The organism is Enterobacter sp. kpr-6, from assembly GCF_900116015.1.
Lineage (GTDB): Bacteria > Pseudomonadota > Gammaproteobacteria > Enterobacterales > Enterobacteriaceae > Enterobacter_D.
Genome location: NZ_FOYH01000011.1, coordinates 57,672 through 115,342, shown reverse-complemented (window position 1 = coordinate 115,342; position 57,671 = coordinate 57,672). Strand labels below are relative to the sequence as shown.

At 56.4% G+C, this 57,671-nt stretch carries 53 protein-coding genes (2 of these 53 cut by a window edge); 28 read left to right on the top strand and 25 right to left on the bottom strand.

Translation table 11 applies throughout. The features are described 5' to 3' along the window. The 5 genes in view from BM373_RS19600 to BM373_RS19580 are tightly spaced (at most 48 nt apart) and all read right to left on the bottom strand, a layout consistent with a single transcriptional unit that may run on beyond the window. Window positions 1-91, bottom strand: partial view of a PTS fructose-like transporter subunit IIB gene (locus tag BM373_RS19600; protein ID WP_090465348.1) — the beginning only. 266 nt of this gene lie to the left of the window's left edge; 91 of the gene's 357 nt are visible here — the first part of the coding sequence; it begins with the start codon at window positions 89-91; its stop codon lies off the left edge, out of view. Between the two features lies 1 nt (window position 92). Next, the gene (locus BM373_RS19595; RefSeq protein ID WP_090465346.1) at window positions 93-947 is read right to left on the bottom strand and encodes a [formate-C-acetyltransferase]-activating enzyme; all 855 of its coding nucleotides are present in this window, start codon (window positions 945-947) and stop codon (window positions 93-95) included. Beyond that, window positions 913-3,210, bottom strand: coding sequence for a formate C-acetyltransferase (locus BM373_RS19590; protein WP_090465343.1), 2,298 nt, complete (start codon window positions 3,208-3,210; stop codon window positions 913-915). Before BM373_RS19590 ends, BM373_RS19595 begins: the two co-directional genes overlap by 35 nt. A 48-nt stretch (window positions 3,211-3,258) precedes the next feature. After that, window positions 3,259-3,579, bottom strand: a complete 321-nt coding sequence (locus tag BM373_RS19585; protein ID WP_090465340.1) for a PTS fructose-like transporter subunit IIB — start codon at window positions 3,577-3,579, stop codon at window positions 3,259-3,261. Window positions 3,580-3,593: 14 nt separating this feature from the next. Then, complete coding sequence (locus tag BM373_RS19580) at window positions 3,594-4,670, bottom strand: PTS fructose transporter subunit EIIC (RefSeq protein WP_090465337.1); 1,077 nt, start codon at window positions 4,668-4,670, stop codon at window positions 3,594-3,596. Window positions 4,671-4,972: 302 nt separating this feature from the next. On the opposite strand from BM373_RS19580, the gene ptsP reads away from it, so the two are divergent. The 3 genes from ptsP to BM373_RS19565 are packed head-to-tail and all read left to right on the top strand — an operon-like array spanning window position 4,973 to window position 9,267. Continuing rightward, window positions 4,973-7,486, top strand: coding sequence for a phosphoenolpyruvate--protein phosphotransferase (gene ptsP / locus BM373_RS19575; RefSeq protein ID WP_090465334.1), 2,514 nt, complete (start codon window positions 4,973-4,975; stop codon window positions 7,484-7,486). 3 nt (window positions 7,487-7,489) lie between these two features. Next, window positions 7,490-8,152, top strand: coding sequence for a fructose-6-phosphate aldolase (gene fsa / locus BM373_RS19570; protein WP_090465332.1), 663 nt, complete (start codon window positions 7,490-7,492; stop codon window positions 8,150-8,152). 11 nt (window positions 8,153-8,163) lie between these two features. Further along, a complete protein-coding gene (locus BM373_RS19565; protein ID WP_090465329.1) occupies window positions 8,164-9,267 on the top strand; it encodes a bifunctional L-1,2-propanediol dehydrogenase/glycerol dehydrogenase in 1,104 nt (367 codons plus the stop codon). Between the two features lie 33 nt (window positions 9,268-9,300). Here BM373_RS19565 and metF read toward each other — a convergent pair whose 3' ends face one another. The 3 genes from metF to metB form a co-directional block, all read right to left on the bottom strand. After that, complete coding sequence (gene metF / locus BM373_RS19560; RefSeq protein WP_090465326.1) at window positions 9,301-10,191, bottom strand: methylenetetrahydrofolate reductase; 891 nt, start codon at window positions 10,189-10,191, stop codon at window positions 9,301-9,303. A gap of 279 nt (window positions 10,192-10,470) precedes the next feature. Then, the gene (locus tag BM373_RS19555) at window positions 10,471-12,903 is read right to left on the bottom strand and encodes a bifunctional aspartate kinase/homoserine dehydrogenase II (RefSeq protein ID WP_090465323.1); all 2,433 of its coding nucleotides are present in this window, start codon (window positions 12,901-12,903) and stop codon (window positions 10,471-10,473) included. Window positions 12,904-12,905: 2 nt separating this feature from the next. Further along, on the bottom strand, window positions 12,906-14,066 hold the full coding sequence (gene metB / locus BM373_RS19550) for a cystathionine gamma-synthase (RefSeq protein WP_090465320.1): 1,161 nt from the start codon (window positions 14,064-14,066) through the stop codon (window positions 12,906-12,908). 276 nt (window positions 14,067-14,342) lie between these two features. Between metB and metJ the strand changes: the two genes are divergently transcribed. After that, complete coding sequence (gene metJ / locus BM373_RS19545) at window positions 14,343-14,660, top strand: met regulon transcriptional regulator MetJ (RefSeq protein ID WP_012133855.1); 318 nt, start codon at window positions 14,343-14,345, stop codon at window positions 14,658-14,660. A gap of 112 nt (window positions 14,661-14,772) precedes the next feature. Here metJ and rpmE read toward each other — a convergent pair whose 3' ends face one another. Next, window positions 14,773-14,985, bottom strand: a complete 213-nt coding sequence (rpmE, locus tag BM373_RS19540; protein ID WP_090465317.1) for a 50S ribosomal protein L31 — start codon at window positions 14,983-14,985, stop codon at window positions 14,773-14,775. A 212-nt stretch (window positions 14,986-15,197) separates the two neighbouring features. Between rpmE and priA the strand changes: the two genes are divergently transcribed. From priA to rraA, 7 genes are all read left to right on the top strand, one after another. After that, the gene (gene priA / locus BM373_RS19535; protein ID WP_090465314.1) at window positions 15,198-17,393 is read left to right on the top strand and encodes a primosomal protein N'; all 2,196 of its coding nucleotides are present in this window, start codon (window positions 15,198-15,200) and stop codon (window positions 17,391-17,393) included. 147 nt (window positions 17,394-17,540) lie between these two features. Beyond that, a complete protein-coding gene (gene cytR / locus BM373_RS19530) occupies window positions 17,541-18,566 on the top strand; it encodes a DNA-binding transcriptional regulator CytR (protein WP_090465396.1) in 1,026 nt (341 codons plus the stop codon). Window positions 18,567-18,659: 93 nt separating this feature from the next. Next, window positions 18,660-19,619 carry a cell division protein FtsN gene (gene ftsN, locus BM373_RS19525; RefSeq protein WP_090465312.1) on the top strand — a complete coding sequence of 320 codons (960 nt, stop codon included), beginning with the start codon at window positions 18,660-18,662 and terminating at the stop codon, window positions 19,617-19,619. 90 nt (window positions 19,620-19,709) lie between these two features. Further along, the gene (gene hslV, locus BM373_RS19520) at window positions 19,710-20,240 is read left to right on the top strand and encodes an ATP-dependent protease subunit HslV (RefSeq protein WP_090465309.1); all 531 of its coding nucleotides are present in this window, start codon (window positions 19,710-19,712) and stop codon (window positions 20,238-20,240) included. A gap of 9 nt (window positions 20,241-20,249) precedes the next feature. Continuing rightward, window positions 20,250-21,584, top strand: a complete 1,335-nt coding sequence (hslU, locus tag BM373_RS19515; RefSeq protein WP_090465306.1) for an HslU--HslV peptidase ATPase subunit — start codon at window positions 20,250-20,252, stop codon at window positions 21,582-21,584. A 67-nt stretch (window positions 21,585-21,651) separates the two neighbouring features. Continuing rightward, window positions 21,652-22,581 (top strand): 1,4-dihydroxy-2-naphthoate polyprenyltransferase, encoded by a 930-nt coding sequence (gene menA, locus BM373_RS19510; protein WP_090465303.1) that lies wholly within the window; start codon window positions 21,652-21,654, stop codon window positions 22,579-22,581. 92 nt (window positions 22,582-22,673) lie between these two features. Further along, the gene (gene rraA / locus BM373_RS19505) at window positions 22,674-23,159 is read left to right on the top strand and encodes a ribonuclease E activity regulator RraA (protein WP_090465300.1); all 486 of its coding nucleotides are present in this window, start codon (window positions 22,674-22,676) and stop codon (window positions 23,157-23,159) included. 155 nt (window positions 23,160-23,314) lie between these two features. On the opposite strand, the gene zapB is transcribed toward rraA, so the two are convergent. Beyond that, window positions 23,315-23,560 carry a septal ring assembly protein ZapB gene (zapB, locus tag BM373_RS19500; RefSeq protein ID WP_090465297.1) on the bottom strand — a complete coding sequence of 82 codons (246 nt, stop codon included), beginning with the start codon at window positions 23,558-23,560 and terminating at the stop codon, window positions 23,315-23,317. Window positions 23,561-23,953: 393 nt separating this feature from the next. Here zapB and BM373_RS19495 point away from each other — a divergent pair, with 393 nt between their 5' ends. The 4 genes from BM373_RS19495 to fpr all read left to right on the top strand — a co-directional run bounded on the left by BM373_RS19495 (window position 23,954) and on the right by fpr (window position 28,392). After that, window positions 23,954-24,802, top strand: coding sequence for an MIP/aquaporin family protein (locus BM373_RS19495; RefSeq protein WP_090465294.1), 849 nt, complete (start codon window positions 23,954-23,956; stop codon window positions 24,800-24,802). Between the two features lie 21 nt (window positions 24,803-24,823). Continuing rightward, window positions 24,824-26,332: a glycerol kinase GlpK gene (gene glpK / locus BM373_RS19490; RefSeq protein ID WP_090465292.1), complete on the top strand. Its 1,509-nt coding sequence runs from the start codon at window positions 24,824-24,826 to the stop codon at window positions 26,330-26,332. 206 nt (window positions 26,333-26,538) lie between these two features. Further along, window positions 26,539-27,549: a class II fructose-bisphosphatase gene (gene glpX / locus BM373_RS19485; protein ID WP_090465289.1), complete on the top strand. Its 1,011-nt coding sequence runs from the start codon at window positions 26,539-26,541 to the stop codon at window positions 27,547-27,549. Window positions 27,550-27,645: 96 nt separating this feature from the next. Then, on the top strand, window positions 27,646-28,392 hold the full coding sequence (fpr, locus tag BM373_RS19480; RefSeq protein ID WP_090465286.1) for a ferredoxin--NADP(+) reductase: 747 nt from the start codon (window positions 27,646-27,648) through the stop codon (window positions 28,390-28,392). Here the strand turns inward: fpr and BM373_RS19475 are convergent, their stop codons facing one another. Next, on the bottom strand, window positions 28,393-28,815 hold the full coding sequence (locus tag BM373_RS19475; protein WP_090465284.1) for a DUF805 domain-containing protein: 423 nt from the start codon (window positions 28,813-28,815) through the stop codon (window positions 28,393-28,395). Window positions 28,816-28,928: 113 nt separating this feature from the next. Between BM373_RS19475 and BM373_RS19470 the strand changes: the two genes are divergently transcribed. Together BM373_RS19470 and tpiA are read left to right on the top strand one after the other, a co-directional pair. Beyond that, on the top strand, window positions 28,929-29,528 hold the full coding sequence (locus BM373_RS19470) for a DUF1454 family protein (RefSeq protein ID WP_090465282.1): 600 nt from the start codon (window positions 28,929-28,931) through the stop codon (window positions 29,526-29,528). Between the two features lie 107 nt (window positions 29,529-29,635). After that, window positions 29,636-30,403 (top strand): triose-phosphate isomerase, encoded by a 768-nt coding sequence (gene tpiA / locus BM373_RS19465; RefSeq protein WP_090465280.1) that lies wholly within the window; start codon window positions 29,636-29,638, stop codon window positions 30,401-30,403. A gap of 96 nt (window positions 30,404-30,499) precedes the next feature. On the opposite strand, the gene BM373_RS19460 is transcribed toward tpiA, so the two are convergent. The 6 genes from BM373_RS19460 to cpxP form a co-directional block, all read right to left on the bottom strand. Then, window positions 30,500-31,804 (bottom strand): SLC13 family permease, encoded by a 1,305-nt coding sequence (locus BM373_RS19460; protein ID WP_090465277.1) that lies wholly within the window; start codon window positions 31,802-31,804, stop codon window positions 30,500-30,502. A 73-nt stretch (window positions 31,805-31,877) separates the two neighbouring features. Further along, a complete protein-coding gene (locus tag BM373_RS19455) occupies window positions 31,878-32,633 on the bottom strand; it encodes a CDP-diacylglycerol diphosphatase (protein WP_090465274.1) in 756 nt (251 codons plus the stop codon). A gap of 93 nt (window positions 32,634-32,726) precedes the next feature. Then, window positions 32,727-33,716: a sulfate ABC transporter substrate-binding protein gene (locus tag BM373_RS19450; RefSeq protein ID WP_090465272.1), complete on the bottom strand. Its 990-nt coding sequence runs from the start codon at window positions 33,714-33,716 to the stop codon at window positions 32,727-32,729. 145 nt (window positions 33,717-33,861) lie between these two features. After that, window positions 33,862-34,824, bottom strand: coding sequence for a 6-phosphofructokinase (gene pfkA / locus BM373_RS19445; RefSeq protein WP_090465268.1), 963 nt, complete (start codon window positions 34,822-34,824; stop codon window positions 33,862-33,864). A 180-nt stretch (window positions 34,825-35,004) separates the two neighbouring features. Further along, window positions 35,005-35,910 carry a CDF family cation-efflux transporter FieF gene (gene fieF, locus BM373_RS19440; RefSeq protein ID WP_090465265.1) on the bottom strand — a complete coding sequence of 302 codons (906 nt, stop codon included), beginning with the start codon at window positions 35,908-35,910 and terminating at the stop codon, window positions 35,005-35,007. Between the two features lie 167 nt (window positions 35,911-36,077). Further along, a complete protein-coding gene (gene cpxP, locus BM373_RS19435; protein ID WP_090465261.1) occupies window positions 36,078-36,581 on the bottom strand; it encodes a cell-envelope stress modulator CpxP in 504 nt (167 codons plus the stop codon). Between the two features lie 148 nt (window positions 36,582-36,729). On the opposite strand from cpxP, the gene cpxR reads away from it, so the two are divergent. Next, on the top strand, window positions 36,730-37,428 hold the full coding sequence (cpxR, locus tag BM373_RS19430; RefSeq protein ID WP_090465258.1) for an envelope stress response regulator transcription factor CpxR: 699 nt from the start codon (window positions 36,730-36,732) through the stop codon (window positions 37,426-37,428). Continuing rightward, window positions 37,425-38,801, top strand: coding sequence for an envelope stress sensor histidine kinase CpxA (gene cpxA, locus BM373_RS19425; protein WP_090465256.1), 1,377 nt, complete (start codon window positions 37,425-37,427; stop codon window positions 38,799-38,801). The genes cpxR and cpxA overlap by 4 nt, the downstream gene beginning before the upstream one ends. A 116-nt stretch (window positions 38,802-38,917) precedes the next feature. Here the strand turns inward: cpxA and yiiM are convergent, their stop codons facing one another. The 5 genes from yiiM to rhaS (BM373_RS19400) form a co-directional block, all read right to left on the bottom strand. Beyond that, on the bottom strand, window positions 38,918-39,592 hold the full coding sequence (gene yiiM, locus BM373_RS19420; RefSeq protein ID WP_090465253.1) for a 6-hydroxyaminopurine reductase: 675 nt from the start codon (window positions 39,590-39,592) through the stop codon (window positions 38,918-38,920). A 139-nt stretch (window positions 39,593-39,731) separates the two neighbouring features. Continuing rightward, window positions 39,732-40,403: an oligogalacturonate-specific porin KdgM family protein gene (locus tag BM373_RS19415; protein WP_256214700.1), complete on the bottom strand. Its 672-nt coding sequence runs from the start codon at window positions 40,401-40,403 to the stop codon at window positions 39,732-39,734. Between the two features lie 475 nt (window positions 40,404-40,878). Then, on the bottom strand, window positions 40,879-41,499 hold the full coding sequence (gene sodA / locus BM373_RS19410; protein ID WP_090465247.1) for a superoxide dismutase [Mn]: 621 nt from the start codon (window positions 41,497-41,499) through the stop codon (window positions 40,879-40,881). A gap of 166 nt (window positions 41,500-41,665) precedes the next feature. Next, window positions 41,666-42,544 carry an HTH-type transcriptional activator RhaR gene (gene rhaR / locus BM373_RS19405; RefSeq protein WP_090465244.1) on the bottom strand — a complete coding sequence of 293 codons (879 nt, stop codon included), beginning with the start codon at window positions 42,542-42,544 and terminating at the stop codon, window positions 41,666-41,668. Window positions 42,545-42,628: 84 nt separating this feature from the next. Continuing rightward, window positions 42,629-43,465 carry an HTH-type transcriptional activator RhaS gene (gene rhaS, locus BM373_RS19400; RefSeq protein ID WP_090465241.1) on the bottom strand — a complete coding sequence of 279 codons (837 nt, stop codon included), beginning with the start codon at window positions 43,463-43,465 and terminating at the stop codon, window positions 42,629-42,631. 300 nt (window positions 43,466-43,765) lie between these two features. Between rhaS (BM373_RS19400) and rhaB the strand changes: the two genes are divergently transcribed. The 9 genes from rhaB to rhaM all read left to right on the top strand — a co-directional run bounded on the left by rhaB (window position 43,766) and on the right by rhaM (window position 53,944). After that, entirely contained in the window at window positions 43,766-45,220 is a 1,455-nt protein-coding gene (gene rhaB, locus BM373_RS19395) for a rhamnulokinase (RefSeq protein ID WP_090465237.1), read from the top strand. After that, window positions 45,217-46,476, top strand: a complete 1,260-nt coding sequence (gene rhaA, locus BM373_RS19390) for an L-rhamnose isomerase (RefSeq protein ID WP_090465234.1) — start codon at window positions 45,217-45,219, stop codon at window positions 46,474-46,476. Before rhaB ends, rhaA begins: the two co-directional genes overlap by 4 nt. Window positions 46,477-46,646: 170 nt before the next feature. Further along, a complete protein-coding gene (gene rhaD / locus BM373_RS19385; RefSeq protein ID WP_090465231.1) occupies window positions 46,647-47,477 on the top strand; it encodes a rhamnulose-1-phosphate aldolase in 831 nt (276 codons plus the stop codon). Between the two features lie 82 nt (window positions 47,478-47,559). After that, complete coding sequence (rhaS, locus tag BM373_RS19380) at window positions 47,560-48,546, top strand: rhamnose ABC transporter substrate-binding protein (RefSeq protein ID WP_090465229.1); 987 nt, start codon at window positions 47,560-47,562, stop codon at window positions 48,544-48,546. A 246-nt stretch (window positions 48,547-48,792) separates the two neighbouring features. After that, window positions 48,793-50,304 (top strand): sugar ABC transporter ATP-binding protein, encoded by a 1,512-nt coding sequence (locus tag BM373_RS19375; RefSeq protein ID WP_090465226.1) that lies wholly within the window; start codon window positions 48,793-48,795, stop codon window positions 50,302-50,304. Beyond that, window positions 50,304-51,308, top strand: coding sequence for an ABC transporter permease (locus tag BM373_RS19370; RefSeq protein WP_090465223.1), 1,005 nt, complete (start codon window positions 50,304-50,306; stop codon window positions 51,306-51,308). Before BM373_RS19375 ends, BM373_RS19370 begins: the two co-directional genes overlap by 1 nt. Further along, window positions 51,305-52,309, top strand: coding sequence for an ABC transporter permease (locus BM373_RS19365; protein ID WP_090465220.1), 1,005 nt, complete (start codon window positions 51,305-51,307; stop codon window positions 52,307-52,309). The genes BM373_RS19370 and BM373_RS19365 overlap by 4 nt, the downstream gene beginning before the upstream one ends. A gap of 175 nt (window positions 52,310-52,484) precedes the next feature. Then, window positions 52,485-53,633: a lactaldehyde reductase gene (gene fucO / locus BM373_RS19360; RefSeq protein WP_090465217.1), complete on the top strand. Its 1,149-nt coding sequence runs from the start codon at window positions 52,485-52,487 to the stop codon at window positions 53,631-53,633. Next, window positions 53,630-53,944, top strand: a complete 315-nt coding sequence (gene rhaM / locus BM373_RS19355) for an L-rhamnose mutarotase (RefSeq protein WP_090465214.1) — start codon at window positions 53,630-53,632, stop codon at window positions 53,942-53,944. The genes fucO and rhaM overlap by 4 nt, the downstream gene beginning before the upstream one ends. A gap of 44 nt (window positions 53,945-53,988) precedes the next feature. On the opposite strand, the gene BM373_RS19350 is transcribed toward rhaM, so the two are convergent. From BM373_RS19350 to BM373_RS19340, 3 genes are all read right to left on the bottom strand, one after another. Then, complete coding sequence (locus BM373_RS19350; RefSeq protein ID WP_090465211.1) at window positions 53,989-54,993, bottom strand: virulence RhuM family protein; 1,005 nt, start codon at window positions 54,991-54,993, stop codon at window positions 53,989-53,991. Window positions 54,994-55,082: 89 nt separating this feature from the next. Continuing rightward, a complete protein-coding gene (locus BM373_RS19345) occupies window positions 55,083-57,068 on the bottom strand; it encodes a metallophosphoesterase family protein (protein WP_090465208.1) in 1,986 nt (661 codons plus the stop codon). 22 nt (window positions 57,069-57,090) lie between these two features. Further along, on the bottom strand, window positions 57,091-57,671 hold the final stretch of the coding sequence (locus BM373_RS19340; RefSeq protein ID WP_090465206.1) for an HPr family phosphocarrier protein. Its footprint extends 946 nt past the window's final position; the window shows 581 of its 1,527 coding nt (coding positions 947-1,527); its start codon lies beyond the right edge, outside the window; the stop codon is at window positions 57,091-57,093.

The window sequence follows — 57,671 nt, the reverse complement described above, 5'->3', positions numbered from 1 at the left end:
TCTCCAGCCGCTCAGCCGCCATATAGGTATGCGCCACGCCACTGACACAGGCGGTGACCGCCACCAGATAACGCCCTTTTGTCGCCGACATTTTATCCTCCCACTGTCACCTGAAAGCCCGCCTGCTCTGCAACGCGCTGAACATCCGCCACTTCTGCCATTGCCGGAGGCGCAACGCCCGCCATGGTCCACTCGCGTTCGAGCAGGCGATATTTAGGCTCGCCATACTGATGAAACGGCAGCAGATGGAGCACCCTGAGACCCAGGCTATGCAGCAGCGCCAGTATCCGCTGAATGTTGTCCTCGTTTAGCGTAAAGCCGGGGATCAGCGGCAGGCGTGGCACCACGGTGATGCCTTCCGCCACCAGCATGTTGAGGTTAGCCAGCACGCGCGGCAGGTTGATGTTCAGCACCTGCCGCGCCCGTTCAGCATCCATGATTTTCAAATCGAACAGGACTTCATCGCACTGCTGCGCCAGCCGCAGTAAGCGCTGCGCGGGCGCGTCGCCTGCGGTTTCGATGGCCGTATGCACGCCAAGCTGTCGCAGCCTGGCGAGAAAACGCGTGGCGAACTCAGCCTGCATCAGCACTTCGCCACCGGAGAGCGTCACGCCACCGCCTGAGGCGCGGAAGAACACATCATCTTTCATGACCTCGCACATCAGTTCATCCAGTGTGATGTCGCGCCCAATCTGCTCAAACGCCCCGGACGGACACTCTTGCACGTCCCGCAGGCACGGCTGGCAGTGCAGGCACTTACTTTCGCGTCGCATGGTTTCAATTTTTACTGATATCGATTCCGGGTTCGCGCACCACGGGCAGGTATGCGGGCAGCCTTTAAAAAACACCACCGTGCGGATGCCCTGCCCGTCGTTTAGCGAATAGCGCTGGATATTGAAGATCCGCGCGACATCAGAGCTGGTGCGCGGTCCGGCGAATGATGTCATCCTGGATCTCCTTCGACAGCTCCACGAAGAACGCGCTGTAACCGGCGACGCGAACCACCAGCCCGGCAAAGTCCTGCGGTCGGGCCTGGGCTTCACGCAGGGTGTCACCGTTCACCACGTTGAACTGAATATGCTGCAATTTAAGCTGCGTAAAGGCGCGCAGGAAATCCGCGAGTTTATGCAGGCCGCCGTCGCCTTCAAGCGTTGTGGGGGTAAACTTCACGTTCAGCAGCGTGCCGTTCGACAGCAGGGTGTTATCCAGTTTGCTGACCGATTTAAGTACCGCCGTCGGGCCGTTAACGTCCTGGCCGAGCATCGGCGACAGGCCGCCATCTGCCAGTTGTTCGCCCGCCAGCCTGCCATCCGGCGTTGCGCCAACCACCGCGCCCAACGGCACATGGGCAGAGACGGTGTACGAACCGGGGGTAAAAACACCGCCGCGCGGATTGGCATACTTCTCCACCTCTTTGCAGTAATAACGCAGCAGATCCGCGCTGATGTCATCCACCTCATCGATATCGTTACCGTACTTTTCGAAGCGGTGGATCAGACGTGCGCGAATTTTCGCGCCCGCAGGCGTGGCGAAGTTAGCCCGCAGTTGTGCCAGCAGGTCAGGGAAACTGAGTCGTTGCTGGTCAAAGACCATGCCTTTTAACGCATGCAGGGAGTCGCTCAGGTTGGCGATACCGATCCCCTGCACGCCGGAGAAGTTATAGCGCGCGCCGCCGTCGGTAATATCTTTACCGTTTTGCAGGCAATCACGGATAAACGATGACAGCAGCGGCACCGGAGCCCAGTCGCGGTGGCCGATATCGCAGATGTTGCTGCCCTCGACCATCAGACGAATGTAATGGCTGATTTTTTCGCGGATTTTATTCAGCAATCCGTCCCAGTTCAGGTCAGGTTGATGTTCGTTTTCATAGAGCGTGATCTCCATGACTTTCAGCAGGTTAAACATGGCGATGTCATGCAGCCCGTAGGTTCTGCCAGGGATCGACAGCTCCACGCAGCCGACCACCGCGTAATCGCGCGCATCTTCCAGCGACACGCCCCGGTTGAGAAAGGCAGGCACCACCACTTCATCATTGAAAATTTGCGGAATGCCGGTGCCAAGGCGGATGGTTTCAGCGGTCTTTAATAAAAACGGGCGGTCGATAAGCGCGTTGACGCGTACGCCCAGGTTGGGCTGCGGCAGTTGCACATCCTGATAGGCATCAAGGCACAGGAATGACAGAGTGTTGACCGCGCTGCGTCCGGTCGGCGTCAGGCCACCGAGCAGGGCGGTGTACCCGGTCGGGAAACCCGCGAAATAGCGCGCGCTGCTGGTTGAACGCAGCAGCACCACGTCATTGCATTTGATCCACAGCGATGCCAGAAGCTCGCGCAAAAAGCCCGGCTCTTCCCCCTGCGAAAGTGAAGCCTGATAAAACGGCAGCATGTACTGATCAAAACGTCCCAGCGACAGCGAACTGGCGTTGGATTCGTATTGCAGAATGATGTTCATGTACCAGAAAAGCTGACAGGCCTGCCAGAACGTCTGCGGGCGATGGGTCGCATTGTGCCGCGCAATGTCGGCCATGCGCTGTAACTCTTCACGCCGCACAACATCATCGCAGCACGCGGCCATTTCATCGGCGAGTACGGCATAGCGCAAAATATGGCGCTGCGAGGCCAGCAGCAGTAAAAGCGCGGCCTCGTAAAAAGCATTCTCCGGCTCGCGCTGGCAGTGCACCTGCATCTGCGTTATCAGTTCACCCAGGCCATTCTCCAGCAGATGCGGATAATCAATAATGATATGCCCCTGCCCTTTATCCGTCTGGTTGATGCTAAAGATTTGCGTCCCGACGGCTTCTTTCACCGCATCGGTCATCTGACCGTTGATGAAATCTTTCATCGAGCGATTCGCCCAGTACGGATAAAGCTGTTCGCGGTAAATGCGTTTGTCATCGTCACTGATGGCAAAGCGATCCTGCGGGCGGGTCGGGAACTGATCCAGTTCGTTTAACAGCCAGTACGGATCCATTTCTGGCGAGACGATACCCGCGCGCGGTTTAACCGTGCGGTTACCGGCAATCAGTTCATCGTCACGGATGGCAATCGCCACGTTATCCAGTACCCAGGCTGTCGCTTTAGCACGGCGAAGACAAACCGGTTCGCCTTCAGTCTGGCGGTAGCTCCCGGTGTAGAGCAGCGCTCTTTCCAGAGAAATTTCGCGTGGCTGGCAAAAGAGTGCCGCTTTCAGGCGCTGGATACGATTTGTCATCAGGGATCTCCTGTCAGTGATTTCCCCGCCCTCTGGCGGGGAGTGCGGTTAAGCATGCGCATTCAGATGGGTATCAATCTTGTTCATAATGGCTTCGGCGCGTTTTACCGCATCGCTGATGTTGACGCGCACGATGGTTTTCCCGGCAAAGCGCTCTTCGAACTTAATGCCGATATCTTTGGTCAGCACCACGATATCGGCGCGGGCGATCTCTTCTGCCGTCAGTTCGTTCTCAAGGCCAATAGAGCCTTGCGTCTCGACTTTCACCTGCCAGCCTTTTGCTTTTGCGGCGCTTTCCAGCGCTTCTGCTGCCATGTAGGTATGCGCCACGCCAGACGGACAGGCCGTTACCGCTACGATATTTGCCATGGAAAATCCCTCGCTTAGTTAATTTCGAAATCCAAATCCAGATCGTCTTCTTTTTCGCTCGCCTGCGGTTTCTTTCGCGCCAGGCTTTTAAGCAGGTTGACGCACAGCGCCGTCACCACCGCCCCGACCGCCACCGCCGCCAGATAACCGCCTTTGCCTTCAACTACCGGCAGCACAATCAAACCGCCCCAACCGGCGTAACACTGTGCGCCCAGGACCGCCGCGGTGACTGCGCCGCAGGCTGAACCCAGCATGATGGAGGGAATAACGCGCAGCGGGTCGGCGGCGGCAAACGGAATCGCCCCTTCGGTGACGCCCACGCAGCCCATCACCATCGCCGCTTTCCCGGCTTCGCGTTCTTCCGCGGAGAAATTTTTACGATTCAGAAGCGTTGCCAGGCCTAATCCCAGCGGCGGGACGCAGATGCCGACGGCGGCAATCGCCACCACGCTGTAGACGCCCTGCGCCACGCAAATCAGCATGAAGGCGTAAGCCACTTTGTTGACCGGGCCGCCCATATCGAAGGCCAGCATCAGCCCCATGATGATCGCCAGAACGATAATGCTGCCCTGCTGCATTCCCTGTAGCCATCCGGTCAGGCTCGCCGTCAGCGCCCCGACCGGTTCGCCCAGGCCCCACATCATGATGCCCGCGGTAATAAAGGTGCCAATAATGGGAATGATGAAGATCGGCATGACCGAGCGCAGGACTTTCGGCACCGGCAGCTTTTTGAGGTAGTGCACCACGATGCCGCCAATCAGCCCGGCGATGATCGCCCCGAAGAACCCCGCGCCAAAGCTGTTGCCCACCCAGGCACCGATCGCACAGGGTGCCAGCGCTGCCCGTTCAGCGATGGAGTAGCCAATGTAGGCGGCGAGAAAGGGCACCATCAACGTCAGCCCGGCGACGCCGATATCAAACAGCTTTTTCAGGTTGGGATCGTGCGCGGTATCCGGCACCGCACCCTTGCCGTAGAGCATGACGGAAACCGCCAGCAGAATGCCGCCCGCCACCACAAACGGGATCATGTGCGATACGCCAGTCATCAAATGCTGACGCGCGTTCTTCAGGATATGCATCAACTCTTTCATAAGCGCTCCAAAGGCATTTGCCCTTTTCCACAAGATTGGTGTGGCAACAATAGGCAATCGCAGGAGGCGCAGACAGTGGACAAAAAGTCCATTTACTGGATTTTTGTAATATCAGTCAGAAAATGCGATCCGCCTCATAACTTCATTTTGCGAGCTTTCTCGCAAAGAAATGTAACCTGTGAGTAATATCCCACTTCTGGACTTACATTACATTTATCCAGTTTTTGGCAGATTTGTCAGATAGCGGTTTTACGGCCGGGGCTTTTATGCTGAGTCCTCAACGCGGATTCAGGAGAAGAGCGATGTCTTTGGTTGTGGAATTTGTCTGCGAACTGCCAAACGGTGTCCATGCGCGCCCGGCGAGTCATGTCGAAACGCTGTGCAATACGTTCACGTCAGACATTGAGTGGCTTAATTTGCGCACGGGCAGCAAGGGGAACGCCAAAAGCGCCCTGGCATTAATCGGCACGGACACCCTGATGGGTGACGCCTGCCAGTTACTGATCAGCGGGCACGATGAGCACATAGCCCACCAGCGATTAAGCCAGTGGCTACAGAACGAGTTTCCTCATTGCGACGCGCCGTTGCCCGCCGCCGTAACCGCAGAGTGCGATCCCCTTCCCCTTTCGCTGGCCCATCTCAACCCCACCTTTTTCCGCGCGCAGCCTGTTTGCGGCGGCAGTGCTTGCGGGATACTGCTGCGCCTGCGCGGGCTGGATTTACAACAGCTTGATGACCTGCCCGCCGCGCGCAGTGTGGAAGAGGAGCAGGCCACGCTTGATGCAGGCCTGGCGCGGCTTGGCAAAAGTATTGCGCTGCGTTTACTGGAAAGCGACAGCACGATGCGCGCCATTCTGGAAGCCCATCGCTCGCTCGCCAGCGATACCACGCTGCGCCAGCATTTACTGCATGGCGTCAGCGAAGGCCTGAGTTGCGCCCAGGCCATCGTGCAAAGCGCCGCCCACTTTTGCGAACAGTTCTCCCGCTCGGCGAGCGACTATTTACAGGAACGCGCGCTGGACGTGCGGGATGTCTGCTTCCAGCTTTTACAGCACATTTATGGCGAGCAACGTTTCCCCACGCCCGGCGAACTGACTCAGCCAACCATTTGCCTCAGTGAAGAACTCACGCCCAGCCAGTTTCTGGAACTGGACAAAACGCAGTTAAAAGGCCTGCTGCTGGCAAGCGGTGGAACGACCTCGCACACGGTGATCCTGGCCCGCTCGTTTGGCATTCCGACGCTGGTGGGCGTGGATATTCAGGCGCTTGACGCCTGGCTCAATCAGCCCGCCTGCATTGATGGCAATACGGGCGTGCTGGTCGTCACCCCGGATGACGCCGTGCGGCGTTATTACCAGCAGGAAGCCTGGGTTGCAGAGCAGTTACACCAGCAACAGCGCCAGTGGTTCACGCAGGAAGCGCGCACCGCCGACGATGTACGCATGGAAGTTGCCGCCAACATTGCACACGCCGTGGAAGCCGACGCCGCATTCGGCAATGGTGCAGAAGGTATCGGGCTGTTTCGCACTGAAATGCTCTATATGGATCGCGCCAGCGCGCCCGCTGAAGACGAGCTGTATAACATTTTTTGTGACGCGCTACAGGCGGCCAGCGGGCGCAGCATTATTGTGCGCACCATGGACATCGGCGGCGATAAGCCCGTGGATTATCTCGCTATTCCGGCAGAAAACAATCCGTTTCTCGGCTATCGCGCGGTGCGCATTTACGCCGAGTACGCGGCGCTGTTTACTACCCAGTTACGGGCGATCCTGCGCGCTTCCGCCCATGGCAAACTGAAAATCATGATCCCGATGATCTCCTCGCTGGAAGAGATCCTGTGGGTGAAAGAAAAACTCGCCGCCGCAAAACAGGCGCTGCGCGAAGAGCAGATCGCCTTTGATGAAAAAATCCCGCTGGGCATCATGCTGGAGGTGCCGTCGGTGATGTTTATCATCGACCAGTGCTGCGAAGAGATTGATTTCTTTAGCATCGGCAGTAATGACCTGACGCAATACCTGCTGGCGGTCGATCGCGATAACGCCAAAGTCACCCGCCATTACAACAGCCTGAATCCGGCGTTTTTACGCGCGCTCGATTTCGCTGTGCAGGCGGTGCACCGACAGGGCAAATGGATCGGCCTGTGCGGTGAACTGGGGGCAAAAGGCTCGGTGCTGCCGCTGCTGGTCGGGCTGGGGCTGGACGAAATTAGCATGAGCGCGCCGTCCATTCCGGCGACCAAAGCACGGCTGGCGCAACTGGACAGCCGCGATTGCCGTCGTTTGCTCAACGAGGCGATGCGTTGCCGCACGTCTCTTGAAGTCGAACACCTGCTGGCGCAATTCCGTATGGCGCAGCAGGACGCGCCGCTTATCACCGGCGACTGCATTTCCCTTGATAACGACTGGCGCAGTAAAGAAGAGGTCATGAAAGGCATGACCGATAATCTGCTGCTGGCCGGGCGCTGCCGTTATCCGCGCAAGCTGGAGGCCGATCTCTGGGCGCGCGAAGAGGTGTTCTCCACCGGGCTGGGCTTTAGCTTCGCCATTCCGCACAGCAAATCTGAGCATATTGAGCAATCCACCATCAGCGTGGCGCGACTGCCTGCGCCGGTACGCTGGGGTGACGACGAGGCGCAGTTCATCATCATGCTGACGCTCAATAAACACGCCGCAGGCGATCAGCATATGCGGATTTTTTCGCGGCTGGCGCGGCGCATCATGCACGACGAATTCCGTAGCGCACTGGTTAACGCGGCTTCCACGGAAGCCGTGGCTGAACTGTTGCGGCACGAACTTGAACTTAATCAACCGGGGTAACGCATGGAACTCTATCTGGATACTGCCAATGTGGCAGAAGTTGAACGCCTGGCGCGGATTTTTCCGCTCGCTGGTGTGACCACAAACCCGAGCATCGTGGCGGCGGGTAACGTCTCCATCTGGGAGGTTCTGCCGCGTCTGCAAAAAGCTATCGGCCCTGACGGGACGCTGTTTGCACAGGTAATGAGCCGCAGCGCGGACGGCATGGTGGAAGAAGCGAAGCGCCTGAATCAGGCGGTGCCGGGGATCGTGGTGAAAGTCCCGGTGACGGCGGAAGGTCTGGCTGCCATCAAACGGTTAAAAACAGAAGGTATCGTGACGCTGGGCACCGCTGTTTACAGCGCCGCGCAGGGCCTGCTCGCCGCGCTCGCCGGGGCGAAATATGTCGCGCCGTATGTGAATCGAGTGGATGTCCAGGGCGGCGATGGCATTCGTATGGTGCAGGAACTACAGTCCTTACTGGAGCTTCACGCGCCCGAGAGTATGGTGCTGGCAGCCAGTTTCAAAACTCCGCGCCAGGCGCTGGATTGCCTGCTGGCAGGCTGTGAAGCGATCACGCTGCCTTTAGATGTAGCGCAACAAATGCTCGGTACGCCCGCAGTAGAGTCGGCAATAGAGAAGTTTGAACAAGACTGGAAAACCGCGTTTGGTCACTTAACCCTTTGAAGGAGACGTATATGGATCACATTATTCAATCGCCGGGTAAGTACATTCAGGGTGCCGATGTTCTGAGCCGCCTTGGGGACTATCTCAAACCTCTTGCTGAAAACTGGCTGGTGGTGGGCGATAAATTTGTCCTCGGTTTTGCGCAGGAAACGTTACAAAACAGCCTGCGTGACGCCGGGCTGACCGCTCAAATCGAGCCTTTTGGCGGCGAATGTTCACAAAATGAGATCGACCGCCTGCGTGCACTGGCCGAAAAAGCAGATTGCGGTGCCGTGCTGGGCATCGGCGGCGGTAAAACGCTCGATACCGCTAAAGCGCTGGCGCATTTTATGCACCTGCCGGTGGCGATCGCGCCGACTATCGCGTCCACGGATGCGCCGTGCAGCGCGCTGTCGGTGATCTATACCGACGCGGGCGAATTCGACCGTTACCTGATGCTGCCGAAAAACCCGGACATGGTGATTGTGGATACCAGCGTGGTGGCGCGCGCACCAGCACGTCTGCTGGCTGCCGGGATTGGCGATGCGCTGGCGACCTGGTTTGAAGCCCGCGCCTGCGCACGCAGCGGGGCGACGACGATGGCCGGCGGCCAGTGTACTCAGGCTGCGCTGGCACTGGCGGAACTCTGCTACAACACCCTTTTAGATCAGGGCGAAAAAGCGATGCTGGCCGCAGAACAGCACGTGGTCACGGCGGCGCTTGAGCGCGTGGTGGAAGCGAATACCTATCTGAGTGGCGTCGGCTTTGAAAGCGGCGGCCTGGCGGCGGCGCATGCCATTCACAATGGCCTGACCGCGATCCCGGATGCGCACCACTTCTATCACGGCGAGAAAGTGGCGTTTGGTACGCTGACGCAACTGGTGCTGGAAAACGCGTCGCTGGACGAAGTTGAAACGGTCGCCGCACTCTGTCACAGCGTCGGACTGCCGTTAACGCTCGCGCAACTGGATATTAAAACCGATATCCCGGCCAAAATGCGTCTCGTGGCGCAGGCCGCCTGTGCGGAAGGGGAAACCATTCACAATATGCCGGGCGGGGCGACGGTCGATCAGGTGTACGCTGCGCTGATGGTCGCGGACCAGTACGGCCAGCGTTTCCTGCAAGAGTGGGAATAAGCGGTTGCCGGGCAGCAATGCCCGGCTTTTTAATTACAGCGCCGGGCGCACGCCCAGCGTGTGGCAAATGGCGTAGCTCATTTCGGCGCGGTTCAGCGTGTAGAAGTGGAAGTCTTTCACCCCTTCGCGGCTTAAAATCTTCACCATATCCATGGCGATACTCGCGCCCACCAGCTTGCGGGTTTCGGCGTCGTCGTCCAGACCGTTAAACATCTGCGACATCCAGGCCGGAATGCGCACATTGGTCATGTCGGCAAATTTTTTCGCCTGTTTGAAATTGGACACCGGCAGAATGCCAGGGATGATTTCCACGTCGATACCGGTCGCCGCACAGCGATCGCGAAAACGCAGGTAGCTTTCAACGTCAAAGAAGAACTGGGTGATGGCACGGTTCGCGCCCGCGTCGATTTTGCGTTTCAGATTGAGCAGATCCGCCTGCGCGCTTTTCGCTTCCGGGTGCACTTCCGGGTAGGCCGCAACGGAGATATCAAAATCAGCAACGTCTTTGAGCAGCGCAACGAGATCGGCAGCGTACATATCCGGCTTACCGCTGCCCGGCGGCAGATCGCCACGCAGCGCCACGATATGACGAATGCCGTTGTTCCAGTAATCCTGCGCAATGGTGCGCAGTTCATCGCGGGTGGCGTCGATGCAGGTCAGGTGCGGCACTGCTTCAAGACCCGTTTTATCTTTAATGCCTTTGATAATGCTGTGCGTGCGGTCGCGCTCACCGGAGTTTGCGCCATAGGTCACAGACACAAATTTAGGCTTCAGGCTGCTTAGGCGATCGATGGAATGCCATAAAGTCTGTTCCATTTCACTGGTACGCGGCGGGAAAAACTCAAAAGATACATTAATCTGCCCCTGCACTTCTGCCAGGCTCTGATTCAGGGCTTCCCGCTGGTTGGCGTGAAAAAAGCTCATACCTTACCTCATCAATCGCATGTCGTTGTCTGTTGTGTGCGAACTTCTATACGTTTAGACGTCCAGATGTAAAAATGACGGAAAAGCCGCAGGGCGTCAACTGAATTATCACTAATGTGTGTGAGGAATGTTCAGGGAAGATGAAAAATATTCAGGATGGGAGATGGGATCACCCTCACCCTAATCCTCTCCCTGAGGGAGAGGGGATGGATCGAGCACGTACTGGGTTTGCTCCCTCTCCTTTGGGGAGAGGGCCGGGGTGAGGGGTAAAAATGCCGACTACAGCAACTGCGCCAGACGGTTAATATCCGACTGGATCGCCCCTGCCGTCACGTCGCGGCCGGCTCCTGGCCCGCGGATCACCAGTGGGTTATCGCGGTACCAGCGGCTTTCAATGGCGAACACGTTATCGCATGGCAGCAAGGCCGCCAGCGGGTGCTCCGGGCGTACCGCTTCCACACCGACGCGGGCCTTGCCGTTGGCATCGAAGCGCGCCACATAGCGCAGCACCAGACCCATTTCCCGCGCCGCTTCGAGGCGCTGAACCATCTGCTCGTTAAGCTCGTCGCCGTTTTCAAAGAAGTGATCCACCGACCCTTCTTCACAGCCGTTTGGCACCAGCGATTCCACGCGTACCTGATCCGGTTCGATGTCATAGCCCGCTTCACGCGCGAGGATCACCAGCTTGCGCATCACGTCTTTGCCCGATAAATCCACGCGTGGATCGGGTTCGGTCAGCCCCTGCTGCCACGCCTGGTCCACCAGGTCAGTGAACGGCACGGTGCCGTCGAATTGCAGGAACAGCCAGGAGAGCGTGCCGGAGAAAATCCCGCTGATCGCCAGAATGGAGTCGCCGCTGTCGATCAGGTCGCGCACGGTGTGGTTGACCGGCAAGCCCGCGCCTACCGTGGCGTTGTACAGCCAGTGACGGCCCGTTTTTTCGAAGGCGTCGTGGATCTGACGGTACTTGTGGCTGTTGCTCGCCCCGGCCAGTTTATTGGCGCTGATGACGTGAAAACCGTGGCTGGCGAAATCGAGATACTGGTCGGCAAGCTGCGCGCTGGCGGTCACGTCCAGCACCACCAGATCGTCATATGGATGAGCACGCATCCACAGGAACAGCGACTCTTCGTCCTGTTCAACCGCTTCATCATTGAAGAATGCCAGCGCCCGGCTGGCGTCGAGGCCATCGTAACTCAGCAGGCTGCGGCGGCTGTCCACCACGCCTGCCAGCACAAATTCAAATCCGGTACGCGCCGAGAGCGCCGCCTGCTCCCGGGCGAACAGTTCCAGCCAGCGCGAACCGATATTACCTTTGCCGAACAGTACCAGGCCGATGCGTTTTTCAGCGCGGAACAGCGACTGGTGCAGGCCCTGGATCAGGCTTTCCGTCGGGCCAACGCGCAGCACGGCCACCAGGCTGATGCTGTCGTCGGATTGCCAGATGAACTCCACCGGCTGACCTTTAAGCTGCTGCCAGAAGCGGTGGCTGTGCAGCGGGTTGCGGCAGACGCCCGCGCCCACCAGCGCCACCAGCGCCAGGCCCTGACGTAAACGCAGCTCGCCCGGCAGCCCGGCTTCGTCGAGCAGTTTTAATGCGCTGTCGACCACTTCGGAGGTGTAGCAAAGTTGCAGCAGGTTACGATCGTTGTGAACGCCAATCGCCAGCGGACGTAGTTGCGCGCGCTTTAAGATCAGGTCGATATCTTTTTGTGCCAGCTTAAAGTCCTGGCTTGCCGGTACCTGGAACTCGATCAGGCAGACGTCATCATGGCTGGTGACGATACGCGCGCCCGTGCCGGAGGCCAGCACCCGCTCAATGCGCGTGGAACCCTGCTCCGGGTTGTAGCTACAACGCAGTTGCAGATCGATGTCGCTGCCGGAAACCGGCTGCAAGGTACGGGCGTGAAGGACCGGAGCCGCCAGACGTGCCAGTTCGCTGGCTTCATCCAGGCGCAGCAATGGCAGCAGGCAGGCGTCTTTGACTTTGCGCGGATCGGCGCTGTATACCCCGGCCACGTCGCTCCAGATGGTGACGCGCGACACGCCGCCCAGCGCACCAATTTGCGTGGCGGAGTAGTCGGAACCGTTACGGCCCAGCAGGACGGTTTCACCCGCATCGTTGCGGCTGATAAAGCCGGTGACCACGATGCGTTTGTTCGGATGCTGCACCAGCAGTTGCTGCAACAGCGGATAGGATAAGCCTTCGTTGACCTGCGGCTGCGCGGCGCGCTCGGCGCGTAAAAACTCACGCGCATCAAGCCACGCAGACTCCATGCCCTGCAAATTGAGCACCGCTGACATCAGGCGCGCCGACCAGATTTCACCGTGGCCCACCACTTCCGCGTAAACCGCGTCGGTGATCCCGCTGTCGAGCAGCGCGGCAAGGCGTTCGAGATCGTGGATAAACGCGCGGGTCAGAGTATCCGCAAGCTCAGCAGGCAGCAGACCGCTGATAAGCTCACTCTGATAGCGTCGCAGCGCCTGTTGAACCTGATGCGCAGAGAGTCTGTCGGTCTGGCTTAACTTCAGCCAGCTAATCAACTGGTTAGTGGTGCTGCCTGCTGCCGAAACGACCATCATGTCGCCGGGCTGCGAATATTCCGCCATGATCCCCGCGACACGCAGGTAACACTTCGCATCAGCCAGACTACTTCCACCAAACTTGTGCAGTTGACGACCCTTCGCCCCTGCCTGCGCAATCACACTCATGTTTACCCCTTGTTTGCAGCCCGGAAGCCATTTTCCAGGTCGGCAATTAAATCTTCACCATCTTCGATGCCGGTAGAGATGCGTAGCAGCGTCTCGGAAATACCAGCGGCAGCACGCGCTTCCGGTGCCATGCCTGCGTGCGTCATGGTGGCGGCGTGGGAGATTAAACTTTCAACCCCACCTAAAGATTCCGCCAGCGTGAATAATGACAGCCCGCTTAAGAAGCGACGTAATGTTTGCTCATCGCCATCCAGTTCAAAACTGAGCATTGCGCCAAAGCCTTTTTGCTGGCGCGCCGCAATTTCATGCCCCTGATTTTCCGGCAGCGACGGGTGATACAGTTTTTTCACCAGCGGCTGGGTTTTCAGGAAATCGACAATCGCCTGCGCGTTACGCTGCGCCACTTCCATGCGCGGCGACAGCGTACGCAGACCGCGCAGCAGCAGGTAGCTGTCAAAGGCGCTGCCGGTGACGCCGATATTATTCGCCCACCATGCCAGTTCGGTGACAAGCTCAGGATCTTTTGCAATGACCACGCCCGCCACAACGTCGGAATGACCGTTTAAATATTTAGTGCATGAATGCAACACCAGGTCCGCACCCAGTGCCAGCGGGTTCTGCAACGCCGGACTGAGGAACGTATTATCCACTACGCTTATCGCTCCCGCATCCCTGGTGAGCTGACAAATTTTCGCAATATCGACGACGCGCAACAATGGATTACTTGGACTTTCGATTAAGACCAGTTTTGGTTTTTCGGCCAGCGCCGATTTTAGTGCCTGCTCATCATTCTGATCGACAAATAAAACGCGATAACAGCCGCGTTTTGCCAGGCTATCAAACAGACGGTAACTGCCGCCGTAGCAGTCGTGCGGCGCGACCAGCAGATCGCCAGGCTTCAGGAATACCGTGGTCACCAGGTGAATCGCCGACATGCCGGTGTTGGTCAGTACCGCACCGGCTCCGCCTTCCAGTTCGGCCAGCGCGCGCTGGGTGACGTCACGCGTCGGGTTACCGCGACGGGAATAGTCGTGGGCGCGTGGCTCGTTAAATCCGGTGAAGTTATAGGTGCTGGAAAGGTGAATCGGCGGGACAACGCAACCGTACTGCTCGTCATCATTCAATCCGCTACGCACTGCGATGGTGGCCTGTTTACGCGTCATGTGAAGGCTTCCTGGCTTAATGGATGAAAAGTCAGGCAACAGAATAGCACTGTGATAATAGACGTCAATACATCTGGACATCTAAACTTCTTTGCGTATAGATTGAGCAAATGCAGAATAGCCGTTAAAATTATATGCTTTAGCGCACGCTCGCCGAGTCGATACTCCGTGTCACAGTGTCGTCTCTACGGTAAACTACGCGCGATTATGGCCCGGCCCCTGCATTCGATCAGGCCCCGGCCTTTTATTAATGACGAAGAGGATTAAAGGTATCTCATGGCTGAATGGAGCGGCGAATATATCAGCCCATACGCTGAGCACGGTAAGAAGAGTGAACAAGTAAAAAAAATTACGGTTTCCATTCCTCTGAAGGTGTTAAAAATCCTCACCGATGAACGTACCCGTCGTCAGGTGAACAACCTGCGTCACGCCACCAACAGTGAACTGCTGTGCGAAGCGTTCCTGCATGCGTTTACCGGTCAACCTTTGCCGAACGATGAAGACCTGCGCAAAGAGCGCAGCGATGAAATCCCGGAAGAGGCCAAAATTATCATGCGTGAACTGGGCATCGACCCGGATACGTGGGAATACTAAACAAATAAAAAAGGGCAGAAGCGATCTTCTGCCCTTTTTTCTGCCAGTCGGTTTATGCCTGCAACAGGCACAAAAAAACCCGCCGTAGCGGGTTTTTTCTGACAGCGGATACTTATTTGCTGCCCGGGATGCTGAAGCGCTTGTTGAAGCGGTCAACACGGCCACCGGTCGCAACGTCACGCTGCTTGCCAGTGTAGAACGGGTGGCATTTGCCGCACACGTCCAGGTTCAGATCGTGACCCACGGTAGAACGGGTTTTGATCACATTACCGCAAGAGCAGTTTGCAGTAATTTCTACGTAATTCGGGTGAATACCTTTTTTCATGGGAGAAACCTCAGTTTAAGGCCGCGTCGCTCTTCCAGCCCTAACGCCAGACACCACGCGATGTTTAAAGTATATTGTGTGCTCTTTGACGCGACAAAACACATCAAAGGCGGCGAATCATACAGAAATTAACCAGCACATGCAAACTGATCCGCTCGCCTTCTCTAACAATGTGTATACTAACCCGCCAGTTTTCAAGTCAGGATGATTCGATGCCCGTCGCTCACGTAGCCCTGCCCGTTCCGCTTCCCCGCACGTTTGACTACCGGTTGCCTGAAGGCATCGCGGTGCAGGCGGGCTGTCGCGTGCGCGTGCCGTTTGGTAAACAGGAGCGGGTCGGCATCGTGGTCTCCGTCAGCGATAAAAGCGAACTGCCGCTGGAAGAACTGAAAGATGTGATAGAGGCGCTGGACAGCGAATCTGTGTATTCCCCTTCCGTCTGGCGCTTGCTGCTGTGGGCAGCGGAGTATTATCACCACCCTATTGGCGATGTACTGTTTCACGCGCTGCCCGTATTGCTGCGCCAGGGTAAACCCGCTACGACCGCTCCGCTGTGGTTCTGGTTTGCCACCGAGCAGGGTCTGGCGGTGGACATCAACAGTCTGAAGCGCTCGCCAAAGCAGCAGCAGGCGCTCGCCGCCCTGCGTGGCGGGAAAATCTGGCGGCATCAGGTCGCCGAACTCGATTTTAACGATGCGGCACTCCAGGCGCTGCGCACGAAAGGCCTGTGCGATCTCAACAGCGAAGCGCCCGCGCTGACCGACTGGCGTGAAAACTATGCCGTGCCCGGTGAGCGTCTGCGCCTTAATACCGAACAGGCCACGGCGGTCGGTGCGATCCACAGTGAGTCGGATTCTTTTTCGGCGTGGCTGCTGGCGGGCGTTACCGGCTCCGGTAAAACCGAAGTCTATTTAAGCGTGCTGGAAAACATTCTCGCCCAGGGCAAACAGGCGCTGGTGATGGTGCCGGAAATTGGCCTGACGCCGCAGACCATCTCCCGCTTCCGGGCGCGTTTTAATGCGCCGGTTGAAGTGCTTCATTCCGGCCTGAACGACAGCGAGCGGTTAAGCGCCTGGCTGAAAGCCAAAAATGGCGAAGCGGCCATCGTGATCGGCACGCGTTCTTCCTTATTTACCCCGTTTAAAAACCTCGGCGTGATTGTGATCGACGAGGAGCACGACAGCTCTTATAAACAGCAGGAAGGCTGGCGCTATCACGCCCGCGATTTAGCGGTGTACCGGGCGCACAGCGAGCAAATCCCGATTATTCTCGGCTCGGCAACGCCTGCGCTGGAAACCCTGCACAACGTGCGCCAGCGTAAGTACCGTATGCTGCGCCTGACGCGCCGTGCGGGTAATGCGCGCCCGGCCACGCAGCATGTGCTCGATTTAAAAGGCCAGCCGATCCAGGCGGGGCTTGCGCCTGCGCTGATTGGCCGGATGCGCCAGCATCTGCAGGCCGATAATCAGGTAATTTTGTTTCTTAACCGCCGGGGTTTTGCGCCTGCGCTGTTGTGCCACGACTGCGGCTGGATTGCCGAGTGCCCGCGCTGCGATCATTACTACACGCTGCATCAGGCCCAGCATCAGTTGCGCTGTCATCACTGCGACAGCCAGCGTCCGGTGCCGCGCCAGTGCCCGTCCTGCGGCTCCACCCACATGGTGCCGGTGGGACTCGGCACCGAGCAGCTCGAACAGGCGCTTGCGCCTTTCTTCCCGGACGTGCCCATTTCGCGCATCGATCGCGATACCACCAGTCGCAAAGGCGCGCTGGAACAGCATCTTGCGGAAGTGCATCGCGGCGGTGCGCGGATCCTGATCGGCACGCAGATGCTGGCGAAAGGCCACCATTTCCCCGACGTGACGCTGGTGGCGCTGCTGGACGTGGACGGCGCGCTGTTCTCCGCCGATTTTCGTGCCGCAGAGCGTTTCGCTCAGCTTTATACCCAGGTGTCCGGGCGTGCCGGGCGCGCGGGTAAACAGGGTGAAGTGGTGCTGCAAACCCACCATCCTGAGCATCCTTTATTACAGACACTGCTGCACAAGGGCTATGACGCCTTTGCGGAACAGGCGCTGGCGGAGCGGCAGACGCTGCAACTGCCGCCCTGGACCAGCCATGTGATCATTCGCGCTGAAGATCACAACAACCAGCAGGCTCCGCTGTTTTTGCAACAGCTACGCAATCTGCTCCAGGCCAGCCCGCTGATAGATAACAACACCTGGCTGTTGGGACCTGTACCTGCGCTGGCACCGAAACGCGGCGGGCGCTATCGCTGGCAGCTTTTACTCCAGCACCCTTCCCGCGTGCGCCTGCAACATCTCATCAGCAGCGCGCTGGTGCTGATCAACACCCTGCCGGAAGCGCGCAAGGTAAAGTGGGTGCTGGATGTCGATCCCATTGAAGGCTGAGTTGCGAGGCGGATCGTAAAATTTAATATCCGTCACACTTTTTATGAAAATACTGTAACCGCCCAGGTAACTATCTGATAAAAATGTGTCTGATGCCAGACACAGAGGATGTGGCTGCGCCTGCATCGGGTATGCGAGGAGAAAGAGGTGAAGGTTAAGAAAGAGGTTGCTGCCGCGACCATGAAAGACGTTGCCGAGAGAGCGAATGTGTCCACGGCGACGGTGTCCCGCGCATTGATGAACCCGGATAAAGTCTCCCAGGCGACCCGCAATCGGGTGGAACAGGCGGCTATCGACGTGGGTTATTACCCGCAGGCCATGGGGCGTAACGTCAAGCGCAACGAATCGCGAACCATCCTGGTGATTGTGCCGGATATTTGCGATCCGTTTTTCAGCGAAATTATTCGCGGGATTGAAGTAACCGCCGCCGCGCAGGGTTATCTGGTGCTGATCGGCGATTGCGCGCATCAGAATCAGCAGGAAAAAACCTTCATTGATTTGATCATCACCAAGCAGATTGACGGCATGTTGCTGCTTGGCTCACGCCTGCCGTTTGACGCCAGCATTGAAGAGCAACGCAATCTCCCGCCGATGGTGATGGCCAACGAATTTGCGCCGGAGCTGGAACTGCCCACCGTCCACATTGATAACCTGACCGCGGCCTTTAATGCGGTTAACTATCTGCAGGAGCAGGGTCATCAGCTTATCGGCTGCATCGCCGGGCCGGAAGAGATGCCGCTATGCCACTATCGCTTGCAGGGCTACGTGCAGGCATTGCGCCGTTCGGGTATTACCGTTGATCCGCACTATATTGCGCGCGGCAACTTTACCTATGAAGCGGGCAGCGTGGCGCTGGAGCAGTTACTGGATCTGCCAAAACCCCCTACCGCCGTCTTCTGTCACAGCGACGTGATGGCGCTCGGCGCATTATCCTGCGCTAAACGGCGCGGCCTGAAAGTCCCGGACGATCTCTCTATTATTGGTTTCGATAACATTTCGCTCGCCCAGTTTTGCGATCCGCCGCTGACCACTGTGGCGCAACCTCGCTATGAGATTGGTCGTGAGGCCATGCTTCTGTTGCTCGATCAACTTCACGGGCAAAACGTCAGCAGCGGCTCACGGTTGCTGGACTGCGAGTTAATCATCCGCGGCTCGACACAGGCCATTACTTAAAGTAAACGGCTTTCGGACAGCCGCTTCTGGTCAAAGCCCCGTCGCTTAAGTAACATGGCGGATTAACAAACGAATGAATACAGCGAAACGATAGTGGCACAACGAGATTATGTACGCCGCAGCCAGTCGGCTCCTTCGCGGCGAAAAAAGAGCACATCACGAAAAAAGCAACGTAGCCCGTCTGTTGTCTCGCCAGCGATGGTCGCTATTGCGGCCGCGGTACTGGTCGCGTTCATTGGTGGCCTGTACTTTATTACGCATCACAAGAAAGAAGAATCTGCGACCCTCCAGAGTCAAAAAGTCGCAGGCAATGGCCTGCCGCCGAAGCCGGAAGAGCGCTGGCGCTATATTAAAGAGCTGGAAAGCCGCCAGCCTGGAGTGCGTGCGCCGACTGAACCGTCTGCCGGTGGCGAGGTGCAGAACCCGGATCAACTGACCAACGAACAGCGCCAGTTGCTGGAGCAAATGCAGGCGGATATGCGCCAGCAGCCGACCCAGCTCAGCGAAGTGCCGTGGAATGAACAAACTCCGCAGCAGCGTCAGCAGACTCTGCAACGCCAGCGGCAGGTTCAGCAGTTGCAGCAGCAACAACAGCAGCAGACGTATGTTGAGCAGCCAAAAGCGCAGCCACGTGTAACGGAGCAGCCGCGCACGGTGCAAACCACGCCGCCGCCACGTCAGACGCAGCCGAAGCAAACGACGCAGCCTTATCAGGATTTGCTGCAAACGCCTGCGCACACGACAGCCACTGCGCCTAAATCGCAACAGGCCGCACCGGTGACGCGCGAGCCTGAAGCACCGAAGCAAACGGCAGAGAAAAAGGATGAACGTCGCTGGCTGGTCCAGTGCGGTTCGTTTAAAGGCACCGACCAGGCAGAAACCGTGCGCGCACAACTGGCGTTCGAAGGATTTGACTCGCGCATTACCACCAATAATGGCTGGAATCGCGTGGTGATTGGCCCGGTCAAAGGCAAAGACAATGCCGATGGCACCCTTAACCGCCTGAAGATGGCGGGTCACTCAAACTGTATTCGTCTCGCCTCCGGGGGTTGAAACCCCCAAATTCTCCCCCATCTATAATTGCATTCAGCCCCGTACACTGTGCGGGGCTTCTAATCCGTTTATGCAACAAGGGGTCTGCTCGTGACAACAATCGTAAGTGTACGCCGTAACGGCCAGGTGGTGATTGCCGGTGACGGCCAGGCCACGCTGGGCAATACCGTAATGAAAGGCAACGTGAAAAAAGTGCGCCGTCTGTATAACGATAAAGTCATTGCAGGCTTTGCGGGCGGTACAGCCGATGCGTTCACGCTGTTTGAACTGTTTGAACGTAAGCTGGAAATGCACCAGGGTCATCTGGTAAAAGCCGCGGTTGAGCTGGCAAAAGACTGGCGTACTGACCGGATGCTGCGCAAGCTCGAAGCTCTGCTGGCGGTCGCCGATGAAAATGCCTCGCTTATCATCACCGGTAATGGTGACGTGGTACAGCCGGAAAACGACCTGATTGCCATCGGTTCCGGCGGCCCTTATGCCCAGGCCGCTGCCCGTGCTCTGCTGGAAAATACTGAGCTTAGCGCGCGCGAAATTGCAGAGAAGGCGTTGGGGATTGCAGGCGATATCTGCATTTATACCAACCACTTCCATACTATCGAAGAATTGAACTCTAAGGCGTAAGGATCTCCCATGTCTGAAATGACCCCACGCGAAATTGTCAGCGAACTGAACAAACACATCATTGGCCAGGACAATGCCAAGCGCTCCGTGGCGATTGCCTTGCGTAACCGCTGGCGTCGTATGCAGCTTAACGAAGAGCTGCGCCATGAAGTCACCCCGAAAAATATTCTGATGATTGGCCCAACCGGTGTCGGTAAAACCGAAATCGCCCGTCGTCTGGCGAAACTTGCCAACGCGCCGTTCATCAAAGTCGAAGCCACTAAATTCACCGAAGTCGGCTATGTAGGTAAAGAAGTTGATTCTATTATCCGCGATCTGACCGATGCGGCAGTGAAAATGGTGCGCAGCCAGTCGATCGACAAAAACCGCTACCGCGCCGAAGAGATGGCGGAAGAGCGCATTCTCGACGTGCTGATCCCGCCGGCGAAAAACAACTGGGGCCAGGCTGAAACCACCCAGGAACCTTCTGCGGCGCGTCAGGCATTCCGTAAAAAACTGCGTGAAGGCCAGCTGGACGACAAAGAAATCGAAATCGATCTGGCTGCCGCGCCGATGGGCGTTGAAATCATGGCTCCTCCGGGCATGGAAGAGATGACCAGCCAGTTGCAGTCCATGTTCCAGAATCTGGGCGGGCAGAAGCAGAAGCCGCGCAAGCTGAAAATCAAAGATGCAATGAAGCTCCTGATTGAAGAAGAAGCAGCAAAACTGGTCAATCCGGAAGAGCTGAAACAGGACGCGATCGATGCCGTTGAACAGCACGGCATCGTGTTTATTGATGAGATTGACAAAATCTGTAAGCGCGGCGGCAATAGCTCCGGCCCGGACGTATCGCGTGAAGGCGTGCAGCGTGACCTGCTGCCACTGGTGGAAGGCTGCACCGTCTCCACCAAACACGGCATGGTCAAAACTGACCACATTCTGTTTATCGCGTCCGGGGCGTTCCAGACGGCCAGCCCGTCCGATCTGATCCCGGAATTGCAGGGTCGTCTGCCGATCCGCGTTGAATTGCAGGCGCTGACCGCACAAGACTTCGAGCGTATTCTCACCGAGCCGAACGCGTCAGTCACCGTGCAGTACAAAGCGCTGATGGGCACCGAAGGCGTCAATATTGAGTTTACCGATGACGGCATCAAACGTATCGCCGAAGCCGCATGGCAGGTGAATGAATCGACCGAGAACATCGGTGCGCGCCGCCTGCACACCGTGCTTGAGCGCCTGATGGAAGATATCTCCTATGACGCCAGCGATCTGAACGGTCAGTCGATTACTATTGACGCCGATTATGTGAGCAAGCATCTGGATGCGTTGGTTGCAGATGAAGATTTGAGCCGTTTTATCTTATAATCGCGCTTAATGCATTTTCATCACTGTTGATGGGGCTGAATAGCCCCATTTTTATTGGCTAAATATTATGACTGACTCGCACTCTTTGAGCCGCTCGCAGGCCTGGCTGGAAAGCCTGCGCCCGAAGACGCTTCCTCTCGCCTTTGCCGCCATTGTGGTCGGCACAACGCTTGCCTGGTGGCAGGGGCATTTCGATCCGCTGGTCGCTATCCTTGCGCTGATCACCGCCGGGCTGCTGCAAATTCTCTCCAATCTGGCTAATGATTACGGCGATGCGGTGAAAGGCAGCGATAAACCCGATCGCATCGGGCCGCTTCGCGGGATGCAAAAAGGGGCGATTACCCAGCCGCAGATGAAGCAGGCGCTGCTGGTGACGGTGATCCTCAGTTGCATTTCTGGTCTGGCGCTGGTGACGGCGGCGTATCAGACGATGGCGGATTTTATTGGCTTCCTTGCGCTGGGCGGGCTGTCGATTCTCGCCGCGATCACCTACACCGTGGGCCGCCGTCCGTATGGCTACCTGGGACTGGGTGATGTTTCCGTCCTGATCTTTTTCGGCTGGCTGAGCGTGATGGGAAGCTGGTACTTGCAGGCGCATACCCTGGTTCCGGCCATTATTCTGCCTGCCACCGCCTGCGGTTTGCTGGCGACAGCGGTGCTTAATATTAATAACCTGCGCGATATTAATTCCGATCGCGAGAATGGAAAAATCACGCTGGTGGTACGCCTGGGGCCACGCAACGCCCGTATTTATCATGCCTGTCTGCTGGCGGGCGCGCTGCTGTGCCTGGCATTATTTAACCTCATTTCGCTGCATAGCCCATGGGGTTGGCTGTTCATTCTTGCCGCACCGTTGCTGGCGAAACAGGCGCGCTATGTGCTGCGAGAAAGCGATGCCGCCGCGATGCCACCGATGCTTGAACGCACGGTAAAAGGTGCGCTGCTAACTAACCTGTTGTTTGTCATTGGAATTATCTTAAGCACGCTGGCGTTTTAACTGACAAATATCAATTAACAATTGATGATTTTGCCAACAACGCATGATGCGCGATATACTGACAACTCTCGCAGCAACTGAACGTAAATCCTATGAAATACGATACTTCCGAGCTTTGTGACATCTACCAGGAAGATGTCAACGTCGTGGAACCGCTGTTTTCCAACTTTGGTGGGCGGTCGTCTTTTGGCGGACAAATCATCACGGTGAAATGTTTCGAGGACAACGGGTTGCTCTATGATCTGCTCGAACAGAATGGCCGTGGTCGCGTGTTACTGATCGACGGCGGCGGTTCTGTACGTCGCGCGTTAATTGATGCCGAACTGGGCCGTCTTGCCGTTCAAAACGAATGGGAAGGCATTGTGGTTTATGGCGCGGTGCGTCAGGTGGACGATCTTGAAGAGCTGGACCTCGGCATTCAGGCGCTGGCTGCCATTCCGGTCGGTGCTGCAGGTGAAGGCATTGGCGAAAGCGATATCCGCGTTAATTTTGGTGGGGTAACGTTCTTTTCCGGCGACCATCTTTATGCCGACAATACCGGCATTATCCTTTCTGAAGACGCCCTGGATATCGAGTAGTCATTTTCCCCTCACCCTAACCCTCTCCCCAGGGAGAGGGGACAGATCAAGCGCAAACTCACCTTTCATCCTCTCCCCAGGGAGAGGGCAAACCGAGCGCGAACCCGCCTTTCACCCTCTCCCTGAGGGAGAGGGCCGGGGTGAGGGGGAAGTAGTTACACTTCTTCCATACGTCCCAGCAGTGCCTGAAGACGATCCTGCCAGCCGCTCTGCTGTTCGCGCAGCTGGTGGTTTTCACGCTCCAGATCTTCGCGGGAATGCTGTGCAGACTGAATTTCCTGCGACAGCGAGTTGTTCTTTTCTTTCAGCTCTTCGATTTCCATCTGCAACAGGGTGATGGTATCAATCGCCTGCTGTACTTTCGCTTCCAGCTTCTCAAACACTTCTAATGACATTGTCATACCTCTCCTGAATTCCGATTTGCAAGGCGACGCCGAAATCAACGCGCACTGTATCCCCCGATTGTATGGAGCGGCTTCGCGCCTGTCCAGCGACAACCCTTACAGATCGCGGTTTGCAACACTTTTCAGTCTATACCTGGTGCATCAGATGAAACTACCCCTAAATTGTTAATCGAAACGTTAATGAATTGATTCAGCTCTCATCTTCCCCATTGTTCATGGCACGCTCGATAGCGCGAAAACGCTCATTTTATTGACACAGCACACACAATTTGATTTCGATATTTCTCGTTTTTGCTCGTTAACGATAAATTAACACTATGTCTACAGGACATCGTGGTTGTCTTCGACCGCCGCGCTAACAATAATCACTAAAAACTTTAGGATCCGATTATGAGTCAAACATCAACCTTAAAAGGCCAGTGCATCGCCGAATTTCTCGGCACCGGGTTGTTGATTTTCTTCGGTGTAGGATGTGTCGCAGCGCTGAAAGTGGCAGGAGCCAGTTTCGGGCAGTGGGAAATCAGCATTATCTGGGGTCTGGGCGTGGCGATGGCCATTTACCTGACTGCGGGGGTTTCCGGTGCGCATCTCAACCCGGCGGTGACCATTGCGTTATGGCTGTTTGCCTGCTTCGACAGGCGTAAAGTTGTTCCGTTTATTGCTTCTCAGTTTGCCGGTGCATTTTGCGCGGCAGCGATTGTTTACGGGCTTTATTACAATCTTTTCATCGACTTCGAACAAACCCATCATATGGTGCGTGGTAGTGTTGAAAGCCTGGATCTGGCTGGCATCTTCTCCACTTATCCGAATCCGCATATCAATTTTGTGCAGGCCTTCGCGGTTGAAATGGTGATTACCGCTATTCTGATGGGCGTCATTATGGCGCTGGGCGATGACGGCAACGGTATTCCGCGTGGTCCGCTGGCACCGCTGCTCATTGGTCTGCTGATCGCCGTCATTGGTGCGTCCATGGGACCGCTGACGGGCTTCGCCATGAATCCGGCTCGTGATATCGGGCCAAAAGCCTTCGCCTGGCTTGCAGGCTGGGGCAACGTCGCCTTTACCGGCGGCAAGGACATTCCCTACTTCCTCGTGCCGTTGCTGGGCCCGGTTGTAGGCGCTTCGCTGGGTGCGTTTGGCTACCGTAAATTGATTGGCCGCCATCTGCCTTGCGATACCTGTGAGGTGGAAGAGAAGGACACGACCGCCACCCCTGCACAACAAAAAGCTTCGCTGTAATGCGACTACAGGAAAAAAATCATGACTGAAAAAAAATATATCGTTGCGATTGACCAGGGTACCACCAGCTCTCGCGCCGTTGTAATGGACCATGACGCCAACATTATCAGTGTGTCGCAACGCGAATTCGAACAAATTTATCCGAAGCCAGGCTGGGTTGAGCATGACCCGATGGAAATCTGGGCCACCCAAAGCTCCACGCTGGTCGAAGTGCTGGCGAAAGCGGACATCAATGCCGATCAGATTGCAGCCATCGGCATCACCAACCAGCGTGAAACCGCCATCGTCTGGGATAAAGAAACCGGTAAGCCGATTTATAACGCCATTGTCTGGCAGTGCCGCCGCACCGCAGAAATCTGTGAGCAGTTAAAGCGCGACGGCCTGGAAGATTATGTTCGTCAGACCACCGGTCTTGTGGTTGACCCGTACTTTTCCGGCACCAAAGTGAAGTGGATCCTCGACCATGTTGAAGGCTCGCGTGAACGTGCGAAGCGCGGCGAGCTGCTGTTCGGCACCGTCGATACCTGGCTTATCTGGAAAATGACCCAGGGCCGCGTGCACGTCACCGACTACACCAACGCCTCCCGTACCATGCTGTTTAACATCCATGAGCTGCAATGGGACGAGAAAATGCTGGAAGTGCTGGATATCCCGCGCGCCATGCTGCCGGAAGTGCGTAAATCCTCTGAAGTTTACGGTCAGACCAACATTGGCGGTAAAGGCGGCACACGTATTCCTATCGCCGGGATTGCCGGGGATCAGCAGGCGGCGCTGTTCGGCCAGCTATGCGTGAAGGAAGGGATGGCGAAAAACACCTACGGCACCGGCTGCTTTATGCTGATGAACACCGGCGAAAAAGCGGTGAAATCTGAGCACGGCCTGCTGACCACCATCGCCTGCGGCCCGCGCGGCGAAGTGAACTACGCGCTGGAAGGCGCAGTATTTATGGCGGGCGCGTCAATCCAGTGGCTGCGCGATGAGATGAAGCTGATCAGCGACTCGTTCGATTCCGAATATTTCGCGACCAAAGTGAAAGACACCAACGGCGTGTACGTGGTACCGGCGTTTACCGGCCTCGGTGCACCTTACTGGGACCCGTATGCACGCGGCGCAATTTTCGGCCTGACCCGTGGCGTGAACTCTAACCACATCATCCGCGCGACGCTGGAATCGATCGCCTACCAGACCCGCGACGTGCTGGAAGCGATGCAGGCAGACTCCGGCATTCGTCTGCACGCCCTGCGCGTGGACGGCGGCGCGGTCGCCAACAACTTCCTGATGCAGTTCCAGTCCGACATTCTTGGCACCCGCGTTGAGCGCCCGGAAGTGCGCGAAGTCACGGCGCTGGGCGCGGCGTATCTGGCCGGGCTGGCGGTAGGCTTCTGGCAGAATCTGGATGAGCTACAGGAAAAAGCGGTGATTGAGCGTGAATTCCGTCCGGGGATTGAAACGACCGAGCGTAACTACCGCTACAGCGGCTGGAAAAAAGCGGTGAAACGCGCGCTGGCGTGGGAAGATCACGAGGAGTAAGCGCTTTTCCCCTCACCCTAACCCTCTCCCCTCGGGAGAGGGAACTCTCCTCTGCCCTTGACCTTCCCCCTCTCCCTCAGGGAGAGGGTCGGGGTGAGGGTGACGCTCTGCCCTTCTCCCTATCCCTCAGGGAGAGGGCCGGGGTGAGGGTGTTCCCGCCCCTCTGTGTTAAACTTTGTGCAATTTCTTTGACTAATGAGTTTGTAATGAAACGAGAACTTGCCATCGAATTTTCACGCGTCACCGAAGCGGCTGCCCTGGCTGGCTACAAGTGGCTGGGACGGGGCGACAAAAACACAGCTGACGGTGCGGCGGTTCACGCCATGCGCATCATGCTCAATCAGGTCAACATTGACGGCACCATCGTCATTGGCGAAGGGGAAATCGACGAAGCGCCGATGCTCTACATCGGTGAAAAAGTCGGTACGGGCAAAGGGGATGCGGTGGACATCGCCGTTGATCCCATCGAAGGCACGCGCATGACGGCAATGGGCCAGGCCAACGCGCTGGCGGTGTTAGCGGTCGGCGACAAAGGCACCTTCCTCAACGCGCCCGATATGTATATGGAAAAGCTGATCGTCGGCCCCGGCGCGAAAGGCGCAATCGATCTTAACCTCACGCTTGAACAAAATCTCACGAACGTTGCCGCCGCGCTTGAAAAGCCGCTGAGCGAGCTGACCGTGACCATTCTGGCGAAACCGCGCCACGATGCGGTCATCGCTGACATGCAAAAACTCGGCGTGCGCGTCTTCGCCATTCCTGACGGCGACGTAGCCGCGTCCATTCTGACCTGCATGCCGGACAGCGAAGTGGACGTGTTATACGGCATTGGCGGCGCACCAGAAGGCGTGGTATCGGCGGCGGTGATCCGTGCGCTGGACGGCGACATGCAGGGTCGCCTGCTGGCACGTCACGATGTTAAAGGCGACAGCGAAGAAAATCGCCGGATTGGTGAACAGGAACTGGCCCGTTGCTCCGCCATGGGCATCGAAGCGGGTAAAGTGCTGCGTCTGGATGACATGGCGCACAACGATAATGTGATTTTCTCCGCCACCGGTATCACCAAAGGCGATCTGCTGGATGGCATCACCCGCAAGGGCAACATGGCGACCACCGAAACGCTGCTGATCCGCGGTAAATCACGCACCATTCGTCGCATCAAATCGATCCATTATCTGGATCGCAAAGACGTTGACGTCCAGCGTCACATTCTCTGAAAACATTTGTTCAATTGAGCTTTCCGGCCCGCCTGGGCTGGAAATGTTCTGCCCGACGAACCAGGATAAGGCAATGAATCAGAACAGGAGTAAATCATGGCGGAGTGGGTTTCAGGAAAAGTCGCAAAGGTGGAATTCTGGACTGATGCGTTGTTTAGTCTCACCGTTCATGCTCCCATTCACCCCTTCACTGCTGGTCAGTTTGCCAAGCTCGGGCTGGAAATTGACGGTGAGCGCGTGCAGCGCGCTTACTCTTATGTGAATGCCCCATCCGATCCCAATCTTGAATTTTATCTGGTGACGGTACCGGAAGGAAAACTCAGTCCGCGTCTGGCGGCGCTCAAACCTGGTGACGAGGTGCTCATCGTGGCCGAAGCGGCGGGCTTTTTCGTGCTGGAAGAAATCCCTGACTGTGAGACGCTGTGGATGCTGGCGACCGGTACCGCTATTGGTCCGTATCTGTCGATTTTGCAGGAAGGGCGCGATCTCGATCGCTTCAAAAACCTGGTGCTGGTGCATGCGGCGCGCTATGCCGAAGATTTAAGCTATCTGCCGCTGATGCTGGAGCTGCAAAAGCGCTACGAAGGCAAACTGCATATTCAGACCGTGGTAAGCCGTGAAACGGTGGCCGGATCGCTGCATGGGCGCGTCCCGGCGCTCATTGAAAGTGGCGAGCTGGAAAAGGCTGTTGGCCTGCCGATGAACCCCGAAACCAGCCACGTTATGCTGTGCGGGAACCCGCAGATGGTGCGTGATACTCAGCAACTCCTGAAAGATACCCGGCAGATGACCAAACATTTGCGTCGCCGACCGGGCCATATGACCGCTGAACATTACTGGTAATTAGCGGAACTTGACGTCCAGCGTGTCTTTGCCGAATTTATTCTCGCCCTGGGTGCCGATAAACGCGCCCAGATCGAGCAGGAGCATCACGATTATTACTGTAGGGACAAATCGCCCAAGGGCCCACGCCCAGACCCCGCCCATCACCGCCGCCCAGTTACCCGCCAGCAGTATCCACGCCATAATCATCAGTAACGCCCACAATCCCGACCGACCGCGATCGTGCAGGCGTTTTACTACCACGCAGGCCGTCGGCCAGAGCAGGCAAACCAGAGCGAAGGCCGCCAGTTGCAGATCCACCAGCGCATTGCCCGCCAGGGAAAAAAGCACCACCATGGCCAGTGCCCACAAAATAATCCAGATCCAGAAGTCACGGCGTCCTATACGCCCTTTAAATGAAAATAACCACTGCTGTATGGTCATGTAAGGTTCCTTATAATCGTAGTGCTGCGTAGTGTAACCTGGAGATGTCGGTTTTTGACAAGGGGGGCAGTTATCGTTTTAATCGTGAACAAACTGTTCGGAGGACGAGGTCAATGAAGACACGGAGTTATCGAATCTGGCTGTTGCTGTCCATGCTGATGATCAGCGTGCGGGGACTGGCCGTCGAGGTGCCGCTGGCGGCAACCGCGCCCTATTTGCTGGCAGGTGCGCCCACGTTTGAGCAATCTATCAGTCAGTTCCGGGAGAAGTTCAACGCTGACAATCCCGGGCTTGCGCTCAATGAGTTTCGCGCGATCGATTCACGTAACGAGCGCAATAACCTGACGCGGGCGGCGAGCAAAATTAATGACAATCTCTACGCTTCAACGGCGCTGGAGCGCGGCACGCTGAAGATAAAATCGATGCAAATCACCTGGCTGCCCGTTCAGGGGCCAGAACTGAAGGCGGCAAAAGCGAAAGCGCAGGAGTACATGGCGGCGGTATTACGCGCTTTCACACCTGCCCTGACGAAAGTGCAAAGCCTGCAGAAATTACAGAAGCTGCTGGCCCGTGGCAAAGGTAAACCCTGGTATGCAGAGAGCGAAGGTGCGTTACGCTATGTTGTCGCAGATAACGGCGAAAAAGGGCTGACCTTCGCAATTGAACCGATTAAGCTGACGCTATCTGAATCGTCTGAGGGCAACAATAAATGACAAAAAGCAAAGCCTTTACCAGTGCGAATCTCTATACTGATTCACAGACCATGCTGCCGTAACCGGCAGCCATATTCCTTGATTCGCTTAACGCGTGGAGAATGAAAATGCGACATCCTTTAGTGATGGGTAACTGGAAACTGAACGGCAACCGTCTCATGGTAAATGAGCTGATTGCTAACCTGCGTAAAGAGCTGGCTGGCGTGACCGGTTGCGGCGTCGCCATCGCGCCTCCGGCAATGTACCTGGATCTGGCTAAACATGCCGCTGACGGCAGCCACATCATCCTCGGCGCGCAGAACGTTGACGTTAACTTGTCTGGCGCATTCACCGGTGAAACCTCCGCAGAAATGCTGAAAGACATCGGCGCAAAATACATCATTATCGGTCACTCTGAGCGTCGCACTTACCACGCTGAGTCTGATGAGCTGATCGCTAAAAAATTCGCCGTGCTGAAAGAGCAGGGTCTGATCCCGGTTCTGTGCATCGGTGAAACCGAAGCAGAAAACGAAGCGGGTAAAACCGAAGAAGTATGCGCACGTCAGATCGACGCAGTCCTGAAAACTCAGGGCGCAGCCGCTTTTGAAGGCGCAGTGATTGCCTACGAACCGGTCTGGGCTATCGGTACCGGCAAATCAGCGACCCCGGCTCAGGCTCAGGCGGTGCACAAATTCATTCGCGATCACATCGCAAAAGCTGACGCGAACGTGGCTGAGCAAGTGATCATCCAGTACGGCGGTTCCGTGAATGATAAAAACGCAGCCGAGCTGTTCGCTCAGCCGGACATCGACGGCGCGCTGGTTGGCGGTGCATCTCTGAAAGCTGACGCGTTTGCAGTGATTGTGAAAGCGGCTGAAGCAGCGAAGCAGGCGTAAGTTTTTATCCCCTCACCCCGTCCCTCTCCCTCAAGGGAGAGGGGGAAACCATTCCCTCTCCCACGGGGAGAGGGTTAGGGTGAGGGGAAACCTCCCTTACAACTCCCCCAGCACCCTGAACCACGCATAATCCAGCGGCAACAGCACCAGATAGGTCGCAATCGCCAGCGCGATACACAGCAGCATTCCCGCACGCGCAGGCACCTTCCCTAACGCCATCGCCACCACAATCGGCGACGCCTGATACGGCAGCAGCGGCGTGGAATACCCCAGCACCTGAATCATAATCACCGACAGCAGCGGGAAACCGGTGGCATCGGCAAAACTCTGTGCGAGTGTGGTGTACAGCGCCGGAACGCCGTTCGCTGTCATGATGAAATTAAGCGCGGTTGTAATGCCGGTCAGGGCGAGGAAACTGGTGAAGGGTTTCGCCGGATCCAGCGGCATGATGTGCAGCAGCGCGTCGCCAACAGCGCTGCCAATCCCGGTTTGTGTCACCGTGATCGCCAGCCCTAAAATCCCCGCCACATAAATACAGGTGCGCATGTTCACCCCGGTCGAGAACTCCTCGCCGGTAATAAAGCCCACGCGCGGCAACAGGGTGACACACGCCGCTGCCAGGCCCGTCCACGCCGGGCCAATCCCGTGCCAGCTCTCCGTCACCCACATCACCAGCACCACCGACAGCAGCCAGGCGAGACGCTTCTCCTGACGACTCATCGGTGCTGCGGGCGTTAACTCGCGCGGCGCATGGGGCTTGCCGGGGAAAAGCCAGCAGATCAGCGCAATCAGAACCAGCCCTTTCAGAATACCGAGCACCGGCGTGTGCAGCAGCAGATAGGGAAGATAATTGAGATGGATACCAAACGAGCCTTCCGCTGCCCCGCTCATGACCAGGTTTGGCACGTTGGCAGGCAGAATGGTGGCGGACAACTGGAAGGTGCCGAAACCCACCGCCAGTGCCAGCCCATACCAGGCCCGCGTGCCTTCGTTAATGCCTGCCCGCCCCGCCATCGCCGCCACTATCGGCATCAACAGCGCGATGCGTCCCATATTCGACGGCATCACAAATGCCAGCGCGTAACTGAGCAGCACCACGCTGCCCACCATTAACAGCCAGGAGTCGGTGAGTCTCGCCGACAGCGCCCTTGCCGCCCGATCCGCCAGCCCGGTTTTGCGGATCGCCACGCCCAGCACAAATCCACTGAACACCAGCCAGAAAGCGGAGGAGGCAAAACCGCCAAAAATCACATCCGGTGGCGCGATTTTTGCCACCATCGCGGCGGTAAAAAAGAGCAGCGCGGTAATAAATTCAGGCAACAGCGACGTCGCCCACAGCACGATGGTGACGCCGACGATCAGCGAAGGAAGGAACAGCGGGTGCGTAAACCAGATCGACATACCTGTCTCCTGTAGAAATTTTCAGCAAGTCTACGGCGACGGACACCGATCGTAAACGCCAAATCTGGTGGGGCTATTTTAAGATATCACACTGATGATCCTGAATGTCCTCAGCGTGCGCACGGTTAAACGCCAGTAAATTCCGCGCGGTTGCCAGCAGCACAAAGCTCCCATCTGACTGTTTGACTAATGCCATCGCATAACGCCCCATATGCTCACGCGCATCCGGCAACTCCTCCGCCAGCATCAAAAACGGACTGCTTTTGACCAGTTCCACTTCCGTGACACGGCGCGCCAGGTATTCATGCCCGCGCAGGCCGTCCGGTAAAGGCTGCCAGCGCGTACCGATGGTAGCGATATTGTTATTAAGCGTAGCGCGAACATCTGGTCGCAGGCAGGAAATATGGATGTGAAAATGATGTTGTGTGCGCCCGGTGCGGGAATTGATGGTCAGCGCAACGGCGTCGTCCGGCACCGGCGCTCCCCGGCGCTCGCTCATAAACCGGCGGGCGTGCCACGCCTGCCAGAAGAAATTCGGCGTGTGTGGATCGAGCAGCAGCGGGCTTTCCGTGCCGTTGATTTTGTACGACGGCATCAGCAGATATTGCAGCGGTCCGTTGCGGTCTTTAAGCACCACGTAGCGACCTTTCAGATCGACGGCGGCACAGGGCGCAGGCGTCTGGTTTTGCTGCGCGCGCGGAACGCACTGTTCGATGACAATCTGCCGCAGGGCATCGGGACTACCCGATTTCAACCACAGCCAGACGCCTGCAACGGCAGCAATCACAAGAATAATCAGCAGAAGAATTAAGCGTTTGAGCGTTTTCATCGCGCGTTCCCTTACAGCGGTCTGACCGGCAGGTTAACGCATAATGATGACGAAATGGAAATGCCCGGCGTACCGGGCATCAGAATGAGAGGATTAACGCTTGCTGATCTGGTCGAAGGTGCCGCCGTTAGAGAAGTGCTCTTTCTGCGCTTTGGTCCAGCCGCCGAACTCTTCATCAATGGTGAACAGTTTCAGTTTCGGGAACTCGCCTTCGTATTTCTTCGCTACGTCCGGGTTACGCGGGCGGTAGAAGTTTTTCGCCGCGATTTCCTGGCCTTCCGGCGAGTAGAGATACTTCAGATAGGCTTCCGCCACGGCTTTGGTCTCTTTCTTCTCAACCACTTTGTCGACCACAGAAACGGTCGGCTCCGCCAGAATCGACTCGCTCGGCGTCACGATTTCGAACTTGTCTTTGCCCAGTTCGTTCGTTGCCAGCAGCGCTTCGTTTTCCCACGCGATCAGCACGTCACCGATACCCCGTTCAACGAAGGTGTTGGTTGCACCGCGCGCGCCGGAGTCCAGCACTTCGACGTTTTTGAACAGCGACTTCACGAAGTCCTGCGCTTTAGCCTGGTCGCCGTTGTTGTGATGCAGGGCGTAGCCCCACGCTGCCAGATAGTTCCAGCGCGCACCGCCGGAGCTTTTCGGGTTTGGCGTGATCACCGAAACGCCCGGTTTCACCAGATCGTTCCAGTCATGAATTTGTTTCGGATTGCCTTTGCGCACCAGGAACACGATGGTCGAGGTGTACGGCGCGGAGTTGTCCGGCAGGCGTTTGATCCAGTTTTTATCGATGCGTCCACGCTGGGCGATCGCATCCACATCATAAGCCAGCGCGAGAGTGACCACGTCGGCTTCAATACCGTTAATAACGGACGTGGCCTGTTTGCCCGAGCCGCCGTGCGACTGGCGGATCACTACGTTGTCGCCGGTTTCCTGCTTCCAGTGTGCGCTGAACGCTTTGTTGTACTGTTCGTACAACTCACGCGTTGGATCGTAAGACACGTTTAATAACTGAATATCCTTCGCCAGAACACTGCCGGATGCCAGCAGTAAAGTTAATCCCACGCCCCATTTGTTCATTGCTCACTCTCTTTGGCTGATGTGTTGTGATGGAGTCAGCCTGCCAGAAAGAGAACCAATGATTAAAGAATAAAAAAAGATTGGCTATAACAGCGGAGAATAAGAGGAAAGCATCCCTCTCTGCGCGGAGAGGGATGTAAAAGAATTAATACAGTTTCTTAGCGCAATCCAGCCAGTCGCCTTTGAACGGACGCTTCATGTTCTCGATAGCGTCAATGATGTCGTGGTGCACCATTTTTTCGTTCTGAATACCGACGCAACGACCGCCGTGGCCCTGCAACAGCAGCTCAATAGCGTAGGCACCCATGCGGGAAGCGAGGATACGGTCGTAAGGCACCGGCGAACCACCACGCTGAATGTGGCCGAGGACGGTAGCGCGGGTTTCACGCTCGGTTTCTTCTTCGATGTATTTCGCCAGTTCGTCGATATCGCAGATGTGTTCGGTAATCGCCACAATGGCGTGTTTTTTACCTTTCGCGATACCGGCTTTGATTTCATTCACCAGGTCTTCACGGCTGAATTCCACTTCCGGCAGAACGATAAACTCACAGCCGCCCGCAATGGCTGCCGCCAGGGTCAGATCGCCGCAGTAACGGCCCATCACTTCAACGATGGAGATACGCTGGTGAGAAGAGGAGGTGTCGCGCAGGCGGTCAATCGCTTCAACAACGGTGTGCAGTGCGGTGAAGTAGCCGATGGTGTAATCGGTGCCGGCTACGTCGTTATCGATAGTGCCTGGCAGGCCGATGCACGGGAAGCCCATTTCTGTCAGGCGCTTGGCACCCATGTAGGAACCGTCGCCGCCGATAACGACCAGCGCGTCGATACCGCGTTTTTTCATATTCTCAATGGCAACAGAGCGGATATGTTCTTCGCGGAATTCCGGGAAGCGCGCGGAGCCTAAAAAGGTGCCGCCACGGTTGATCATATCGGACACGCTATAGCGGTCGAGCTGCACCATACGGTCTTCATACAAACCTAAATAACCGTCATAAATACCACAAACTTCCAGGCCTTCAGTTAATGCCGCACGGACCACGCCACGGATTGCCGCGTTCATGCCCGGCGCATCACCGCCACTTGTCAACACACCGATTTTCTTAATCATGACTACCTCTGAACTTTGGAATGCAAAATGAATTCTGTTGCCCGAAGCGACTCCCCTGAGGAGTGAACAACTATGCTGCGAATAGTATATCAATAAGTCTTTGCTGAATTGATTCAGGTCAGGCGAAATGGCGGTAATTTATGCACAAAAAAGTGGCCTGACTCACCCTTTTACAACCGCTCACAATGCATTGATTGACGTACCCTTTTCCTGGGGTACTACCGAACAGGGATCCTGATGGATGATGACATCTGACCCCGGAAAGCGCTGCAAAATCGCCTGCTCAACCTGCTCAGCCACCAGATGCGCCTGAACAAGCGGGAGATTGTCATCCATTTCCAAATGAATCTGAATAAAGCGGGTCGGCCCTGACTGCCGCGTGCGAAGGTCGTGCGCGCCGCTGACGCCAGGCCAGCGAGTGACGATTTCGAAAATTTCCAGACGTTCGGCATCGGGTAAGGCGCGGTCCAGTAACGACTGAACGGCTTCATAGCCCATACGCAATGCGCTGTACAAAATATAAACGCCGATCCCTAACGCAAAGAGCGCATCCGCCCGGTGCCAGCCATACCATGACAGCCCCAGCGCGATGAGAATAGCGCCGTTCATCATAACATCAGACTGATAATGAAGCATATCTGCCCGCACGGCCTGGCTATGCGTTTTTCTTACCACCCAGCGCTGAAAGGTGACCAGCATCACAGTACACAGCAGCGCGATCACTGTCACCACCACGCCAATGCCCGGCGCGGTCATCGGTTCCGGGCGGGCAAGATGCTGAAAGCCGGTCAAAAACAGAAACAGCGCCGAACCGGAGATAAACATGCTTTGCGCCAGCGCCGCCAGCGACTCCGCTTTACCATGCCCGAACGTGTGCTCATCGTCCGCGGGTTGCAGTGAATAACGTACGACCAGCAGATTAGTGAGCGATGCGGCAATGTCCACCAGCGAATCAACCAGCGCCGCCAGAATACTGACCGAGCCGGTATACCACCAGGCGATGATTTTAATCACCAGTAATGACGACGCCATGACGGTGGCAGCGATAGCGGCACGACTGACCAGCCGTCCATAAGATTGATTCATGAGCACTCCTGTCTGGACACAGGGGCAAGTATAACGGATGAGAAAATAGCTATTGTGGGAAAAAGACGCATCAGACGGCGTGAAATCAGCGATTAACAGGCAAAAAAAACCCCCACATCATGTGGGGGAAGACAGGGATGGTGTCTATGGCAAGGAAAACAGGGTTATTACTGGTTACTACCGGTACTGCTACTACTCGATAACATCAACGAAGAACTTTGCTGCGTTCGCGCGATATCGCGTAACTCTTCCATTCGCTGATCGTGTTTCTTGTGCAAAACCGCTTGCTGCTCGGGCGTTAACAGGTGGTACATCTGGTTACGCACCCGGGCCATTTCGACCTGGCGCATAACCTGCTCCTGTGCCATCTTTTCTGCCTGAGCGCGCACAGCGCGTTCATCAAAATTTTCGGCGGTGACAAGGCGGTGCATTGTCTCCATTTCGGTAACATTCACAGGGGGCTGGTTATGCCGGGCCTGCTGCATCAGATCGCGCAACTGCTGACGTTGGTGTTCATTCAAACTTATTCCGTCAAACATGTGGCTCTGACTGCTACGCTGATTAAGTCCTTCCGTCGGGTGCCAGTTATCGCCTGTTACGACTCCAGCCGCCTGGCTTGATACACTTAATGCCAGCGTTGAGGCCATGACGGCAGCGGTAACATTGCGCATCACTTGCTCCCAAAATCTTTTCTGTCGCGATTCAACGAGAGTCAGTCTACGATTCAGGCTGCAAACTAGCGTCAGGGGGTGTAAAACAACGTAAAGTCATGGATTAGCAAGCCTCGATGACGTAATTTCTGCCTCGGAGGTATTAAAAATGAATAAAATTCTGTTAGTTGATGATGACCGAGAGCTTACATCCCTTCTAAAGGAGCTGCTCGACATGGAAGGCTTCAATGTGCTCGTTGCCCATGACGGGGAGCAGGCACTCGACCTCCTGGACGATAGCATCGACCTGCTTTTGCTCGACGTTATGATGCCGAAGAAAAACGGTATCGACACCCTTAAAGAGCTGCGCCAGACACACCAGACACCCGTTATTATGCTGACCGCACGCGGCAGCGAACTCGATCGCGTTCTCGGCCTTGAGCTGGGTGCAGACGATTATTTACCTAAACCTTTCAATGATCGCGAGCTGGTTGCGCGCATCCGCGCGATTCTGCGCCGTTCACACTGGAGTGAGCAGCAACAGAACAGCGACAACGGTTCCCCAACGTTAGAAGTGGACGCCTTAAGCCTGAACCCGGGCCGTCAGGAAGCGAGCTTCGAAGGGCAATCGCTGGAATTGACCGGCACGGAATTCACCCTGCTTTATCTTCTGGCACAGCATCTTGGCCAGGTGGTTTCCCGTGAGCATCTCAGCCAGGAAGTTTTAGGCAAACGCTTAACGCCGTTCGATCGCGCCATCGATATGCACATCTCTAACCTGCGCCGCAAATTGCCGGAGCGTAAAGACGGGCATCCGTGGTTCAAAACCTTGCGCGGCCGCGGCTATCTGATGGTTTCTGCTTCATGATAGGAAGTTTGACTGCACGCATCTTTGCTATTTTCTGGTTAACGCTGGCACTGGTGCTGATGCTGGTATTGATGGTGCCGAAACTCGATTCCCGTCAGATGACGGAGTTACTCGACAGTGAACAGCGCCAGGGCGTGATGATTGAACAGCATGTCGAAGCGGAACTCGCCAATGACCCGCCGAATGACCTGATGTGGTGGCGCAGGCTTTTCCGCGCTATCGACAAATGGGCTCCGCCGGGGCAACGCCTGTTACTGGTGACCAGTGAAGGCCGCGTAATTGGCGCAGAACGCAGCGAGATGCAGATCATCCGTAACTTCATCGGGCAGGCGGATAACTCCGATCACCCGCAGAAGAAAAAGTACGGACGGGTAGAACTGGTGGGACCCTTTACCATCAGGGATGGCGAAGATAATTATCAACTCTATCTCATTCGTCCGGCCAGCAATTCGCAGTCAGACTTTATTAACCTGCTTTTTGACCGCCCGCTTTTGTTGTTGATTGTCACGATGCTGGTCAGCTCGCCGCTGCTGCTCTGGCTGGCGTGGAGTCTCGCCAAGCCCGCGCGTAAGCTGAAAAACGCAGCGGATGAAGTGGCTCAGGGCAACCTGCGTCAGCATCCGGAACTGGAGGCCGGGCCGCAGGAGTTCCTCGCCGCCGGAGCCAGTTTTAACCAGATGGTGACGGCGCTGGAACGCATGATGACCTCCCAGCAGCGCCTGCTGTCGGATATCTCGCACGAACTGCGCACCCCGCTGACCCGCCTGCAACTGGGCACGGCGTTACTGCGCCGTCGCAGCGGTGAGAGCAAAGAGCTTGAGCGCATTGAAATGGAAGCGCAGCGTCTGGACAGCATGATCAACGATCTGCTGGTGATGTCGCGCAATCAGCAGAAAAACGCGCTGGTGAGCGAGACGATCAAAGCCAATCATCTGTGGGACGACGTGCTGGATAACGCGGCATTTGAAGCCGAGCAGATGGGCAAATCGTTAACGGTGAAATTCCCGCCGGGCCCATGGCCGCTGTATGGCAACCCCAATGCGCTGGAAAGCGCGCTGGAAAACATCGTGCGTAACGCGCTGCGCTACTCCCACACCACGATTGAAGTAAGTTTTGCCGTGGATAAAGAGGGCGTGACTATTAACGTTGACGACGATGGCCCAGGCGTCAGTCAGGAAGATCGCGAGCAGATTTTCCGTCCCTTCTATCGCACCGACGAAGCCCGCGACCGCGAGTCCGGCGGCACCGGCCTTGGGCTGGCGATTGTCGAAACCGCCATTCAGCAGCATCGCGGCTGGGTAAAAGCCGACGACAGCCCGCTGGGGGGATTGCGTTTGACGATCTGGCTGCCGCTGTACAGTAAGCGGGTGTGATTTCCTTATACCCTCACCCTAACCCTCTCCCTCAGGGAGAGGGAACAGATCGAGCACGGACTTGCCCTTCCCCCTCTCCCTGAGGGAGAGGGCCGGGGTGAGGGTCAAAACGCCCCCTACTTCCCCCACAACCTTCGTGAATTATCCTCAATCTTCCCGCTCAAACGCCGCTTCTGCATCGTTCTCGTCCAGCTTACCGACAGCCCCGCGGCCGACAGCAGGCGGTGATACTGCTCGTCATCAAACGGCGTATGCCACGCGATCGCGGCGGCGTTATAAACGCTGACATCACTGACGCGCGATACCAGTTCAAGCGGTGCGTCACTTGCGACTTTCCCCGCCGCAATCACGCGATACAGCCAGCCTGTCCGCCCGCTGTTTTGCATCAGCAACGACAAGTCACTAATACCAAAATGAAAGTTGACCTTAAAGCACGGCGAGCGCGGCTGTGTCACCTGTATCAGCGCCTCGCCCCAACGGAAAATATCTCCGATATAAACGTTTTTTTCCGTCAGCCCTTCGGTTGACAGATTCTCCCCAAACGCAGGCGCAACAAAGAGCGCAGCCTGCTCCGGGAACTCACGCGCCCACTGCGAATAATGCTCGCGGGGATAATGACACAAGGCGCGATCCGGCCCACCGTGGATCACTTTTTCCGCCTGCTCATCCCCTGACAGCCCGCGCTCCGTCAGCGTCAGTTCGCCATCAACCTGTAATTTGGCAATCGCGCTCGCCCTGCTGCCTGCATACTCGCGCACCTTGCCTGTAAACACTTCAACCGGATGTTGCATCACTCTTCCCTTTCGCGGCACAGAGCCCACAGGCTCGCCGGAAAAGCAGCCAAATACAATAATTTTTGTGCAGGCAGTAAGCAGAAAAATCCGTCAGACAACGTTAACTGCCGGATTTTTAACAGACGCGCGGGAGAGATCAGAAGGTGTAGCCGATGCCAACACGGAATCGGGTCTGACGTTCATCCGTGGTATTTCTGACGGAGACATTGCCGACTTCAACGAAAGGTGACCAGCCATCAATCAAATAGGCGGTGCGGAAGTTAAATTCGTAATTATCTTTTCCGTTATCGAAGAGATTATATTTTTCCGCTTTTTTATAAATGCCTTCCAGCGTCCAGTCGAAGTTATTCCATTTATATCCCGCCCAGACGTCCATGCGGTTAATTTTGTCGTCATCACGCGCATCAGAGGAACGGCGAACGTATTCAAAACGATAGCGCGCACCCAGCCACCAGTCGTCATTGAGCGTCCAGGTGGCGCGCAGATAGGGTTTATAGTTTGAATAACCATCGCCGGTTTCCAGTACAAATCCTGGCTGCCAGGCGACCGAACCGGTTTTATATTGATAGCTAACCGTATATTCGTTCCCCTGCACTTCCATATCGTTAAACGCTTTATTGGTATCATCGCCGCCCGATTTTGAAATGGCTTCTATTGCAAAGCCAAATCCATTACCAAAACGATGAGAAATATACGCACGATCGTAATTAGCCTGACTGTCATCCAGATATTCATGGCGAACGTCAACATATACGGCGTGTGCGTTTGACACGGCCAGAGGCAGTAAAAGTAATAATAATTTTTTCACGGCTACATCCTTATAAAAGAAAGCAAATGAACAGGCTGTTATTTTCAGCTCTTCATGCAATCTAATTGCCATGAAATATTGTTTCAATAATTTTATTATTTTAATTCAGCAATTGCGGGAAGTATCATAAAGATGGCAAATACAGAATTTTATTATATTGTGCATTTTGATTTATCCTGTCGAATACATTCATGTGAACTATAAATAAAATTAAATAAGCCTTTGATAATATTAAATAAAAAATAAAAACACCCCTTCCCGAGATAAAAAAGAGTGCGTAAGCAAACTACCAGCAGGCATAAATAATTAGCCTTTCCCAGGCGAAATAAATAGAAAGCGTGATATTACCCCACACATTCTTTGTATTATTGCCATAAAAGCGATGTTGCTGTCAGTGCGCTTAAGGTGGCATAGAAAAAGCCCCTTTCCGCAGCGCGAAAAGGGGCTTTAATATCAGAAACCGTAAAAAACGGACTTATTTTTTCGCAGCAAAACGTGCAGCAGCTTCGTCCCAGTTCACCACTTCCCAGAACGCCTTAATGTAATCCGGGCGTTTGTTCTGGTATTTCAGGTAGTAAGCGTGTTCCCACACGTCCAGACCCACAATCGGGAAGCCGGATGCGCCAGAAACCGCTTCGCCCATCAGCGGGCTGTCCTGGTTCGCGGTAGAAACCACGGCCAGTTTGTCATCTTTCAGTACCAGCCACGCCCAGCCGGAGCCGAAACGGGTAGCAGCAGCTTTCTCGAACTCTTCTTTGAATTTCTCAACGGAGCCGAAATCGCGCTCGATAGCGGCTTTCAGATCGCCCTGCAGCGTGGTGCCGGTTTTCAGGCCTTTCCAGAACAGGCTGTGGTTAGCGTGGCCGCCCGCGTTGTTACGCAGAACGGTTTTCTTATCAGCCGGAACCTGATCCAGTTTCGCGATCAGCTCTTCAACCGGCAGATTTGCCAGCTCTGGCAGGCTTTCCAGCGCTGCGTTAGCGTTGTTCACGTAAGTCTGGTGATGTTTGGTGTGATGGATTTCCATCGTCTGCTTGTCGAAATGCGGTTCTAATGCGTCATACGCGTAAGGCAGGGATGGCAGTGTGTAACTCATATTCATCTCCATTTATTGTCGGGCGGCAGAAGTGTTAACGCCGCGTAAGCAGTTGGTTCATTATAGTTAAATAAGTGATATTGAAAATGTTTATCAATGCCGTAGTTTTTATATGGTTATAACTTTTTGTTATGTAATTGATTCTACGCTACCTGCCATGCACTGATTAGTCAAAAGTGACATCACTGTTTATCACGTTCTTCACTGCCCGACTGCGCTGCCGCCAGTGGCTCGGCGTGGCACCAATCTCACGCGTAAACACCACTGAAAAATAGTTACTGTCCTCAAAACCGCAGCGCATGGCGATTTCACCGATCATCAGCTCCGTGTGTTGCAGCAGGTACTGGGCGTGACAGATGCGCAACTGGCGTAAATAGTGATTGATCGTCATCCCGGTTTGCGACCGGAACTGCTGGCGCAGGGTACGCTCACTGCACTGATTTTTCTCGCAAAAGGCTTCCAGCAGAAAAGTGCGGTTGAGGCTTCCCGCCAGCGCCGTGATGAGTTTATCCAGCAGCGCTTCACGGTCAGTGGCAGACAGGTTATCGGTCGCATAACGATGCCGCGTCAGCGTCATGAGAAGCTGCGCAAAAAGCAATTCGGCCATCGGATTCGCCATCGCATCGGTTTTGGCGCTTTCATGTTCCAGTTGCGTGATCACCTGCCGCGCCTGGGTCATGCCGGTGCTGCCAAGCCGCCAGTGCGGTGTCCAGACCGATCCGTTAAGGCCCGGAATGTGCGCATCCCAGTCGAGATTCAGCGTCAGCCGCTCAGGGCAGTAGATGATGTTTTGCAGAACCAGATCGTTAACCGAGGCATAAGAATGGCGGTCTTGCGCGCGAATATAAAACAGATCGCCGCGCGTAATGCGGTACGGGCGGTCGTTTAAAATATGCAGACCGTTCCCGCGCCACACCAGCACCAGTTCGCAGAATTCGTGGCTGTGTTCAGCAAACACATTTTGCGGATAGCGATCGGCAACAGCGACCGCCTGGCCACTACGCGGGAAAAAGTCTGCTTTTCGAAGAATTAACTGGCCCGTCACGACGCACCTCAACTGCGAATAATCGTTAATTATTAGCTGTTTTGGCGTAAAAAAACGGTGATTACCCTCTCGTTACCACCACAGCTATTGCAGCGGGGTATCGCGCCCCTGACGGATATCGCGCGGCGACCAGTTAAACTCCCGGCGAAAAAGCGTCGAAAAGTGGTTACTGTCGCCAAAACCGCAGCGATAAGCGATATCGGTGACACTCTCATCGCTGTGGCGCAGAAGGTGGCGCGCTTTAATCAACCGTAAGCGATTCAGATAACGCTGCGGCGTCATGCTGGTGTACTGCTTAAGCTGGCGGTGCAGGGTGCGCAAAGAGAGCGAAAAGCGATCGGCGAGCGCTTCCCAGCAGACATCTTCGGCATAGTGTTCTTCCAGCCACGAGATCAACTGGTTCAGGCGAGCATCGTTATTCACCGCAATGGCTTCCTGACTGCCTTTACGCAGCAGCACCAGCAGTTGCATAAACAGGATTTCACGATTGGCGCGCGCCGCCGTATCCGTTTCCTCGCCTGCGTTTTCCATCTGGCCGACAATCTGCCGCACCTGTTGCAGCACGCCCTGATTCACCCGCCAGTGCGAAGGGTAGTATCCGTCCTGCTCCTGCGGCAGCAGTTGGTTGAGCCCGGATAAAAACTGGAACGCGTCCGGGGAGCGGTACAGCACATTGGTCAGACACAGGTTGTCGGTGTGCTCATACAGATGCCTGTCGTGATCGCGAACAAAGCACACGGTGCCGCCGCTGATGGTATAGGGCTGGCCGTTAAAGACATGAATACCCGTGCCGTGTTCGACAATCACAATCTCATGAAAATCATGATGATGTTCCGGGAAAGCCGACTGGGGAAGACGCGGCTCAATGGCGACGGGCGTTGAACCTGTCGGAAAAAAATCCACGCTGTGTAATACGGTCATGATCATCCCCACCGATGAGAAACATTCTCAGAATAGTAATTAAGCCCCCCGGTTCTCACCTTGAATTTTTGACAGCAATGCGCGCAAAGGCTGTCGTTTTTTCAAGAAACAGTCGGAAAGATCGGGAAATGCGGTTGCCGTCACATCCCTTTAAAAACGGACGATTACTGGAAACTGTGAACTCCCTCACGTTCATCTTTGCTTTCTTGCCAGCCGCCATTAGCGGTTGTCATTAACGAGAAGGTTGGCAGGAGGGATCTTTTTTAGAGTAGGGGCAATGACTCTGAGAAGGATCCAATCATGACTGTTCGCCATTGTGTGGCTGTCGATTTAGGCGCATCAAGCGGGCGCGTCATGCTGGCGCGCTTTGATGCCGGGACGGGCACCCTGACCCTTCGCGAAATCCACCGGTTTGCTAACTGCTTACAAAAAGTGGGCGGCACCGACTGCTGGGATATCGACACGCTGGAAGCGGAAATCCGCGCGGGGCTGGCAAAAGTCGGCGGCGAAGGCATCGCCATTGACAGCATCGGCATCGACACCTGGGGCGTGGATTACGTGCTGATTGATAACGCGGGCGCACGCGTCGGGCTGCCGGTCTCCTACCGCGACAGCCGCACCGATGGCGTGATGGCGCAGGCACAACAGCAGCCGGGCAAAGCGGAAATTTACCGCCGCAGCGGGATCCAGTTCTTACCCTTTAACACGCTCTATCAGTTCCGCGCGCAGACGGAACAGCAGCCCGACCTCACCGCCCGCGTCGCACATGCGCTGCTGATCCCGGACTATTTCAGCTACCGTCTGACCGGCAATCTGAACTGGGAATACACCAACGCCACCACCACCCAACTGGTAAATATCCAGACGCATAACTGGGATGAAACCCTGCTTGACTGGGCGGGCGTCCCCGCCTCGTGGTTCGGCACGCCGACGCAGCCGGGCAATGTGATCGGTCACTGGCAGGAGGTGCCGGTGGTGGCCGTCGCCAGCCACGACACCGCCAGCGCAGTGATCGCCTCACCGCTTATCGATAACGATGCCGCTTATTTATCCTCCGGCACCTGGTCGCTGATGGGCTTTGAAAGCCCGACGCCTTATACCAGCGATGCGGCGCTGGCCGCCAATATCACCAACGAAGGCGGCGCGGAAGGCCGCTACCGGGTGCTGAAAAACATCATGGGCCTGTGGCTGCTGCAACGGGTGCTGAAAGAGCAAAACGTCAGCGATCTGCCGTCGCTCATTGCCCGCACCACCGCCCTGCCCGCCTGCCGCTTCGTGATTAACCCAAACGATGCTCGCTTTATCAACCCGGAAAACATGAGCCGCGAAATTCAGGCCGCCTGCCGGGAAAGCGCCCAGCCCGTGCCTGAAAGTGATGCTGAACTGGCGCGCTGCATTTTTGACAGCCTGGCACTGCTCTACGCCGACGTGCTGGGCGAACTGGCCCACCTTCGCGGCAAGCCGTTTACCCGGCTGCATATCGTTGGCGGCGGCTGCCAGAACCAGTTGCTCAACCAGCTTTGCGCCGACGCCTGCGGCATCACCGTGGTGGCCGGACCGGTAGAAGCGTCCACGCTCGGCAATATCGGCGTTCAGCTCATCACTCTGGGCGAGCTGCCCGACATCGACGCTTTCCGTGAGGTGGTGACCTCCAGCTACGCCCTCACCACCTTCACCCCTCATCCTGATAATGAAATTGTTCGCTATGTTGCGCAGTTTCAGCAAAAACGACCAACAAAGGAGCTTTGCGCATGACCACTCAACTTGAACAAGCCTGGGAACTGGCAAAACAGCGCTTCGCCGCTGTGGGCATCGACGTCGAGGCGGCATTGCGCCAGCTCGACCGCCTGCCGGTGTCCATGCACTGCTGGCAGGGCGATGACGTCGCTGGCTTTGAAAACCCCCAGGGTGGACTGACGGGCGGCATTCAGGCAACCGGGAATTATCCGGGCAAAGCGCGTAATGCGGCGGAACTGCGTGCCGATCTCGAGCAGGCGCTGAGCCTGATCCCAGGGCCAAAACGTCTGAATCTGCACGCGATTTACCTCGAATCTGACGAGCCGGTCGCGCGCAACGAGATCAAACCTGAGCATTTCAAAAACTGGGTGGAGTGGGCGAAAGCCAACAAACTGGGTCTCGATTTTAACCCGTCATGCTTCTCGCACCCGCTCTCCGCCGACGGTTTTACCCTCTCCCACGCTAACGACGAGATCCGCCAGTTCTGGATCGACCATGTGAAAGCCAGCCGCCGCGTGTCTGCGTACTTCGGCGAGCAGCTCGGCACGCCGTCGGTGATGAACATCTGGATCCCGGACGGCATGAAAGATGTCACCGTTGACCGTCTCGCCCCGCGCCAGCGCCTGGTCGCCGCGCTGGATGAAGCGATGAGCGAGAAACTGAGCCTGTCGCACCATATCGACGCCGTGGAAAGCAAGCTGTTCGGCATCGGTGCGGAGAGCTACACCGTGGGTTCCAACGAGTTTTACATGGGTTACGCCACCAGCCGCCAGACCGCGCTGTGCCTGGACGCCGGGCATTTCCATCCGACCGAAGTGATTTCCGATAAGATCTCCGCCGCCATGCTCTATGTGCCGCGCCTGCTGCTGCACGTCAGCCGCCCGGTGCGCTGGGACAGCGATCACGTGGTGCTGCTGGACGACGAAACCCAGGCGATTGCCAGCGAGATCGTGCGTCATGACCTGTTCGACCGCGTACACATTGGCCTCGATTTCTTCGACGCCTCCATCAACCGCATCGCCGCCTGGGTGATCGGCACCCGCAACATGAAAAAAGCCCTGCTGCGCGCCCTGCTGGAACCAACGGAAGAACTGCGCAAGCTGGAAGCGGAAGGGGATTACACCGCCCGTCTGGCGCTGCTGGAAGAGCAAAAATCGCTGCCATGGCAGGCGGTATGGGAAATGTACTGCCAGCGCAATGACACCCCGGTCGGCAGCCAGTGGCTGGACAGCGTGCGGGCGTATGAGAAAGAGATTTTAGCGAAGCGGAGTTGAGCACACCCTCACCCCGGCCCTCTCCCTGAAGGAGAGGGAGTTTTATGTCCCCCCTCCTCACAGGAGAGAGAGGAAGGCAAATCCGAACTCGATCAGTCCCCTCTCCCCACGGGAGAGGGTTAGGGTGAGGGGAAAACGACCCTCGCTACCATTACAGGAACATCAAGACTATGCAGAACATCACCAACGCCTGGTTTGTCCAGGGCATGATCAAAGCCACCACCGACGCCTGGTTAAAAGGCTGGGACGAGCGCAACGGCGGCAACCTGACGCTGCGCCTCGATGAAGCGGACATCGCCTCGTTCACCGCCGATTTCCACAAAGAACCGCGTTACATCGCGCTCAGCCAGCCGATGCCTTTACTTGCCAACACGCCGTTTATCGTCACCGGCTCCGGCAAATTCTTCCGCAACGTTCAGCTCGATCCGAGTGCCAATTTAGGCATCGTTAAAGTGGACAGCGACGGTGCGGGCTACCACATTCTTTGGGGGCTGACCAACGAAGCGGTACCGACCTCCGAACTGCCGGCGCATTTCCTGTCGCACTGCGAGCGCATCAAAGCCACCAACGGCCGCGACCGCGTGATCATGCACTGCCACGCCACCAACCTGATCGCCCTGACCTACGTGCTGGAAAACGACACCGACGTCATCACCCGCAAACTGTGGGAAGGCAGCACCGAATGTCTGGTGGTGTTCCCGGACGGCGTGGGCATTCTGCCGTGGATGGTACCGGGCACCGACGAAATCGGTCAGGCGACCGCCGCCGAAATGTCCCGTCATTCGCTGGTGCTGTGGCCGTTCCACGGCGTCTTCGGCAGCGGCCCAACGCTTGATGAAGCCTTTGGCCTGATTGACACGGCGGAAAAATCCGCTGAAGTGCTGGTAAAGGTGTACTCGATGGGCGGCATGAAGCAGACCATCACTCAGGAAGAATTGATTGCGTTAGGTAAACGCTTTGGCGTCACCCCGCTGGCCAGTGCATTAGAACTTTATAAATAGAACATCGTGCCCCGCTCACAGAGACGGGGCAAAAAACACCTGCAAGCCCTACAAACTAACTCAAATCAGTGGAGTACAAGCAATGAAAATAAAGACAAGCTTAATCCTCACCGTTGCCGCCATGGCGTTGTCCGGTTCCGCATTAGCAGAAGTGAAAATCGCCCTGGTGGCGAAATCATTAGGAAATGGTTTCTTTGAAGCCGCAAACGTGGGCGCGCAGGAAGCGGCCAAAGAGTTAGGGGACGTAAAAGTTATTTATACCGGGCCGACCACCACCACTGCCGAAGCGCAGATCGAAGTGCTGAATGGGTTGATCGCCCAGGGCGTGGACGCGATCGCCATCTCCGCCAACGATCCTGACGCCGTGGTGCCGGTGCTGAAAAAAGCGATGCAGCGCGGGATTAAAGTCGTCTCCTGGGATTCCGGGGTGGCGAAAGCCGGGCGTCAGATTCACCTCAATCCATCCAATAACGCGCTGATTGGCGAAACCAACGTCAAACTTGCCGCTGACGCCCTGAAAGCGCTGAACGTAGAGAAAGGAGACGTGGCGATTTTAAGCGCCACGCCAACCTCCGCAAACCAGAACACCTGGATTGCCGAGATGAAGAAAGTGCTGCCGAACTACCCGTCGATCAATCTGGTGACCACCGCCTATGGCGACGATCTGTCAGATAAGAGCTACCGCGAAGCGGTCGGCCTGCTGAAAACCTACCCGGATCTGAAAGTGATCGTCTCCCCGTCATCGGTGGGGATCGTGGCGGCAGCGCAGGCGGTCAAAGATCAGGGCAAAATCGGCAAAGTCTACGTGACCGGTCTGGGCCTGCCGTCTGAGATGGCGGGCGCGGTGAAATCCGGCGCGAGCAAAAGTTTTGCTATCTGGAACCCGATCGACCTGGGCTACGCCGCGACCTATCTGGCAGATGATTTAGTCAAAGGCACGGCGACAAAAACCGAAGCCAATATGGGCAAACTCGGCAAAGTGAAACTGGACGCCGACGGCAGCGGCGCAATGGCCGAACCGTTTGTTTACGATGCCAGCAATATTGATAAGTTCTCCAAAATCTTTTGATGGTTTTCCGCTGATGTTCCCCCTCTCCCTCAGGGAGAGGGTCGGGGTAAGGGTGTCGTTTTATTCCCCTCACCCTAACCCTCTCCCCATGGGAGAGGGAACAGCCCGGTGACGCTCCGCCCTTCTCCCTCTCCCTTAGGGAGAGGGCCGGGGTGAGGGTGACGCTCCGCCCTTCCCCCTCTCCTTCAGGGAGAGGGCCGGGGTGAGGGTGAAGGCGATACAACACAACGCAACTGGAGAACCATCATGACGGCATCTGTACCCCTGCTGTCGCTCAAAGGCATTACCAAGGTTTTCCCTGGTGTGCGTGCCCTTGAGAACGTGCAGCTCGATCTCTGGCCTGGCAAAGTCACCGCACTCATCGGTGAAAACGGCGCGGGCAAATCCACGCTGGTCAAAGTGATGACCGGTATCTACCAGCCTGAAGAAGGCGAAATTCTCTACAAAGCCATTCCCATTGAACTGCCGACCCCGGAGTCAGCCCACAAAGTCGGCATTACCGCCATTCATCAGGAAACTGTGCTCTTTGATGAACTGTCGGTCACGGAAAACATTTTTGTCGGTCAGTACCTCTACACAGGCATGTTCAAAAAGCTCGACTGGCCCGCCATGCACCAGAAAGCGCGGGATATTCTCACCCGCCTGGAAGTGCAGATCGACCCGCGCGCGACGTTAAAAACCCTCAGCATCGCCCAGCGTCATATGGTGGCGATTGCCCGCGCGCTCTCGTTTGAGGCGCAGGTGGTGATCCTCGACGAACCGACCGCTGCCCTGTCGCAGCATGAAATCCTGGAGTTTTATCAGATCGTCGAGCGCTTAAAGCAGGACGGCAAAGCGATCCTGTTTATCTCGCACAAGTTTGATGAAATTTTCGAGCTGGCCGATCACTACACCATTTTGCGCGACGGCGTGTACATCGGTTCCGGCGCGATGAGCGACATCACCGAAGAGCGGATGGTGGCGATGATGGTCGGACGCGCCATTACGCAAACCTACCCGAAAGTCGCCTGCGAGTTGGGCGAAACGGTGCTGGAAGTCAAAGACCTGTGCCACCCGACCGAGTTCGCCCACATTAACTTTTCCCTGCGCAAAGGTGAGATCCTCGGCTTTTATGGTCTGGTCGGTGCCGGGCGCACGGAGCTGATGCACGCACTGTGCGGCGTGACGCATCCTTCGTCTGGCGACATTCTTCTCAACGGCAAAACGATGCATTTCCGCCAGCCTGCGGATGCAATCAACGCGGGCATTGTCTGCGTGCCGGAGGAGCGGCAAAAGCAGGGGGCGATTATCGAAATGCCCATCGCGCAAAACATCTCCCTGCCGCAGTTAAGCAAGCTCAACCCGAACGGGGTCCTGAACGACGCCAAAGAGTGGGCGCTGGCGGAAGAGTACGCCCGCCGCTTGCAGGTCAAAGCCTTTAGCTGGAAACAGGCGGTGGAAACCCTCTCCGGCGGCAACCAGCAAAAAGTGGTGATCGGCAAATGGCTCGCCACCCACCCGGACGTCATCATTCTTGATGAACCAACCAAAGGCATCGACATCGGCTCGAAAGCCGCCGTGCATCAGTTTATGTCTGAGCTGGTGGCGCAGGGGCTGGCGGTGATCATGGTCTCCTCGGAACTGCCGGAAGTAATGGGCATGGCCGACAGGATCATCGTCATGCATGAAGGGTTAATGGTCGCGCAGTACCGCGCGGGCGAGGCGACGGCGGAAACCATCGTCAGCGCCGCCAGCGGTGCCGGTCAGGAGGCTGCATAATGTGGCAACAACTGCTTAAAAATCGTGAAGCGCTGCTGGCAGCGGTGATCGTGCTGATGGTGATCGCCATCGGCAGCCGCGCGCCGTCGTTTGTCTCGCCGGGAAACCTGGTGGAAATCTTCAATGACACCTCCATTTTAATCATCCTCGCGCTCGGGCAGATGATGGTGCTGCTGACCAAAGGCATCGATCTGTCGATGGCGGCAAACCTGGCGCTGACCGGGATGATCGTCGCCCTGCTCAACTTCCATTACCCGAACATTCCGGTCTTTGCACTGCTGGTGCTGGCGACCGGGCTGGGGCTGGTGATGGGCATCATCAACGGCTTGCTGGTGTGGAAAATGGGCATTCCGGCGATTGTGGTCACGCTCGGCACCATGAGCATCTATCGCGGCATTATTTTCCTGCTCTCAGACGGCGGCTGGATCAACTCGCACCAGATGAGCCCTGACTTCCTCGGTCTGCCGCGTACCGCCGTGCTGGGCTTGCCGCTGCTGAGCTGGTGCGCCGTCGCCGCGCTGCTGGTGGTCGGCTACTTCCTGCGCTACAGCCGCACCGGACGCGCCCTGTATACCGCAGGCGGTAACGCCACCGCCGCGTACTACACCGGCATCAACGCCGGGAAAATGCAGTTCGTCAGCTTCTGCTTGTCCGGCGCGCTGGCCGGGTTCTGTGGCTATCTGTGGATCTCCCGCTTCGCCGTGGCCTATGTGGATGTGGCGAACGGTTTTGAATTACAGGTCGTGGCGGCGTGCGTGATCGGCGGCATCAGCACCATGGGCGGCACGGGCCGCGTGCTCGGCTGCCTGTTCGGCGCGCTGTTCCTCGGCGTCATCAACAACGCCCTGCCGGTCATCAATATTTCTCCTTTCTGGCAGATGGCTATTTCCGGCACGGTGATCGTCATTGCGGTTCTGCTCAACGAGCGGAGCAACAAGCGTAAAGGGCGATTGATCCTGCGTGACGCCGCCCTTGCACGTCAGAAACAGGCGGTGAAATCATGAGCAAAATTATGACCACTGAAGAGATGAAAACCCGGCCTTCAGCCACGCCATTTCTGCAACGCCTGATGTGCTGGGAAGGATTTTTACTGGCGGTGACGGCGGCGGTCTTTATTGCCAACGCCCTCGCCTCGCCCTACTTCCTCGACATCTGGAATCTGTCCGATGCGACGTTCAACTTCACGGAAAAAGCGATCATCGTGCTGCCGATGGCGATGCTGATTATCGCCCGCGAGATTGATTTGTCCGTCGCCTCCACCATCGCGCTGAGTTCCACGGTGATGGGCTTTTGCGCTCAGGCGGGCGTCGATACACCGCTGCTGGTCTGCGTGGGATTAGGCGTGGGCCTGCTGTGCGGGCTGTTCAACGGCATTCTGGTGACGCGCTTTAACCTGTCGTCGATTGTGATCACCATCGGCACCATGAGTTTGTATCGCGGCATTACCTATATTTTGCTCGGCGATCAGGCGCTGAATGCCTACCCGGAGAGTTTTGCCTGGTTCGGTCAGGGTTACGTGTGGGGCGCGCTGTCGTTTGAGTTCACGCTGTTTATGGTGCTCGCCGGGGTCTTTGCTTTTGTGCTGCACCGCACCAACTTTGGCCGCCGCACCTACGCCATCGGCAACAACCCGACCGGCGCGTGGTATTCCGGCATCAACGTGAAGCGCCACAACCTGATTTTATTCGCGCTGGTCGGCCTGATGGCGGGGCTCGCCTCGGTGCTGCTGACCTCGCGCCTCGGCAGCACGCGCCCGACGATTGCCACCGGCTGGGAACTGGCGGTGGTGACAATGGCGGTACTGGGCGGCGTCAATATTCTGGGCGGGTCCGGCAGCATGGTGGGCGTGATCATCGCCGCCTTCCTGATGGGGCTGGTGACCTTCGGCCTGAGCCTGCTCAACGTGCCGGGCATCGTGATGTCGATCATTATCGGCGCGATGCTGATTGTGGTTATTTCGCTGCCGATTATTACGCGACGGATTATGCAGCGAAGACGAATGTAAACGCCCCTCACCCCGGCCCTCTCCCAAAGGGAGAGGGGGAAAGGCGAGTCCGCGCTCGATCTGTCCCCTCTGCCACAGCGGGAGAGAGAGGCGGGTCCGCGCTCGATCTGTCCCCTCTCCCCAGGGGAGAGGGTTAGGGTGAGGGGAAAAATTTTTCACTTAAAGGAGATTTATCATGAGTTTTATGTTGGCACTTCCCAAAATCAGCCTTCATGGCGCAGGCGCAATTGGCGACATGGTTAATCTGGTAGCGGGCAAACAGTGGGGCAAAGCGCTGATCGTCACTGACGGTCAGTTAGTGAAGCTGGGCCTGCTGGACAGCCTGTTTACCGCGCTGGATGCGCATCAACTCTCGTATCACCTGTTCGACGAGGTGTTCCCGAACCCAACCGAAGAACTGGTGCAAAAAGGGTTCGCCGCCTACAACGACGCGCAGTGTGACTTCATTATCGCCTTCGGCGGCGGCAGCCCGATTGATACCGCCAAAGCCATCAAAATCCTGACCGCTAACCCTGGCCCGTCCACCGCCTATTCCGGCGTCGGCAAAGTGGTTAACGCAGGCGTGCCGCTGGTGGCGATTAACACTACCGCCGGGACTGCCGCTGAGATGACCAGCAACGCGGTCATCATCGACACCGCGCGCCAGGTAAAAGAAGTCATTATCGATTCCAACATCATCCCGGATATCGCAGTGGACGACGCCAGCGTGATGCTGGAGATCCCCGCCTCCGTCACCGCCGCGACCGGTATGGACGCGCTGACCCACGCGGTCGAAGCCTATGTTTCTATCGGCGCGCACCCGCTGACCGATGCCAACGCTCTCGAAGCCATTCGCCTGATTAACCTGTGGCTACCGAAAGCGGTCGATGACGGTCATAACCTCGAAGCGCGTGAGCAGATGGCCTTTGGTCAGTACCTGGCGGGCATGGCATTTAACAGCGCCGGGCTGGGCCTGGTGCACGCGCTGGCACATCAGCCGGGCGCGACGCACAACCTGCCGCACGGCGTCTGCAACGCCATCCTGCTGCCGATCATCGAAAACTTTAACCGCCCGAACGCCGTCGCGCGGTTTGCCCGCGTCGCGCAGGCGATGGGCGTCGATACCCGTGGCATGAGCGATGAAGCCGCCAGCGAAGAAGCGATTATCGCCATCCGTGCGCTGAGCGCCCGCGTCGGCATCCCGTCCGGCTTCAGTCAGTTGGGCGTCACCAAAGAAGATATCGAAGGCTGGCTCGACAAAGCGCTGGCCGACCCGTGCGCCCCGTGCAACCCCCGCACCGCCAGCCGCGATGAAGTGCGCGATCTGTACCTGGAGGCATTATGATCCGCAAGGCGTTTGTGATGCAGGTGAACGCAAATGCGCATGACGAGTACGAGCGCCGCCACAATCCCATCTGGCCGGAACTGGAGTCGGTACTCAAAGATCATGGCGCGCACCATTACGCTATTTATCTCGATAAAGCGCGCGACCTGCTGTTCGCCACCGTTGAGATTGAGTCCGAGGAGCGCTGGAACGCCGTGGCGCAAACCGAAGTCTGCCAGCGCTGGTGGAAGCACATGTCCAGCGTGATGCCGTCAAACCCCGACAACAGCCCGGTCAGCGCCGAGCTTAAAGAAGTCTTTTATTTAGAGTAAACGCAGTGACGCCTCCCCCGAATCGGGGGAGGACGCTGATTAGGTTATTTTTTCTTAGCCAGTCGCTTTTCGAGCTGCTCCAGCTGTTCCAGTTCGATACGGTCGGCTTCGCGGGCATCCGCCACTTTTCGGTTTTTATCAAACGATGCGTAACGTTCATGCGCCAGGGATATCATCTGCTCCCGGCTTACGGTGCCGCAATGGTTCAACAGAGGCTGTTCATTAAACGCAATAAAGTTATCGATATACTGCCGCCAGTCCGCCAGCTTCAGGTGCTGTTTGTTCTTTGCCCTGAATTCTGCAAATTCGAAAAACATTGAAGCCAGCCGGTTCAGGCTGTCGAGTTCATCTTCATTGAGATAGTTTTTGGCAATAACGACATCCACCTTACGCACCCGCGAACCTTTAAAACTGGTCAGATTCATATTGGCTTTTGTGGCATCGGCGCGCTGTACAATCAGTTCGGCCGCAGTAAATCCAGTAACGGCGAAAAAGAGTTTGTTCTGCACTTCGGCAAAAAGCAGTCCGGTATCTTTTTCACTGGCGCGGTAGTCTTCTGAAAGCGTGAACAGATCGCGGATTTTTTGATAAAAGCGAAGTTCTGATGAGCGGATATCCCGGATACGCGCCAGCAGTTCGTCAAAGTAATCCCATTTCGGATCTTTAAGGCGTTCATCATCCATAACGAAGCCTTTGTGCATAAATTCACTTAATGAGCGTGTTGCCCACTGACGAAATTGGGTAGCCCGGGTAGAACGTACGCGGTAGCCGATAGCAATAATCATGGGCAAAGAGTAATGGGCAAGCTGACGTTTAATATCGCGCTCGCCCTCACTTTGAACTGTCAAGTAATCCTTGACGGTTGCCTCACTGCTCAACTCTCCTTCAGCAAAAATGTTTTTCACGTGCAGGCTAATATTTTGTTTAGTGGTTTGATAAAGCGCAGCAATTTCCAGCTGCGTCAACCACACCTGCCCACCCAGTTCACGCAAAACAAACCGGGCTTCGCCATCTTCACTGGTATAGAGGATCAGATCGTTATCAGACATTTTTGCCATCCTTGAGTTATCGTGTGATGCGCCATTTTATACGTCGAATCAGACACGAAATCACTCACAACATCAGTAGGCATTGCCTGTTATTCCATCGGCGTAATTTCCCCGGTTTTCAGGTTGATGTGAAAATCCCCCGACGGGTTGCCGTGCAGGTACTTATCGATCACCTTAAAAATGCTGCCAAAGCGTACGCGGAAGATCTCTTCGAACGGGCTCTGCGGGTTGATCTGTGCTTCCACGGGCGACAGGCGGGCGGCGAGTGCGCGGGTGAGAAGCTGATACTGTTTTAAGCGGGCAGCGTCGATGTCCTTTAATGCCAGTGCGTCAGCGTTACGCAGACGATAAAAATCCACCGCCAGGTCGAAGCCGTTCCAGCGGGCGAAATCACTCGGCGTCATCCCCGCGTTTTTGGCCAGCGCATCGGCTTTTTGCTGCGCGGCTTTCCACGCGGCGCTGTGTTTATCAACGCCCTGCCCGTCTGCCAGCTGGCTTAAGATCAGCATCTCCTCGCCGTTAAGCGTAAACAGCATCTGGCGGATATTTTCCGGCCACTCTTCGGGCAGAAAACGCAGGCGCGTTAGCTCGGTAATATGCCAGTTGGTAAACGCGTAGTAGTTTTCCGCTTTCAGAATGGCTTTGTTCCAGAGATGGGGTGAGTGAGTGGCGTTCAGGTGATCCCACTCCTGCTGATAGTGTTCAAACAACTCGTCGAAGCGCGGCACGTTTTTCAGCGTCACCGTTTGCACATCGATTTCATCGCGGTTTTTAAAACTGAGGATTTTATACGCCGGAACGTAGGCCGCCATCGACGGGGCCTGGATGTTAAACAACTGGCTGCCATCCGGGTAACGGCGCACGCCCGTGTCATTAAAATGCATATGCCCGCCGACGTGTACGCCAATCCCCGTTTTTGCCAGCGCGTGACTGGTATCTTCCTGCGGCGCGCGGGCTAACTGGAATTTACCTTTGCCAAAAATCGCCTCCAGATCCGCTGCCGCGCCGTTATCAAATTCCACCATCGGGAAGTGGCTGAAGGTGATCAGCGTTTTATTGAGCCGCTTCGCCCGCTGCGCCACGTCCGTCATCCAGGCGACGGTTTGCTGTTTGTGGGTCAGCATTTTGTTGTAGCCCGCATCGCCGGAACCGGCAAAATTCGCGCCTGACGCGGGAGACGCAGCATCGGCGGTGGCGGTCGGCAAATAGACATTGGCGTCCACGGCGAGCAGCCATAAACCAGGAATCGGCTCCACCAGATAGCTGCTGTCAGCCACCTGAAAACAGGGGCCGTAACCGGGCTTTTTATATTTGCCGCCCGTTCCCTGGGCGCAAATTTCATACTGCCGCTGGCTGAAATCGCTGGCCTTCAGCGCCGCCTGATATGTGTAATTCTCTGTGCCATAGCGGGAATAGGGCGTTTCCCAGTACCGATCTTCAGGCGAAGGATTGATGCCAAAGCTGCCCATCGCCGCCATGATCGCCTGATAGCCGCTGCTGGCCATCTCTTCGCTGCAAATCGTCGGCAATTCGGCATCGGTTTTTATCACCACCGTTGCACCCTGATAGCCTTTACACTCTTTAGCGCCCCGGCTGAAAATGCGCTGCGTTTTGCCCCCTTCGCCAAGAAAATCCTCCTCGCCGCCGGGCACGGTGAACGGGCGGTTGGGATCGTGATTGCCGGGGGTGGCGAAAAAGCGCATCCCATATTTTTGCTGGTACTCGTGAAGCAGCGTGACCAGCCCGCGAACGTGATAGGGCTGACCGTCATCGCTGAAATCTCCCGGCAGCGCCACCCATTTGATCCCCTTCTGCCCGGCGTCATCCAGCGCGGCGCGTAGGGCAAAATAGTTTTCATTGAACAGCCGGGTGGAGGTCAGTTGCGCATACATCGTGCGGATGATGGCCTGCTCTCCTGTTTTGGTGTTTTTCAGACCGGGAAATGCTCCATCAGCAAACTGCCCGTAGACATCGTGAAAGTGAATATCGGGCATAAATGCGACGCGATACTCTGCCTGCGCCGCGCCGCCTGCCAGCAAAAGCAGGGGCCAACAAAACCGTAATGGGTGATTCATGTTTCTCTCCGTGTAAACCGTTTCAGAGTCCGAGTTCCGCACTCAGCATGGCCACCATCGCCTCCGGCGTGGCGACGGTCATCAGTTGCTGGCGGAAGGATTCGTGCATCAACTTTCGCGCCAGCGCCGAAAAGATGCGCATGTGCCTGTCCGCTTCGTGCTCGCTGATGGTCAGCATAATGATCAACTGCACATCCACATCGCCGCCCCAGGCGACCGGCTCCGTCAGGCGCATCACGGAAATACTACTGTGCGTAATCGCCGGGGATTTGCAGTGCGGGATCGCCACCGAAAACCCAAGCGCGGTGGTAAACACCTCTTCGCGCTGCCAGATGGCCCGCTCGGCATCATCACCGTTTAACACGCGCTGCTGAATGTGGAGGTTGTCGGTCAGCCGTTTGATGGCCTCGCTTTTATCGACGGGGGAGGCGTCGAGCAGCACCAGCGCGGGGGCAATGGCGGGCTTATCGTCAGCCATTACCGCGGTGGTCATGCGCTGCTGTTTTTGCTGCTCAAGGGTAAACCAGCGGTTAGCCTGGCTGTCCGGGGTGATAACCAGCACGCCGCAGCGCGCGTCCAGCATCAGGGCGTCGCCCTCGTTTA

What these genes read in the sequence shown, in the direction of transcription:
- sodA (WP_090465247.1), bottom strand. Translation starts at nt 41,499, where the DNA reads ATGAGTTACACACTGCCATCCCTGCCTTACGCGTATGACGCATTAGAA.
- BM373_RS19555 (WP_090465323.1), bottom strand. Translation starts at nt 12,903, where the DNA reads ATGAGTGTGATTGCGCAGGCAGGGGCGAAGGGTCGTCAACTGCACAAG.
- rraA (WP_090465300.1), top strand. Translation starts at nt 22,674, where the DNA reads ATGAAATACGATACTTCCGAGCTTTGTGACATCTACCAGGAAGATGTC.
- glpK (WP_090465292.1), top strand. Translation starts at nt 24,824, where the DNA reads ATGACTGAAAAAAAATATATCGTTGCGATTGACCAGGGTACCACCAGC.
- BM373_RS19375 (WP_090465226.1), top strand. Translation starts at nt 48,793, where the DNA reads ATGACGGCATCTGTACCCCTGCTGTCGCTCAAAGGCATTACCAAGGTT.
- cpxR (WP_090465258.1), top strand. Translation starts at nt 36,730, where the DNA reads ATGAATAAAATTCTGTTAGTTGATGATGACCGAGAGCTTACATCCCTT.
- BM373_RS19565 (WP_090465329.1), top strand. Translation starts at nt 8,164, where the DNA reads ATGGATCACATTATTCAATCGCCGGGTAAGTACATTCAGGGTGCCGAT.
- metF (WP_090465326.1), bottom strand. Translation starts at nt 10,191, where the DNA reads ATGAGCTTTTTTCACGCCAACCAGCGGGAAGCCCTGAATCAGAGCCTG.
- BM373_RS19580 (WP_090465337.1), bottom strand. Translation starts at nt 4,670, where the DNA reads ATGAAAGAGTTGATGCATATCCTGAAGAACGCGCGTCAGCATTTGATG.
- rhaS (WP_090465241.1), bottom strand. Translation starts at nt 43,465, where the DNA reads ATGACCGTATTACACAGCGTGGATTTTTTTCCGACAGGTTCAACGCCC.
- BM373_RS19585 (WP_090465340.1), bottom strand. Translation starts at nt 3,579, where the DNA reads ATGGCAAATATCGTAGCGGTAACGGCCTGTCCGTCTGGCGTGGCGCAT.
- fieF (WP_090465265.1), bottom strand. Translation starts at nt 35,910, where the DNA reads ATGAATCAATCTTATGGACGGCTGGTCAGTCGTGCCGCTATCGCTGCC.
- BM373_RS19590 (WP_090465343.1), bottom strand. Translation starts at nt 3,210, where the DNA reads ATGACAAATCGTATCCAGCGCCTGAAAGCGGCACTCTTTTGCCAGCCA.
- metJ (WP_012133855.1), top strand. Translation starts at nt 14,343, where the DNA reads ATGGCTGAATGGAGCGGCGAATATATCAGCCCATACGCTGAGCACGGT.
- ptsP (WP_090465334.1), top strand. Translation starts at nt 4,973, where the DNA reads ATGTCTTTGGTTGTGGAATTTGTCTGCGAACTGCCAAACGGTGTCCAT.
- BM373_RS19345 (WP_090465208.1), bottom strand. Translation starts at nt 57,068, where the DNA reads ATGAATCACCCATTACGGTTTTGTTGGCCCCTGCTTTTGCTGGCAGGC.
- BM373_RS19350 (WP_090465211.1), bottom strand. Translation starts at nt 54,993, where the DNA reads ATGTCTGATAACGATCTGATCCTCTATACCAGTGAAGATGGCGAAGCC.
- rhaB (WP_090465237.1), top strand. Translation starts at nt 43,766, where the DNA reads ATGACTGTTCGCCATTGTGTGGCTGTCGATTTAGGCGCATCAAGCGGG.
- fucO (WP_090465217.1), top strand. Translation starts at nt 52,485, where the DNA reads ATGAGTTTTATGTTGGCACTTCCCAAAATCAGCCTTCATGGCGCAGGC.
- rpmE (WP_090465317.1), bottom strand. Translation starts at nt 14,985, where the DNA reads ATGAAAAAAGGTATTCACCCGAATTACGTAGAAATTACTGCAAACTGC.
- cpxP (WP_090465261.1), bottom strand. Translation starts at nt 36,581, where the DNA reads ATGCGCAATGTTACCGCTGCCGTCATGGCCTCAACGCTGGCATTAAGT.
- BM373_RS19475 (WP_090465284.1), bottom strand. Translation starts at nt 28,815, where the DNA reads ATGACCATACAGCAGTGGTTATTTTCATTTAAAGGGCGTATAGGACGC.
- BM373_RS19470 (WP_090465282.1), top strand. Translation starts at nt 28,929, where the DNA reads ATGAAGACACGGAGTTATCGAATCTGGCTGTTGCTGTCCATGCTGATG.
- menA (WP_090465303.1), top strand. Translation starts at nt 21,652, where the DNA reads ATGACTGACTCGCACTCTTTGAGCCGCTCGCAGGCCTGGCTGGAAAGC.
- yiiM (WP_090465253.1), bottom strand. Translation starts at nt 39,592, where the DNA reads ATGCAACATCCGGTTGAAGTGTTTACAGGCAAGGTGCGCGAGTATGCA.
- rhaS (WP_090465229.1), top strand. Translation starts at nt 47,560, where the DNA reads ATGAAAATAAAGACAAGCTTAATCCTCACCGTTGCCGCCATGGCGTTG.
- BM373_RS19365 (WP_090465220.1), top strand. Translation starts at nt 51,305, where the DNA reads ATGAGCAAAATTATGACCACTGAAGAGATGAAAACCCGGCCTTCAGCC.
- hslU (WP_090465306.1), top strand. Translation starts at nt 20,250, where the DNA reads ATGTCTGAAATGACCCCACGCGAAATTGTCAGCGAACTGAACAAACAC.
- rhaM (WP_090465214.1), top strand. Translation starts at nt 53,630, where the DNA reads ATGATCCGCAAGGCGTTTGTGATGCAGGTGAACGCAAATGCGCATGAC.
- BM373_RS19495 (WP_090465294.1), top strand. Translation starts at nt 23,954, where the DNA reads ATGAGTCAAACATCAACCTTAAAAGGCCAGTGCATCGCCGAATTTCTC.
- BM373_RS19455 (WP_090465274.1), bottom strand. Translation starts at nt 32,633, where the DNA reads ATGAAAACGCTCAAACGCTTAATTCTTCTGCTGATTATTCTTGTGATT.
- BM373_RS19370 (WP_090465223.1), top strand. Translation starts at nt 50,304, where the DNA reads ATGTGGCAACAACTGCTTAAAAATCGTGAAGCGCTGCTGGCAGCGGTG.
- BM373_RS19595 (WP_090465346.1), bottom strand. Translation starts at nt 947, where the DNA reads ATGACATCATTCGCCGGACCGCGCACCAGCTCTGATGTCGCGCGGATC.
- metB (WP_090465320.1), bottom strand. Translation starts at nt 14,066, where the DNA reads ATGACGCGTAAACAGGCCACCATCGCAGTGCGTAGCGGATTGAATGAT.
- BM373_RS19450 (WP_090465272.1), bottom strand. Translation starts at nt 33,716, where the DNA reads ATGAACAAATGGGGCGTGGGATTAACTTTACTGCTGGCATCCGGCAGT.
- rhaD (WP_090465231.1), top strand. Translation starts at nt 46,647, where the DNA reads ATGCAGAACATCACCAACGCCTGGTTTGTCCAGGGCATGATCAAAGCC.
- pfkA (WP_090465268.1), bottom strand. Translation starts at nt 34,824, where the DNA reads ATGATTAAGAAAATCGGTGTGTTGACAAGTGGCGGTGATGCGCCGGGC.
- zapB (WP_090465297.1), bottom strand. Translation starts at nt 23,560, where the DNA reads ATGACAATGTCATTAGAAGTGTTTGAGAAGCTGGAAGCGAAAGTACAG.
- priA (WP_090465314.1), top strand. Translation starts at nt 15,198, where the DNA reads ATGCCCGTCGCTCACGTAGCCCTGCCCGTTCCGCTTCCCCGCACGTTT.
- rhaA (WP_090465234.1), top strand. Translation starts at nt 45,217, where the DNA reads ATGACCACTCAACTTGAACAAGCCTGGGAACTGGCAAAACAGCGCTTC.
- BM373_RS19460 (WP_090465277.1), bottom strand. Translation starts at nt 31,804, where the DNA reads ATGTCGATCTGGTTTACGCACCCGCTGTTCCTTCCTTCGCTGATCGTC.
- cpxA (WP_090465256.1), top strand. Translation starts at nt 37,425, where the DNA reads ATGATAGGAAGTTTGACTGCACGCATCTTTGCTATTTTCTGGTTAACG.
- fpr (WP_090465286.1), top strand. Translation starts at nt 27,646, where the DNA reads ATGGCGGAGTGGGTTTCAGGAAAAGTCGCAAAGGTGGAATTCTGGACT.
- glpX (WP_090465289.1), top strand. Translation starts at nt 26,539, where the DNA reads ATGAAACGAGAACTTGCCATCGAATTTTCACGCGTCACCGAAGCGGCT.
- fsa (WP_090465332.1), top strand. Translation starts at nt 7,490, where the DNA reads ATGGAACTCTATCTGGATACTGCCAATGTGGCAGAAGTTGAACGCCTG.
- tpiA (WP_090465280.1), top strand. Translation starts at nt 29,636, where the DNA reads ATGCGACATCCTTTAGTGATGGGTAACTGGAAACTGAACGGCAACCGT.